Raw genomic sequence first — 57,671 nt, 5'->3', positions numbered from 1 at the left:
GGTGGCAATGGCACCGGCTGGGTTACCGCTGCTGACCTGCGCCTGGGCCTGGCGGCGCAGGGCGTCGCCCGGGACGCCGGCCACCACTCGCGGCTGCAGTTTTTGCTGCAGACTCTGCGGCAGCGTCTGCAGCATCGCCTGCGCCTCGGCGGATTTATTCTGCTCGCGCAGCACGTAGTAGAGGTTTTCCCGCGCCGCCGCATTCTGCGGATCGTCGTTTAACAGTGAGCGCAGCGTTTGCTCGGCCTGGGGTAAATCTTTGTTATGCCGCAGCACATCGGCGCGAAACAGCTTCGCCGAGGCGCCCCGCGCCCCGCTCTGCTGCGCCAGCGGCGCGGAGAGCGCCAGCGCCTGGCTGATATTGCCCTGCTTATAGGCCTGCTGGGCCTGCGCCAGCTGGCCGTAGAACAGGGCATCGGCCGCCTGCTGACGGCGGGTCGCCGAGGCGTCGCCGCCGAGATCCGCCGCCCGGCTCAGATATTGTGACGCGGCCTGGTAGTCGCCGCTGCGCTGGGCGATATAGCCCATGCCCGCCAGCGCATCGGCATCCTGCGGGTTGGTCTGCAATACCTCTTCAAACTGCTGTTTCGCGGCAGCGGTATTGCCGCTGTTGAGATTGGCGTAGCCCTGGCCGCGCGCCTGACCGCTGCGCCGTTCACGAAAGTAATTCTGAACTTCGCTATCCTGCGGATGCCGCTGCATCCAGGTATCGTAATACTGTTCATCCCCGGCCTGCGGGCCCAGCCAGAGCAAGGCCTGACGCAAGCCGCTGTCCGCCTCTTTATTGCCGCTGGCCATCGGTTCGAGCAGGGCGATCCCTTCCCGACGGGTCTCTTCCCGCCAGGTTAACGCTTTGCCCAGCGCCACCCGCGGGGCGTTCTCCTGCGGATGCTGCGCCACGTACTGCCGCAGTTCGCTGATGGCCTGCGGATAAAGCGATTTGTCGCTGGCCATGGTCAGGTAATATTCCGCCGCCAGCCCAGCAGGCGGCGTATTGCCATTGAACATGCTGCGCCAGGTCGCCAGCGCCCCGGGGATATTGCCGCCGCGCGCCTGCTGGCGGGCCAGGCTGAGCTGGCCCTGCGGCACCTGCGACATCTTTTTGGCGTTGTCCAGATCCTGCAGGCCCGGGCTATCCGGCGCCGCTTTCGCCAGCCGCGCGCGCCACTGCGCCGCCGCCTGCATATCGCCGCCCTGCTGCGACCAGAGCGCCATCAGATACAGCGCCTGGGTGTTGTTGGCATCCACCGAGAGCACCTTCTGCAGGGACTCCATCGCCAGCTCGTCATGGGATTTCTCATGCCAATAGTTGGCCTGGGCGAACAGCGCCTGCAGCGCCGCGTCGTTACCCGCCGCCAGCGCGCCGCCAGAGGCGCCGAGAGCCAGGGCGCCGGTGAGGCAGAATGTGGTGAGCCGCCGGGAGCTTTTCATCGTTATCGTTATCTTTCTTTTCATTGGTTATCCCCCGAACCCAGACGCTTACGGGCGTGACGTTTAAACATCGCGGTCAGCGCCAGTCCCATTATCGAGGTGGCAATCAGCCCCAGCAGGGCGAGGAAACCGGAGTGCTGGCTGGCATACCAGACCGCCATCATGTACCACGGCATCTGACCGCTGGGGAACGGCGTACTCACCTGGAAACTGCGCACCCCGTTATCGCTGGTGATCACCGCGGTATCGCCACGGATCCCGGCGTTGATGCGCGGCGAGTCCAGATCGTTTTTCAGTCGCGCCAGCTGGTCATCATTGCTGGCCATCGCCACCACCACCAGGCGGGCGGGGTTCCACGGCGAACGATAGCTGATAAACCCGCGCCAGGCGCTGCTGGACGAGAAGTAGCGATCGGCGTCGAGGCTGGCGGAGGTCCAGTCGCCGGTGAGCCGGCGCTGCGCTTTTTGCCACAGATCGGGCTCGCGGACGCTCAGCACATTATCCACCGGGCGGTAGGGTGAATCGGCCAGCAGGCTCTGGTTGAAGGCCTGCTGATCGAGAGCGGTGACCGCCAGCACGTCACGTTCGCGCAGCGACTGCAAATCCCCGCCGCCGGTGGGCATCCCGAGAACGACGCGGTTATTCGCCAGCGCGGTGCCGGTCGCGTTCCCGGAGCGCGCGGCCAGATTCAGCAGGGTCGCCACCTGGGTCTCAGACGGTTCCGCCGGCAGCAGGAGCGTCGTTTGCGAATAGTCAGCCAGCCGCGAGAAGGGGAACGAGGCGCCGACGAAATAGGAGAGGTTTGGCAGCAGCGAGAAGTGTCGCGTCTTGCTCAAATCAATCCAGGAGTCGTCAGTGATGCGGCTCTTGATATTGTTATTCAGCAGCACCTGGCACGGAACATCGTCCTTCGGCACCACATTGAAGTACATCGACAGCTGGTTATCGCCGTAGATCAGATAGGGGGCCAGCGGGATGGTAAAGCGCTCCTGGCGCGCATCGCCGCCGAGGTGGCGCCAGACTTTCTCCAGCGGCCCCTGCTTGTTCATCGGCAGGTTGTTGAGGAAGGTGCCATTGAGCGTGACGCTCAGCAGGGACTTATCCTCATTGATCCAGTTTTCCGACGGGAAGCGGTAGCCAACCTGCAGCGGGATCGTCTCGCCATCCCACAGATAGAGGTCCGGGGCGGCGCGGAAGGCGATACGTAAAGGTTCATGCCAGACGCCGCTGACGGTCGGGCTTTGATCCTTACGCAGCAGTTCGCTGAGCCTGACCGGACGATCGGTGGGGATCCAGCGCGGGGCATCATACGCTTTGCCAACCGGGATGGTCTGCGGCTCGACATCCAGCGTCGCGGTTTGCGGCGCAAAGTTACCGCGGGTTAACCGCCAGGCAGCCATGCGCAGCGCGGTATCGTTTTTGCCGACGATCAACAGCAGCTTATAGGCCGGATTGGCGGGATTGGCGATGATGCGCAGCAGCGGCTTATCGGTTTCCGGCAGCATCATACCGCCCACCTGCTCGCCCGGATGGCCAATCACGATGCCGTGGCGTTCCGGCAGGCGGTCGCGCAGCGCGCTGAAGGCGATGCCGCGATAGTCCGCCTGGATACCCAGCCAGGAGGAGACCAGCGCCGCGGCGCTGAAGACGTCGGCCGACGGCTTCGCTCCATAGGAAACGGCGATGTCCGCCGGCGTCATCTGCATGCTGTCGAAGAAGGGACGCGGGAAGTGGCTCAGATCGTCGCTGATGTTCAATTGCTGGCTTTCCCAGCTGAAATGCGACGTGGGCAGCACCGTGACCCGCGACGAATCATGAATGTCACGCTGGCACTGCAGGGTATCGCCATCGTTGATCTTCACGCTCAGGTTATTGCTGGAGACCATCAGCGCGGGCGGGATATCCAGCTGATAATGGGAGACATCCTCGCCATCGGCGCCCAGCGGCAGGGTGCCGAGCGGTTGACCGTTGAGCATCAGCTGTAGGGTGGCGTTGCGGCTCGCCATTTCCGGCGATACGCGAACGGCAAGGCTGAGCTGCGAATGGATCACCACCTGATCGGAAGGCAGGGTAAAGCTGACGCCCCCCTGCCGCTGACCGCCGCTGAGGATAATGCCGTCCGGCATCCCCATCTGCGCCAGATTCAGGTCGCCTTCCCAGACCGGGGCGACAGGAATGACCTCCGGCGCGGCCGTAGCGCTCACCGGCGGGGGTAAGTCCGGCATCTCCGGCGCAGGGGCCGTCGCCGCAGCATCGCCGGCGGTGGCGGGGGCTGCCGGAGAGGCGCCCTCCTCCGGCGAGGCAGCCGGGGGTTCGTCGCCTGGCTCGCTGTCCGCCGCGCCGTTGAGCTGCGGGAAGCTCAGCGGGGCGGCGGCGCCCGGTTCTTCACTGTGCAGCGCAGGCGCAGAGAGCATCCCTGCCAGCAGCGCCAGCGTCGTTAATCGCTTCATAACGTGCCATCCTCCTGCGCCGTTTTCGCCACTGTTGCCCGATTGCGCTGGCTGCGACGGGTTTTCCACGTCAGCCAGAACAGTTCGAACACGCAGCGTAAAATGGTGAAGAAGGAGCGGAACGGGTTATCCTGCGGGCGCGGCGGATTAATCCAGGCATCCGCGCGGGCCAGCACAACGCGCACCAGTTCACGGCGGCGCGAAAGCGGAATATCTTCATCAAACTTGAGGCGCAGGAAGCGCTCGTCAGAGGTGACCAGCTGCGCCGGGATCGAAATAGCCCCGGACTGCAGGATCAGCTCAATCTCTTCGATATCATCCTCCAGATGGCGCGTATCCGGCGCCACCACGCGGCAGCCGCCCATCGACAGATCCTCGGTATGGCTGCGGGAAACGATGCCGCTGGCGTAATGGATCACCACCGGAATATCGACATCGATACGAATGGTTTTGCGCACCTGCCGCGTTTCGCGCGCTACGGCAATCGCCGCCAGCAGGAAGATCAGACTGTAGATCCCCCATCCGACGTTGAGGGCGATAACGTTGGGGTCCGAGCCAAAGTAGTCATGGCCAATCGCCCGGACGATGCCGACGATCACCCCCAGCGCCAGCAGGCAGGCCACCACCAGATGCGGGCGCACTACGGTGAAATCGAAGTAGCCGACGTCCAGCAGGCCGCCCTTATCGGTGACGTTGAATTTGCCGCGCTTGGGGAAAATCATCGTCACCAGGGTCGGCAGCACCAGGTGGAAAGCCAGCACAATGTCGTAGATTTCCCCCCAGAAGCTGTAGCGATAGCGGCCGTTCATTCGCGAACCGACGTAGATGGCGAGAAACAGGTGCGGCAGCGCATAAGAGACGATCAGGCTCGCTGATGAGTAAATAATATTGAGGTTAAACAGCAGGTAAGCCAGCGGGGCGGTGACAAACACCACCCTCGGTAGCGCGAACTGGTAGTAGAGCATGGCGCTGAGATAGCACAAGCGCTGCTGGAAGGTCAGCCCACGGCCAAACAGCGGGTTATCAACGCGAAAAATCTGCGTCATTCCGCGCGCCCAGCGGGTACGCTGGATAACGTGCACCACCAGGCGCTCGGTGGCGAGGCCAGCCGCCAGCGGAATATCGAGAAAGGCCGATTTCCACCCAAGGCGCTGGAACTTGAGCGCCGTATGGGCGTCCTCGGTGACCGTTTCGACGGCGAAACCGCCGATCTGCGCCAGCGCCTCGCGGCGGATCACCGCGCAGGAGCCGCAGAAAAAGGTGGCGTTCCAGTTATCATTGCCCTGCTGAATCGGGCCATAGAACAGCATCCCTTCGTTCGGAATATTGCGCCCGACGGAGAGGTTGCGCTCGAACGGATCCGGGGAATAGAAGTAGTGCGGCGTCTGCACCAGCGCCAGCATCGGATCTTTCAGAAAGCCGCCGACGGTGGCCTGCAGAAACACGCGCGTGGCGACGTGGTCGCAGTCGAAGACGCAGATAAGCTCTCCCTGGGTCAGGGTCAGCGCGTGGTTGAGGTTCCCCGCTTTGGCGTGCTTGTTGTCGTTGCGGGTAATATAGCCCACCCCGACGTCGGCGGCGAACACGGCAAACTCGCTGCGCTTACCGTCATCCAGAAGATAGATTTTCATTTTATCTTTTGGATAATCAATGCATTGTGCCGCGAGGACGGTGTCACGCACCACCTCCAGCGGTTCGTTATAGCTCGGAATATAGATATCGACCGTCGGCCACTTGCTCATATCATCCGGCAGCGGAACAATGCCGCGCTTCAGCGGCCAGACCGTCTGCAGATAGTTAAGCAGCAGCATCACCCAGATATAGACTTCCGCCAGAAAGAGCCCCATGCCGAGAATGGTTTCAATGGCTGAGTTGAAGTGCAGGGTCTGCGTGAGGCGAAAATACATGTAACGGGTGGACATCAGCAGCGAAGTGACGACCATAATCACCGAGATGCTGCGCCGTTTGCTGAAACCCATCAGAAACAGAATACCAATGCTCAGCAGACCAAAGATGTACTGCTTCTGGCTGTCCATCGGCGTGATCACTACCAGCACGGCGACCGGAGAGAGCACCAGCGCCAGCAACCAAAAAAGAGATTTTTTCATTCAGCAGCCCTGCAATAAGTTAAAGCCCTGACATGCGTGGCTGGCTGTGCACCGTGCCATCGCCAATATGGATACCCAACAGCGAAGATATTTTTTTAGCAATAATTTCAATATCGAAGGCCGCTGCCGAGGAGGCGTTAAAGTCCAGAATCGACTTCTGCGACGCATTGGCCTCCACCACGCTTTCATCACGATGGACAATGCCAAGCAGTCGTTCGCCCAGTTTTTCTTCCATCAGGCTGGTGACGTCCCGGCTGACCTGGCGACGGCTATCGCTTTGGTTAATGACGAAATAGTGCCCATGCTTGTCATTCAGCGCCGCGCCGGTCAGGCGCTGTTTTTCCACGTGCGCCAGGGTCGACATCGAGGCGGTATCCGCCAGCAGCGGGATCAGATGCAGGTCCGCCAGACCCGTCAGCGCCTTTAGCGCCGGCGAAGGCCCTGGCGGCATATCGGCGATGGTGATCAGCCCGGGATAATTCAGCAGCGCGGAGAGACCGCGCTGGAGAAAATGGTCGTTGTGAGTCAGTTGCTCATCAAACGCCTGACGCTGCGCTTCGCTCACTTCGCCATACGGCAGGACGAAAATATTGCTGCCGGCGCTCAGCACGCACTGGCTCCAGTCGTGCATTTCCAGCGCCTTCGCCACGTAGCCGCGCTCATCGTTCAGCGGCACGCCAAAATGCAAACGCAGGGCGTTCTGGACGTCAAAATCCAGCGCCAGAACTTTGCTGCCGGTCCGCGCCAGCGCATAGGCTAAATTGGCCGCCAGGGTCGTTTTCCCTACGCCACCTTTCGGTGAACAGACGCAAATCAACGGCATGTTGCGATCCTTTCCAGAAGTGATTTCAAAGGCTGGTCTTTATTTTTCGTCACCGGCTCTGCGCTTTTCGCCGCGAACAGGTGGGCATAGTTCTCGGCGGCGGGCGCGGGTCGGGGGGCTATTCTCGGCGGCGGAGCCATTGCCGGTTCAGGCGCCGGGATGGGAGGCGCAGGGGCCACCGCAGGCTCCTGCCTGACCGGCTCCGGCGCGGCTGCGGCGCTCTCCACGACCGGCTGCGGGGCCGCTGGCGCGGCCGGCGCGGCAGACGCTACAGGATCAGAGGCTGGCGCCGCTGCTACGGCCGCCTCTACCTGGCGGAACAGATCCGCAGGCACCGACTGCGGCAACGGCGCGGAGACCGAGCCTCCCAGCGCCAGGGAAGAGGGTTTCTCTGCGCCGGGATTCAGCTGATTGAGGATCGCCCAGTCTCCATGCTCCCGCGTGGCGGCTTGCGATGAAAGATCCTGAAATTTGAGGTTTTGCGTCCGCGTTTTTTCCTGAAAGCGCTGCAGATCATCATAATGGTTCATTGATAACCTCATGATTTTAAAAATTTCATATTAAGTTTGTTGTTATTTTCTGGGTATATTTAAAATATCGTGACGTCTCTGGTATGGCAGAAAAAGCACCGGTGGAGACGTACCAATACACACGATTGACAGGGTTATAATAGTTTAGATTTTGATTTTCGGTGTGATTCCACGGCAGAAGTATCGCTACACTAACATTTCCCTTTGAGAAGAATAGCCCCATTTTTTAGGTATGCGTACATCCTCAAGCCCCGCAACCACCGCGCTTCCCATTCGTTTTTATATAAAGGTATTTCGCGATGATAGAATCATAGCGTCAGATAAGCGAAAGAATAAACCTGAACCATTTTAATTTCTCTTTAATTCTATAAAAATGGACTGAAAGTCTTATTTTTTCGGATAATCGACGAAGAATGCTCCGAGAGCGTGGCATTCACTGCGATAAAAGGCGATATCGTCGGATTTCATCTCCGGCGGGAGAGAAGCTCCCGGTCATCGGACCGGGAGCGTGCCATCAGGCGTGGGGCTTTTGCGGATTCTCATCCTGGTCGACGGCAAAGCAGGCCACCAGCTGGCCGCCGTAATCCTTCAGCTGCGGCTGAAGCTGGGTGCAAGGGCCGAAGCGCCGGCGGCAGCGCGCGTTAAAGGCGCAGCCCGGCGGCGGATTCAGCGGGCTCGGCAGCTCGCCGGTCAGCTTAATCCGCTCGCGACGGTCGTCCGGGTTCAGACGCGGCGTCGCCGACAACAGCGCCTGGGTGTATGGATGACGCGGATTGTTAAAGATCTGCTCCTTGGTGCCCTTCTCCACGCAGCGGCCGAGATACATCACCATCACTTCATCAGCGATATGCTCGACGACCGACAGGTCGTGGGAGATAAACACGTAGGACAGTCCTAAATCCTGCTGCAGATCCATCATCAGGTTCAGCACCTGAGCGCGTACCGAAACGTCCAGCGCGGAGACCGGCTCATCGGCAATCACCACGTCCGGATCGAGCATCAGCCCGCGGGCAATGGCGATACGCTGGCGCTGACCGCCGGAGAACATATGCGGATAGCGATCGTAATGCTCTGTTTTCAGGCCCACTTTCGCCATCATCGCCAGCGCTTTTTCGCGGCGCTGCTCTTTGCTCAGGCTGCTGTTAATCAGCAGCGGCTCTTCCAGAATCTGCCCCACTTTTTTACGCGGGTTCAGAGAACCGTAGGGGTTCTGGAACACAATCTGGATTTTTTGCCGCCGCAGCTTCTGCGCCTGCGGGTCGTGCTTAAGCAGATCCTGCCCCTGATAATAGAGCTCGCCGCCGGTGGGAATTTCAATCATCGTCAGCAGACGACCGAGGGTCGATTTACCGCAGCCCGACTCCCCCACCACCGCCAGCGTTTTACCGCGCTCAAGGGTAAAGGAGACGCCGTCCAGCGCCTTCACCAGCCGTTCCGGGGCGAATAACCCCTTCTTCACCGGGTAGTGTTTTTTCAGATCAATGGCCTGCAACAGCGGTTGTGGCGTGGCGGCCTTTTGCGTACTCATAATCCAGGCCTCCCGGCATCATCGAGTGGGTAGTGACATTTAGACTGGCGGCCGCCAGTGAGATCCGCGAGCGCCGGCTCTTCACTACGACATTTATCCGTAGCATAGGGGCAGCGCGGGTTCAGCAGGCAGCCGTTGGGACGGTCATATTTCCCCGGCACCACGCCCGGCAGCGACGCCAGACGCGCTTTATCCTGGGCGAACTCCGGCAGCGCGCGCAGCAGCGCCTGGGTGTATGGATGGCGCGGCGCGCGGAAAATATCCTTCGCATCGCCAGTCTCCACCACCTGACCGGCATACATAACGATAATTTTATGCGCGGCCTCGGCCACCAGCGCCAGGTCGTGGGTGATCAGCACCAGCGCCATATTCTCCTGCTGCTGCAGATCCAGCAGCAGCTCGATGATCTGCGCCTGAATGGTCACGTCCAGCGCGGTGGTCGGTTCATCGGCAATCAGCAGTTTTGGCCGACAGGCGATGGCCATCGCGATCATCACGCGCTGGCTCATCCCGCCGGAAAGCTGATGCGGATAGACGTCCAGCCGCGACGCCGGATCGGGAATGCCCACCAGGTTCAGCAGGTCGATGGCCCGCTGGCGGCGGGTTTGCTTATTGCCGCCCTGATGGACTTTAATCGCTTCCATAATCTGGTAGCCGACGGTATAGCACGGATTGAGGCTGGTCATCGGATCCTGGAAGATCATCGCCACCTCCGCCCCCACCAGCTGGCGCCGCTCTTTTTCAGAGATGCGCTGCAGATCGCGGCCGTTAAACTCCAGTTTGTCCGCCATCACCCGGCCGGGGTAATCAATCAGGCCCATAATCGCCAGCGAGCTGACGGATTTACCGGATCCAGACTCCCCGACGATGCCGACCACTTCGCCCTGTTTCACGCTATAGCTGATGCGGTCCACGGCGCGGAACGGCGCGTTTTCATCGCCGAAATGCACCGATAATTTATCTACATTCAATAACGCCATCTCGAACCTCTTACTGCTTCAGTTTGGGATCGAGCGCGTCACGCAGACCGTCACCCATCAGGTTAAATGCCAGCACCGTCAGCAGGATCGCCACGCCCGGGAAGGTCACCACCCACCAGGCGCTCTGTGCGAACTGCAATACGTCGGAGAGCATGGTGCCCCACTCCGGCGTCGGCGGCTGCGCGCCCATGCCGAGGAACCCCAGCGCGGCCATGTCGAGAATGGCGTTAGAGAAGCCCAGCGACGCCTGAACGATCAGCGGCGCGAGACAGTTAGGCAGAATATTGACGAACATCTGGCGCATCGCCCCGGCGCCCGCCACGCGGGAGGCGGTCACGTAGTCGCGGTTGACCTCCACCAGCACCGCCGCGCGCGTCAGACGCACATAGTGCGGGAGCGCCACGAAGGTGAGCGCCAGCGAGGCGTTGACGATGGAGGGCCCGAAGATAGCCACCAGCACCAGCGCCAGCAGCAGACTCGGCAGCGCCAGCATAATATCGACGACGCGCATGATGATCGAGTCCACCACCCCGCCGAAATAGCCCGCCACCAGGCCGAGCACCACGCCGAGGATCAGCGACAGGACCACCACCAGGCAGCCCACCAGCAGCGACAGGCGCGCGCCATACATCAGGCGAGACAGGATATCGCGGCCCACGTCGTCAGTGCCGAGCAGATGCGCCAGGCTGCCGCCCTCCTGCCAGAACGGGGGCGCCAGCAGCGAATCACGGAACTGATCCGCCGGGTTATACGGGGCGAGGAAGTTGGCGAACACGGCGATAATGATCATCACCGCCACGTACACCAGACCGACCACCGCCCCTTTATTGCGCTTGAAATAGTGCCAGAACTCCTGCAGCGGGGTCATGGGCACCGGCGCAGCGATAACTTTATTTTCAGTAACTTGTGACATGATGGCCCCTTACTTCTTATGCCGGATACGCGGGTTCACCACGCCGTACAGCAGGTCGACCAGCAGGTTGACGAGGATAATCATCGTCGCCACCAGCAGCACCCCGCCCTGCACCACCGGATAATCGCGACGCTGCAGCGCGTCGATCAGCCAGCGGCCTAAACCAGGCCATGAGAAAATGGTTTCCGTCAGGATGGCGCCCGCCAGCAGCGTGCCCACCTGCAGGCCAATCACCGTGACCACCGGCAGCATCGCGTTACGCAGCGCGTGGATCACAATCACCCGCATCCGGGTCAGGCCTTTGGCGCGCGCGGTACGGATGTAGTCTTCGCCGAGCACTTCCAGCATCGACGACCGGGTCATACGCACGATCACCGCCAGCGGAATGGTGCCCAGCACGATGGCGGGCAGGATCATATGCATTAAGGCGTCAATAAAGTCGCCCTGCTCGCCCCAGATGGCGGTGTCGATCAGCATAAAGCCGGTCAGCGGCAGGGTATCGTCAAGGAACACCGTATCGCTGATGCGCCCGGAGACCGGCGTCAGGTTCAGCTGTACCGAAACCAGCATAATCAACATCATGCCCCACCAGAAAATAGGCATCGAGTAGCCGGTCAGCGCCAGGCCCACCGCGGTGTGGTCAAAGATGGAGCCGCGTTTTACCGCAGCCAGCACGCCCACCGGAATGCCGACGGCGACGGCGAAGATCATCGCGCAGACGCCCAGCTCAAGGGTGGCTTTAAAGCGTGGGACAAACTCCTGCCACACGGGAATGCGGCTTTTCAGCGAGATGCCTAAATCACCGTGCAGCACGCCCCAGATATAGTGGGCATATTGCTGCCACAGCGGCTTATCAAGGCCCATTTCGGCCAGCAGCTGCGCGTGACGTTCGGGGGAAATACCACGTTCGCCCGCCATAATCATCACCGGATCGCCGGGGATCATATGGACGAAGGCAAAGGTGAGAAGGGTGATACCGATAAATGTCGGGATGACAAGTCCCAGACGTCGGAGAATAAACTGCAACATAACCCGGATTCTCTCTAGTGACGCCCCGCCTGGCGACAGGGCGTCTGTATTGCTCACAAAAGCATTCCCCGGAATAGCGGGAATACGCCCCCCACCTCTCCCACGCGGGGAGAGGGGGTCAGGCATCGTGCTTATTATTCGACAGAGACGTTATCGAAGTGGTGTTTACCCAGCGGATCCACCACATAGCCTTTGACTTCTTTACGCACTGGCTCGTAAACGGTGGAGTGAGCGATGATCAGCGCCGGAGCCTGGTCATGCATCACTACCTGAGCCTGTTTGTACAGTTCAATACGCTTGTTGTGGTCGTCGGTGGCGCGGGCCGGCTGAATCAGATCTTCAAACGGCTTATAGCACCAGCGCGAGTAGTTGGAGCCGTCTTTCGCCGCGGCGCAGCTGAACAGGGTCGCGAAGAAGTTATCCGGATCCCCGTTGTCGCCGGTCCAGCCCATCATGACGGTCTGGTGCTCGCCCGCTTTCGCGCGTTTCAGATACTCGCCCCACTCGTAGGTGACGATCTTGGCCTGGACGCCAATCTTGGCCCAGTCGGCCTGGATCATCTCCGCCATACGGCGGGCGTTCGGGTTATACGGACGCTGTACCGGCATCGCCCACAGGTCGATAGTGAAGCCTTTTTCCAGGCCCGCTTCTTTCAGCAGCTGCTTCGCCTTCTCCGGATCGTAGGTGTAGTCTTTGACGTCGTCGTTATAGCCCCACATGGTCGGCGGGATCAGGTTCTTCGCCGCCTGGCCTGCGCCCTGGTAAACCGCTTTGATGATCGCTTCTTTGTTAACCGCGTAGGTCAGCGCCTGACGAACTTTCACATCGTCCAGCGGTTTCTTCTCGGTGTTGAAGGAGAGATAACCGACGTTCAGACCCGGCTGTTCCAGCAGGGTAATGTTTTTATCTTCCTTCATGCGCGCGATGTCCGCCGGGTTAGGATACGGCATCACCTGGCACTCATTTTTCTGCAGCTTGGCGTAGCGCACGGAGGCATCCGGGGTGATGGAGAAGACCAGACGATCGATCTTCGGCTTGGTGCCCCAGTAGCCCGGGAAGGCTTTATACAGAATGCGGGAATCTTTCTGGTACTGCAGCAGCTGGAATGGACCGGTACCGATAGGATTGAGGTCTACTTTTTCCGGCGTGCCGGCTTTCAGCATGTTGTCGGCATACTCTTTAGAAAGAATGGAAGCGAAGTCCATGGCCAGGTCAGCGAGGAACGGCGCTTCCGGGCGGGTCAGGACGAACTGGACGGTTTTATCGTCCACTTTCTTCACTTCGCTAATCAGGTCTGGTAACCCCATCCCTTCAAAGTATTCATAGCTGCCGCCAGAAACTTTATGGTACGGGTTATTGGTATTCTTCTGTCGATCGAAGGAGAACACCACGTCATCGGCGTTCAGGTCACGGGTTGGTTTAAAGTCTTTATTATCCTGCCACTTCACGCCCTGACGCAGGTGGAAAGTATAGGTTTTTCCGTCCGCACTAACTTCCCATTTCTCAGCCAGTCCCGGAATAACTTCCGTTGTACCGGTTTTGAATTCGACCAGGCGGTTGTAGATGGGTACGGAACTGGCGTCATAGGTGGTGCCAGAGGTGAAGAGCTGTGGGTTAAAGCCTTCCGGCGAGCCTTCTGAACAATAAACCAGGGTTTTCGCTTGCACGCTGGCGGCGACGGTCATGGCGACCAGGCTCAGACCAAGCTTCAGCATCCCTGATTTCTTCAAGGAAATACTCATTATTCTGCTCCAAAACTGTGATGTTGTTTGCATATATCCGCCAGACCTTTATTTATTTTTATTCGTCATATTTCGAACCACGGATGCGTTGGCTGCGCTCGATTATCCCAGTCACATCGTTATCTATGTTCCTGGGGATTCGCAAACTTGCCGCCTTCCCGCAGCGCGAACTATTTAGAATATACCCGGTCCGGTCGGTGGTGCCCGAAGGCGTAGAGAGAGATGGGGATTCCTTTCGCAAAAACGACTGAGTTGCAGTACGGATTCTCCATGAAATGCCCCTCATGCCCTACAATCTGTCAACAGAATGGGGAAACGTCAATACAGCCAGCCGGGTTTTACATCCAGCGTGAGAAACGGCAGGCAAAGATTAAAAAAACTTCAAGACGCTATTTTCAGCAGAGAAATTTATGCTACAGGCGAATATGCAGAATAAAGACCTTATTAAGGTGCGACACCCAGTGGGAAACAATGCCAGCAAATGAGAAAAATTTCTTACTATGTGACCAATATGTGAGCGATTAATAGCGTGAACGTTAAAACGCACAGCGGAAAATGCTGCATTTAGCCATAAGCTTCGCGAAAAAAGATCTGTTCATCGATAAAAAAATGCAATGGAAGATGTCACAAAATAGCGAACAGCTGGCTGGAAATGGGGATAAAGACGTTTTTTGTGATTTTGATGGGGTTTTGGCCAGTAGCCACTGATGATGTGCCCGGCGGCGCTGCGCTTGCGCGGGCCTACGGAACACAAGTCGAACCTCCTCCCCCCGGAGGTTCTCATCCTCACTGGCCGCAGATGCAAAAAAGCCTGCTCATTGAGCAGGCTTTTTGAATTTGGTCGGTGATAGAGGATGACTCGCCACTTTAGTGGCTCGCCCTGCGGGCCGTTGCTGACGCAACGTTCTCTCGCTCCGCTCGAGTCGAACCTCCTGCCCCCGGAGGTTCTCATCCTCACAGGCTACAGATGCAAAAAAGCCTGCTCGTTGAGCAGGCTTTTTGAATTTGGTCGGTGATAGAGGATGACTCGCCACTACGTGGCTCGCCCTGCGGGCCGTTGCTGACGCAACGTTCTCTCGCTCCGCTCGAGTCGAACCTCCTGCCCCCGGAGGTTCTCATCCTCACTGGCTACAGATGCAAAAAAGCCTGCTCGTTGAGCAGGCTTTTTGAATTTGGTCGGTGATAGAGGATGACTCGCCACTACGTGGCTCGCCCTGCGGGCCGTTGCTGACGCAACGTTCTCTCGCTCCGCTCGAGTCGAACCTCCTGCCCCCGGAGGTTCTCATCCTCACTGGCTACAGATGCAAAAAAGCCTGCTCGTTGAGCAGGCTTTTTGAATTTGGTCGGTGATAGAGGATGACTCGCCACTACGTGGCTCGCCCTGCGGGCCGTTGCTGACGCAACGTTCTCTCGCTGCGCTCGAGTCGAACCTCCTGCCCCCGGAGGTTCTCATCCTCACAGGCTATAGATGCAAAAAAGCCTGCTCGTTGAGCAGGCTTTTTGAATTTGGTCGGTGATAGAGGATTCGAACCTCCGACCCCTTCGTCCCGAACGAAGTGCGCTACCAGGCTGCGCCAATCACCGAATGCGGGGCGCATCTTACTGCTGGGATGCACCCCCGTCAATGCCTTATTAGCAAAAAATCAATCAAGCGGCGAGAATCTCGCCACTATTGCTATTCCTTCGCCGCTTTCTTCGAAGCCGGCACGCGACACCAGTTGTTGTTCTCGTTGATCCCGCCATCCGGCGAGGTATAGCCGAGGCAGCCCATAATGGTGTCGTACAGCTCGACGTGGCGTCGCGGCACCTTCATCGCGGCCTGCTGCTGCAGATGGGCGAACGCGGCGGCATGATCGGGATTCTCCAGATATTTATCCGACATCCAGACCATCATCGGCACACGGAACTGTTCCGGCGGCGCCATCTTGCGCGGCGTACCGTGCAGATGTTCGCGCTCGTTAATCGACTCGCCATGGTCGGCGGCATAGAAGACAATCGCTTTCTTATCCCGCAGCTGGTCGAGGACGCTGACGATAAAGTGATCGACATAGGTCACGCTGTTGTCGTAGGAGTTAATCAGCTCCGCTTTAGAACATTTGTTGTCGACGCCGACACACTCCGGCTTCCACTGGGCGAAGCTGCGCGGATAGCGTTGGGTATAGTTAAAGTGCGAGCCTTTAGTATGGAGGATGATCAGGTGCTTACCGGAGGCGTTGCCCTGCGCCATACCGCGCTTCATCTCATCCACCAGCAGCATATCGTCAACGCTCTTGCCGCGGTTACGCGGTTCGGCGCCAATCTGCTCGCGATAGGCGATATTGTTGGCCATCGTGTTGCTGTAGAACCACATCTCACTCTGCATGGCGTACAGATTGCCGCTGAAGCCCAGTTGATGCAGCACCGCAAAGACGTTCTGCTCTTTGAGGGTCCGCTGCGGATTATCCTCTGCCCCGCCCTGACGCACAAACATGCAGCGTAACGACAGCTTGGTGGCGGTATCGCACGAGTAGCCGCGGAAGGCGACCAGATTCTTCTCTTTCGCCAGCTCTGGCGTAGTGTTGCGGCTATAGCCGAGGATGCCCATATGATCCCAGCGGGTGGTTTCGCCAATGATAAACACCACGTAGGTGTCATCGAGCCCTTCCGGGGCGACGTAGGTAAATTTCTTCGCCGGGTTAATCAGCGATTTGTTGTCTGAGGATTCATCCACCTGCGCCCAGGCGTACAGCCCCAGCGCCGACAGCCAGTTCGATGGCAGGTAGGAGTTGGCGATCACCCCGCCGTAGCTCGGCATATCCACTTCAGAATGGCGCTCTACATCGTGTTGGCGCAGCTCAAGCAGGCGGATGGGGCCCCAGACGATGAGGCCGGCCAGCACCACGATCAGCACGTTTTTAACCCGCTGGCCCGGGGTACGCAGTTGGCGCAGCAGCGTATGACGGCAACGGTTGCTCCAGATAAACAGCAGCGGCGGGGCGCTCACCGCCGCCAGCCAGAGGATCAGATGCCAGCCGATGACCTCTTTCGAAAGGTCGATATCGGTGGTCATCACCGAGGCGATAATCCCGTAGCCAATCACCACGTTGAGGAACGTCATGTAATAACTGGCGGCGGCGGAAAACAGAACAATCAGCGTCGCCAGAATGCGCCAGATACGGCGGCCGAACAGCGACAGAAGACGTAACAGGAAGAAGGTGACAAAGACCGTGGCCACCAGTTCAACGACACCGGAAAGCCCTTTCCAGAAAGTGAACTCTTGAGCATAACCATCGAAACGCCGAAAAAAAACGGCGACGTTCATAAACCAGCCGATGTACAGCGCCAGCCAAAAACTAAGCTTCTGCTGCGTCATCGTTCTAATATATTTCATGCAAGCAAACCTGGAAAAAGAAGAATAAAACACCGCCTGACGCTGTGGCATGAGTCAGTAGGCTAATAGGGTGCGTTAGGGTTGGTTATCAGAAACCTCTACAAAGCGCGATAAGTAGACCACAGGGAACGGGAAAAGTATCAGGAGGGAATGTGATCCAGCCAAACATTTACAAAACATTTGGCTGGATTGGCACTATTTGCTTAGGGTATTAATCAGGGGCACGTTTCACGCTGCAGGTTTCAGGCGTGCGCCTCGCTATAGACACTGCCTTTCGGCTGACGAATGGTGGTGGAAAGCGCCAGCGAAATAATCAGCAGAGCGAAGATCACGCAGAAGGTGACGTAGAAGCCCCCGAACAGCGAAGCGATGAGGGAACCGCAGATGCTGCCGATACCAAAGCCCAGATAAATGACGCCATAGTTTTTCGCCAGGTTGTTCAGACCGAAGAATTCACTGACCAGCGACGGGAAGACAGTGATGGTTCCGCCGAAGTTAAAGGCGACGCAGGCAATCGCGGCGAAAAAGGTCATGGCATTCAGCGGAGCGAACAGCAGCGCGGCCATCCCCACCAGCGACACCACCTGACCGAGGGTGATCACGCGAATGCGGGAGATTTTATCGGACAGGATACCTAACACCAGGCGACCGCTAAGGTTAGCGATTGAGATAACCGTTACCGCATTAGCCGCCGTGGCGACATCCAGATGGACCATCCCCTGCGCGATATCTTTCGCCACGCCAATCACATACAGACCGCTCATGCAGGCCGTCAGGAACATCACCGCCAGCATCCAGTACTGCGGTTTACGCATCGATTCGGCGAGAGTAAAGTCATTTTCCACGACGCCGTTGGCCGCGGTGGTCGCCGTATGATTTGGCGCATCTTTCATCAGGGTCGCGCCAAAGACGATCATCACCAGCACGATAGCGCCCCAGATGACGAAGGTTTTTTCCAGACCGACGGTGGCCAGCAGATGAGTATCAATGAATTTGAACCCCAGGCTGCCGAGACCATAGGAACCGATGGAGAAGGCGGAAATCAGCCCTTTGCGTTCCGGGAACCACTTCACGCAGTTCGACAGGGTCAGCAGATAACCGGCGCCGTCCGCCAGCCCCACCAGCACGCCCGCGCTCAGCCACAGCATCATCAGGCTGTTGGAGTGCGCGGTCAGGAAGAAGCCCAGTCCGAGCAGGATCCCGGAGGCCATGGTGACGCGCTTCACGCCGAAACGCTCCTGCAGCTTGCCGGCGACCGACGAGGAGAGCGCCAGCCCGAGGCTCAGCAGGCCAAAGGAGAAGGCGACCTGGCTGACCGGTTCGCCCAGTTTGTCAGACAGTGAACTGTTAAACAGGCTCCAGGTATAAACCGAACCGAGAGCGAATTGGGTGATGATGGTGCCGATAAGCGTAAGCCAGCGGGTCGATTGACGGTTTGCAGCGTTCATAGCAGTTGTCCTGATAAATTAACTGCCGCCACAATAGCGAAGGCCCCTCATCCAGTGGGGGAAAAAGGCATGAACTGCCATCAGCAGGGAATGAAATGCATTAATGGCGGAATGAATGGCATTGCATGACATTCATTCCGCGAATATCAGCAAAAAAGTTAGTGTGCGCTATCTCACAGAAATGCGCCATTACTGAGATTTAACAATAACCGCATCGTTTCAAACGCGTAACAATCCCCGCTCAAAAGTTGGCGCTGACCCCCATCAGATAGAGCGTATTTTCCCCCGACGGGACATTATCCGCCTGCGACAGGGTGGCCCATGCCGCCACATGCGATCCCAGCGGCATATCGGCGCCCAGGGTGACATCACTCCAGCCGCCCTCTCTGGCGCGAGTGGTCGGCGACCAGGCATCGCTGGCGAGCGACTGGTTATAGCTCACCTGAGCCCAGGGGTGCACGCCCCACAGCGACTGATAATCCATACGCCAGCCGAGCGTGTTGACATATCCCGTCTCGCCAACGCTTTTCGTCGCCGGCGCGCTGTAGTCGCTGCGCAGGCTGGCCACCGGCCCGGAGGTCATGCCGTTTGCCAGCAGATAATTCCAGCCGACGCTCATCCCACGGCTGCTGTCCGGCGGCGCCAGCCCCTGGTTTAACGCCAGTCCGCCCGGCGTTTCAGACGACTTCATCCGCTCGGCGAGGATATCTTCATAGCGTGGTTGGTGATCGCTATCCCATGTATAACGTTCCGACGTATTACTTTTTGTATCGATAGCGATATATTCCTGTTGCCAGGCATTCGCTCCAGAGACACACGATACCCAGACGGATACGCACACCGGGAACAAGAACCCCCGGAGGCCATTGCATTTCTTTATTATCATTAATGCGACTCCAGAAAAGAGCCGAATCGGCATTATTGCTGTGTTTTTTTGGGGATACGATTTCCCTGTATTAACTATTATCTTTATCTTTCAGTCGTCAAGCCGGGGCGTCCACTTTTTTAGCGCAGAGGGAGAAATAGCTATGCAGCGTTGCGGATGGGTGAGTCAGGATCCGTTATATATCGAGTATCACGATACCGAATGGGGTGTCGCGCAAAAAGCGTCCCAGCGGCTGTTTGAAATGATCTGCCTTGAAGGCCAGCAGGCCGGGTTGTCGTGGATCACGGTGTTAAAAAAACGGCAGAACTATCGCCAGGCTTTTCACCAGTTCGATCCGGTGCGCGTGGCAGCGATGGGGGACGATGATGTCGAGCGGCTGCTACAGGATACCGGGATTATCCGCCATCGGGGAAAAATCCAGGCCATTATCGGCAACGCCCGGGCGTATCTGGCGATGGAGGAAAATGGCGAGTCGTTCACTGATTTTGTCTGGTCTTTCGTCGACAATGCGCCGCAGGTCACCCGCGCGGCGACGCTGGCGGAGATCCCGACCACGACGCCGGCCTCTGATGCGCTTTCTAAAGCGTTGAAAAAACGCGGCTTTAAGTTTGTCGGTTCGACAATCTGTTACTCTTTTATGCAGGCCTGCGGGCTGGTCAACGACCATGTCACCGGCTGCTTCTGTCACCCGGGAGGTCAGGATGATCCGCAAGTGGGTCGCTAAAGATAATACACCGCTGCTGGCCCTGTGGCTGGATAGTACGATCCATGCCCATCCCTTTATCAGCGAAAGCTACTGGCGCGACAGCGTCGCGGTGGTACGGGACGTCTATCTTCCCGCCGCCAGCACCTGGGTCTGGGAGCGCGACGGAGAGCTAAAAGGCTTTGTCAGCGTGCTGGAGTCCCGCTTCGTCGGCGCGCTGTTCGTCGCGCCGGACGCCATCCGCCAGGGCATTGGCCGGGCGCTGCTGGATGAAGTCAAGCAGCACTACGCCTGGCTTAGCCTTGAGGTTTATCAGAAAAACGAATCAGCGGTCAGTTTCTACCATGCGCAAGGCTTCCGCATTGAAGATTGCGCATGGCAGGACGATACTCAGCACCCCACCTGGATTATGCGCTGGCCGGCGGATCAAATGCTGTAAGCGGCAGCGCCGGGCCGGTATATTTCTCCAGCCACGCCAGGGCGGTGTTCCCGGCACAGCCGTTGCCCAGCCGGGATGTCGGGATATCTTTGGTTAAGACGTTCACCGCCCCGTTTTTGCAGATGCCCGCCACCGGATCCAGGTCGGGCCACGCCCCTTCATGCAGGCATATCACCCCCGGGCGGATCCCCTCCGTCACCACCGCGCCGGCCAGCACCTGACCGCGGGCGTTCCACACACGCACCAGATCGCCATCGGCAATCCCCCGCGCCCGGGCATCCTGCGGATGAATAGTCAACGGTTCGCGTCCGGCGACGGCATAGCGTTCGCGCAGCGCGGAGTAGTTCAGTTGACTGTGCAGACGGTGTGCCGGATGGGCCGACAGCAGCTGCAGCTGCCCCGCCTCGGCGTTGCCATGCCACTCGTCGGGCTCCAGCCACATCGGGTGCGGCGGGCAGTCGGCGTAGCCAAAGGCGGCGATGGTCGGCGAGTGGATCTCAATTTTACCGCTCGCCGTTTTCAGCGGGTTGGCCAGGGGATCGTCGCGGAAGGCGGCGAAGCGGATGAAACGGGCATTCTCCGGCGCCTCCGGCATCTCAATCAGCTGGTTAGCCTGCCAGAATTCGGCAAACGGCGGCAGCGTCACCTGCTGCTGGGCGCCGCGCCGGGCGGCCATCTGATAAAAGGTTTCCAGCCACTGCAGATCGCTCTTCCCTTCGGTAAAGCGCTCGCGGCCGCCCGCCTCCCAACGTTCGCTGAGGTCGGCAAAGACCGCGAAATCATCGCGCGCTTCACCCCGCGGGGCGACCACCTGTTTCATCGGCACCAGATGCTGATTGCTGTAGTCCCCGGTCATCGTCAGATCGTTGCGCTCAAACGAGGTGGTCGCCGGCAGAACGATATCGGCATGACGCGCGGCGGCGGTCCAGAAGCATTCGGAGATGACGATAAGCTCTGGTTTCTGCCAGGCCTGAATCAGGCGATTGGTATCCTGGTGATGGGTAAAGTTGGCGCCGCCGGCCCACCAGATAAAGCGAATATCGGGGAAGCGCCGCGCCATGCCGTTGTGCTGATACTCCGCACCCGGATGCTCCAGCGCCTCGACAATCCGCGCGACCGGGATCTTCTCCACGGCGTCCACGCCTCCGGCCACGCTCCCCTGCATCGAGCCCAGCACCGCCGCGCGACGGGTCGGGTTGCCGCCGTTGGCGAAATGGTAGGAAAGTCCAAACCCGCCCCCCGGGGTGCCAATCTGCCCCAGCATCGCGGCCAGGGTGACCAACATCCAGTGTTTCTGCTCGCCATACTGCTGGCGCTGCATGCCCCAGCCAGACATCAGCATGGTGGTGTTTTCGTGGAAAAGTTTCGCCAGTTCGCGGATCTTATCAGCTGAGACGCCGCAAATAGCCGCCGCCCAGTCGGCGGTTTTCGCCACGCCGTCGCTTTCACCGGTCAGATAGCGGGCAAAAATCTCGTAGCCGCTGGCGCAGCGGGCAAGAAACTCGTCGTCCTGCCAGCCATTCTCCACCAGCGTATGGGCGATACCCAGCATCAACGCGACGTCGGTGCCCATATGCGGCGCGATCCACTCCATCGAATCGCCAAAGAAATCGACCGTTTCCGATCGCATCGGATCGATGCAGATCAAGCGCTTGCCGCTCTGGCGCAGCCGGTCGAACCACGGGATACCCTGCTCGTCGGAGGCGTTCCAGGCAATTTTCAGCGTGTTCAGCGGATTGGCGCTCCACAGCACCACTACCTCGCTGTGCTCCAGCACCAGCGGCCAGCTGGTCTGCTGCTGATACACCTCATTGCCCCCCACGACGTAAGGCATGATCGCCTGCGCCGCGCCGGTGGAGTAATCCCCGAGATGGCCGGTGTAGCCGCCCGCCAGGCTCATATAGCGCTGCAGCAGGGTGGCCGCCTTATGCAGGACGCCGTTAGAACGCCAGCCATAGGAGCCGGCAAAAATGGAGGCCGGTCCGTAGCTTTCGCGGATCCGACGATGCTGGGCATCGATCAGATCCAGCGCCTGCTCCCAGCTCACCCGCACAAATTCATCGTGACCGCGGACCCCCAGGGGCTTGTCCGGAGAGGCGAGAAAGCCTTTGCGCACCATCGGGTAGCGCACGCGGGTTTTGCTGTGCACCTGGTCGCGCGCCGCCGTTTGCAGCGAATTGGCAAACGGCGTCGCCAGCGCGCCGCGGGAGGAGAGGACGTTTTCCCCGTCCGTTTCCACCAGCATCGGTCCCCAGTGGGCGGCGGTTAAAATGGTTTTGGTTGCAGATGAGGTTGGCAAAGGCGGCTCCTGGTCAGCGAAGGCAGGTGTGGTGACGGCGCGAATCGGCACCGTTCAATGTTATTTACAAAATGAGATGGTATGCGGGGAATTTTCTACGTATTCGCGCGTCATAATCAACCGTCACGTTCGCTGTGGCAAAGAATAAAAAGGATTAAGGACATTAAATGAAAAAACGCGTACTTATGATTGCGGCTCTGGTCAGCGGCACCCTGGCCGTTTCCGGCTGCACCACCAACCCCTATACCGGTGAGCGTGAAGCTGGCAAATCCGGTATTGGCGCAGGTATTGGCTCCTTAGTGGGCGCTGGCGTCGGCGCGCTTTCCTCCTCCAAACACGACCGCGGCAAAGGCGCGCTGATTGGCGCAGCGGCAGGCGCGGCGCTGGGCGGCGGCATTGGCTACTACATGGACGTGCAGGAAGCGAAGCTGCGCGACAAAATGCAGGGAACCGGGGTCAGCGTGACGCGAAATGGTGACAACATCGTGCTGAACATGCCGAATAACGTCACTTTCGACAGCAACAGCGCCAACCTGAAACCGGCCGGCGCCAACACCCTGACCGGCGTGGCCATGGTGCTGAAAGAGTATGAGAAAACCGCCGTTAACGTCGTCGGCTACACCGACAGCACCGGCAGTAAGGACCTGAATATGCGTCTGTCGCAGCAGCGTGCTGACAGCGTCGCCAGCGCGCTAATCACCCAGGGCGTGGCGGCCAACCGCATTCGCACCACCGGCATGGGCCCGGCGAACCCCATCGCCAGCAACAGCACGGCGGAAGGCAAGGCGCAGAACCGTCGCGTGGAAATCACTCTCAGCCCGCTGCAATAAGCGCATCCTCATGTTGCCCGGCCGCGCCTCTGCCGGGCAAAATGCTTGATATCGCTATTTTTCGCGCTAAGGTGTTGGCAGATTTTCAGCAAAGGAAGCCACCATGGCGAAAGCGGCGCGTGCAACCATTAGCGATGTGGCGAAAGCCGCAAAGACCGGCAAAACCAGCATTTCACGGTATCTTAACGGCGAGAAGCATCTGCTTTCCGACGATCTGTTATCACGTATTGAACAAGCCATTGCCGAACTCGACTACCGCCCCAGCCTGATGGCCCGCGGCCTCAAGCACGGCCGAACCCGCCTCATCGGCCTGATCATCGCCGATATCACCAACCCCTATTCGGTCAATGTCATGAGCGGCATTGAAGCAGCCTGCCGGGAAAAGGGCTTCACTCTGCTGGTGTGTAACACCAATAACGAGCTGGATCAGGAGCTGCACTACCTCGACCTGCTGCGCAGCTACCAGGTGGAAGGCATCGTCGTCAACGCGGTCGGCATGCGGGAGGATGGCCTGAACCGGCTGCAGCAGTCGGCCCTGCCGATGGTGCTGATTGACCGTAAAATCCCCGATTTCGCCTGCGATGTGGTCGGGCTTGATAACGCCCAGGCCGCCACCACCGCCACCGAACACCTGGTGGAGAAAGGCTTTGAGGCCATCCTGTTTCTTAGCGAACCGCTGGGGTCGGTCAATACCCGCCGCGAGCGCCTGAGCGCCTTCCGCGCCACGCTCACACGCCACCACGGCGTGGTGGCCGAAAACGCCGAAGTGCAGCTCAACGACGGCGCGATGATGGACAACGTCCTGCGCCAGTTCCACGCCCGCCACCGCGGGATGCGCAAAGCGGTGATCTCCGCCAACGGCGCACTGACGCTGCAGGTGGCCCGCGCCCTGAAGCGCGTCGGCCTGATCTGGGGCAGCGATATCGGCCTGCTGGGCTTCGACGAACTGGAGTGGGCGGAGCTGGCTGGCGTCGGCATCACCACCCTCAAACAGCCGACGTGGCAGATCGGCTACGCGGCGGTGGAACAGGTGATTCGGCGCATTGCTGGCAGTAACGACCCCATCTGCGAGCGGGTCTTCTCCGGCGAGCTTATCGTCCGCGGATCAACTTCCCGTTAACGATCCTTCGTGATGCCGATCATAAATTAAACATCTCGCCCTTTCTTATGGAACCGATACCATCTAGCGTAATAAGGAGATTAAGCAACAAACGCCGGGAGTAAGAGCGCGATGGCCAGAAAAATTATTGTCGTTACCGCTGCGTATGGTAATGACCATGTTAAATCCTTAGGCGGCCAGGCCGCCGTCCTGCCGTTTATCGCCGACGCCGGCGCGGACGGCGTCGAAATCCGCCGCGAGCTGTTCAGCGCCGAAGAGCTCAACGCCCTGCCGACGCTGGCGGCCACCATTGAGCGCCACGGCCTGCTGGCCTGCTACTCCGCGCCCCAGGCGCTGTTCGCCGACAACGGCGAGCTTAACCCGCATCTCCCGACGCTGCTCGCGGAAGCGCAGACTCTTAACGCCCTGTGGCTGAAGCTCTCCCTTGGCCATTTCCGCCACAACCAGCAGCTCGACGAACTGCGCCATATCCTCAGCGACAGCGGCATGGCGCTGGTGGTGGAGAATGACCAGACCGACTGCGGCCAGCTGGCGCCGATGCAGCGCTTCAAAGCCGCCTGTCGGGTCCATCAGCTGCCGATCACCTTAACGTTTGATATGGGCAACTGGCTGTGGGTCGGCGATTCGCCGGAAGAGGCCGCCCGCCATCTTGCGCCGGCGGTCAGCTATATTCATGTAAAAGCGGCGGAGCCTCATCAGGAGAAGTTCCGCGCTGTGCCGCCGGATCAGGCCGCCGACCGCTGGCTGGCCCTGCTCGATAATCTTCCCGCCGACGCGCCGCGTGGAATCGAGTTTCCGCTGACTGGCCATGACCTGACGGCCGTGACCCGCCGCTACGTCAACCTGTTACGCGAGGAATAAGCCGTGGAAAATTTAGATGTCATCACCATCGGCGAAGCTATGGCCATGTTTGTCGCCACCGAAACCGGCGATCTGGCCGAGGTGGAGCATTTTATGAAACGTGTCGCCGGCGCTGAGCTGAACGTCGCCACCGGCCTGGCGCGCCTGGGTCTGAAGGTCGGCTGGGTCAGCCGCGTCGGCAACGACAGCTTTGGCCGCTTCGTACTGCAATCGCTGGCGAAAGAGGGGATCGATAGCCACGCTGTCGCCATCGACAACCGCTTCGCTACCGGTTTCCAGATGAAATCGAAAGTCGAAAATGGAACCGATCCCATTGTGGAATATTTCCGTAAAGGTTCTGCCGCCAGCCATCTGTCGCCGGACGATTTTCGCGCCGACTACTTCACCAGCGCCCGTCATCTGCACCTGAGCGGTGTGGCCGCCGCGCTCTCTGAAAGCTCATATGCGCTGCTGGAGCATGCGGCGAAGGTCATGAAAGCCGAGGGCAAAACCCTCTCTTTCGACCCCAATCTGCGGCCGGTGCTGTGGAAAAGCGAAGCCGAGATGGTGGAGAAACTCAACCGTCTCGCCTTCCAGGCTGACTGGGTTTTGCCAGGCTTAAAAGAGGGCGTCATCCTCACCGGCCAGCAGACCCCGGAGGGGATCGCCGATTTCTATCTCTCGCGCGGCGTCAAGGCGGTGGTCATTAAAACCGGCTGCGACGGCGCCTGGTTCAAGAGCGCCAGCGGCGAACAGGGAACGGTTGATGCCATTAAAGTCGAAAACGTCGTCGATACCGTCGGCGCCGGCGACGGCTTTGCCGTCGGGGTGATTAGCGCCCTGCTGGAAGGCAAAACCCTGCTTCAGGCGGTGAACCGCGGCAATAAAATCGGTTCGCTGGCCATTCAGGTCCAGGGCGACAGCGAGGGGCTGCCCACCCGCGACGCGCTGGGCGAATAACATTTATACGCAACCATAACAGCCGTCCTGTACCCTACCTGCAGCGCGGCACAGCAGCGTCCGTTTCGACGGACGTATGTCACCTCATTGACAGAGGCAAGCCTATGAATAGCTCAACAAATGCAACGAAACGCTGGTGGTACATCATGCCTATCGTGTTTATCACGTATAGCCTGGCGTACCTCGACCGCGCCAACTTCAGCTTCGCCTCCGCGGCAGGCATTACCGAAGACCTGGGCATCACCAAGGGGATCTCCTCCCTGCTGGGGGCCCTGTTCTTCCTCGGCTACTTCTTCTTCCAGATCCCCGGCGCTATCTATGCGGAGCGCCGCAGCGTTCGCAAACTGATCTTTATCTGCCTGATCCTGTGGGGCGGCTGCGCCTCCCTGACCGGGATTGTGCATAATATCCCGGCGCTGGCGGCCATTCGCTTTATCCTCGGCGTCGTCGAGGCGGCGGTGATGCCGGCGATGCTGATCTATATCAGCAACTGGTTCACCAAATCCGAGCGCTCGCGGGCCAACACCTTCCTGATCCTCGGCAACCCGGTGACGGTCCTGTGGATGTCGGTGGTCTCCGGCTACCTGATTCAGGCCTTCGGCTGGCGGGAAATGTTCATCATCGAAGGGGTGCCGGCGGTGATCTGGGCCTTCTGCTGGTGGGTGCTGGTGAAAGATAAACCGTCGCAGGTATCCTGGCTGGCGGAGAGTGAAAAAGCCGCGCTGCAGGAACAACTGGATCGTGAACAGCAGGGCATCAAAGCGGTGCGTAACTATGGCGAGGCCTTCCGCTCCCGCAACGTGATCCTGCTCTGCGCTCAGTACTTTGCCTGGAGCATCGGCGTGTACGGCTTTGTACTGTGGCTGCCGTCGATTATCCGCAGCGGCGGCGAAAATATGGGGATGGTGGAAGTGGGCTGGCTCTCTTCGGTTCCGTACCTGGCGGCGACTATCGCCATGATCGTGGTCTCCTGGGCCTCCGATAAAATGCAGAACCGTAAGCTGTTCGTCTGGCCGCTGCTGCTGATTGGCGGACTGGCCTTCATCGGCTCCTGGGCGGTCGGCGCCAACCACTTCTGGGTCTCTTACACCCTGCTGGTGGTGGCTGGTGCGGCAATGTATGCGCCTTACGGCCCCTTCTTCGCCATTATTCCGGAAATGCTGCCACGCAACGTCGCCGGTGGCGCGATGGCGCTGATCAACAGCATGGGCGCCCTGGGCTCCTTCTGCGGCTCGTGGTTTGTCGGCTACCTGAACGGCGCCACCGGCAGCCCCGCAGCTTCCTATATTTTTATGGGGGTGGCGCTTTTCGCCTCAGTATGGCTGACTTTGATTGTTAAGCCTGCTAATAATCAAAACCTTCCACTTGGCGCTCATCACGCCTGAACGACTCACACTACGGAGATTCGCATGAAGCCGTCTGTCATTCTCTATAAAACGCTTCCCGACGACCTGCTACAGCGTCTGGAGGAGCACTTTTCCGTCACTCAGGTGAAAAACCTGCGGCCGGAGACCGTTTCGCAGCACGCTGAGGCCTTCGCCCAGGCTGAGGGCCTGCTGGGCTCCAGCGAAAAGGTTGACGCCGCGCTGCTGGAGAAGATGCCGAAGCTGCGTGCGACCTCCACCGTGTCCGTTGGCTATGACAACTTCGACGTCGAGGCGCTGAACGCCCGCCGGGTGCTGCTGATGCATACCCCGACCGTGCTGACCGAGACCGTCGCCGATACGATCATGGCGCTGGTGCTGAGCACCGCCCGCCGGGTGGTGGAAGTGGCGGAGCGCGTCAAAGCGGGCGAGTGGACGAAGAGCATTGGGCCAGACTGGTTCGGCACCGACGTACACCATAAAACCTTAGGTATCGTCGGCATGGGCCGCATCGGCATGGCGCTGGCGCAGCGCGCCCACTTCGGGTTCGGCATGCCGATCCTGTACAACGCGCGCCGCCAGCATCCGCAGGCAGAAGAGCGCTTCAACGCCCGCTATTGCGATCTCGATACCCTGCTGCAGGAAGCCGATTTTGTCTGCCTGATCCTGCCCCTGAGCGAAGAGACCCACCATCTGTTCGGTCAGGCGCAGTTCGCCAAAATGAAATCTTCCGCCATCTTTATTAACGCCGGGCGCGGCCCGGTGGTCGATGAGCAGGCGCTGATCGCCGCCCTGCAGGCGGGGGAGATACACGCTGCCGGCCTTGATGTCTTCGAGCACGAGCCGCTGGCTAAAGATTCGCCGCTGCTGAGCCTGCCGAACGTCGTCGCGCTGCCGCATATCGGCTCCGCCACCCATGAGACGCGCTACAACATGGCGGCCTGCGCGGTGGATAACCTGATCGATGCCCTGAACGGCAAGGTCGAGAAAAACTGCGTCAATCCGCAGGTAAAATAAGCCATAAAAAAACCCGGGTAGCGGCGGCCATCGCCCTCCCCGGGTTCTTTTTGCATTCTGTCCGTCATCCAGCCCGTTCGCCGCAGCTCACGTCAGCCAGACGGGGCATTAGCGGGTGGCGTTCACCGCCGCCGTCCATGCCTGATTAAACGCCTGATGCTGCGCCGCCAGCGGCCCAATCAGCGCATTATACTGGCTGGCCTGCTGCGAGGTCGGGAACTGAATGCCGTTGGCCACAAAGCTCACCTGGGTCCCCTGCTGAGCGACAAAATCCCCCACCTGAACCAGCTGCTGGGTAAAGATCTGCGCGGCCGGGATCAGCGGCTGCAGCGCGTCGGCTGGCGCGGTGACGACCTTGGCGTATACCTGATCGAAGACCGGCTTGAGATCGTCAGCCTGCTTCAGAGCGCCATGCGCGGCATCAGCCTGCATTTTGGCATTCTGCAGCTGCTGGCTGAGCACGCCCAGCGCGCCGTTCGCCTGACGCAGCGGCTCGCGCTGGGTCATATAGTCCTGCGGAACGCGGATCGCATTGACGCTATCCACCACCGGGCGCAGACCAGCGTCCATCGCCTGGCTCACCTGCTGCGAGTAGCCGTAGATCACCGCATAGTCAGAGACAAACGGCCCAAACTGTTTTTTCTGATCGGCGGTCAGCGTCGGCAGTCGTTCACCGCTACGCATCGCCGTATTCTGCAGGAAGTCGATAAACGCTTTGCGCTGATCGCCCTCTTTATCAAAACACCCACTCAGGCTAACCACCATTAATAAGGCCGCCATAGCCGCAAACCAGCGAGAGCAGGACTTTCCTGTCGCCATTTTTTTACTCCTTTCAGCCAAAAAAAGCGCACAAAGACACACACGTGCCAGACGCTGACAAGGATAGTCCAGCTCGGCCTCGCAGGATACCCTTTACTGCTAATCTTACGCAGGAAAAACGCCATTCCATACGCCGCTATCGCCGCCTGGCGCGTCTGTTATGCGCATCACAAATATGCGCTTTAAATCAGGCCGACGCATATCACGTAACTTATTGATATTCTTTAAACAAAAAATCCATCAACCGGCGCCTCGCCCGGAAGCGGACGATAATCGCACGCTTTGGCGCGCGCCCGGATTGCCTGGTCAGCGCTTCAATGATTTGATGAATGAGCGATTAACGGCGATACGTTCGATTATCGCACAAATCAAACTCAATGACGCGAAGGCGACGATAATAACAAACCTCTGTCCCTCGCTCAGTCTGCCAGGAAAGCCGTATGACTAAGACAACCATCGACATTCAGGCCTTTATCAACGAGCACCCCTTCACCCGCTACCAGTGGATGATCCTCGCGCTCTGCTTCATCACCGTCGCGATGGACGGGTTCGACACCGCGATCATCGGATTCATCGCCTCCGACCTGGTCCAGGAGTGGGGCGTGGAAAAATCCGCCCTCGGCCCGGTGATGAGCGCCGCGCTGGTGGGCCTGGCCGTCGGCGCGTTAACCGCGGGACCGCTGGCTGATCGTATCGGCCGCAAGAAAGTGCTGATTATGTCGATCGTGGTGTTCGGCGGATTCAGCCTGCTCACCGCCTTTGCCACCAGCCTTAACCAGCTGACGCTGCTGCGCTTTCTGACCGGCCTGGGCCTTGGCGCAGCGATGCCCAATGCCGCGACGTTAATGAGCGAATATGCGCCGGAGCGCCGTCGGGCGCTGCTGGTGAACCTGATGTTCGTCGGCTTTCCGATGGGATCGTCGCTGGGCGGCTTTTTATCCGCCTGGATGATCCCGCACTATGGCTGGCAGAGCGTGCTGGTGCTGGGCGGCGTGATGCCTCTCCTGCTGGCGGTGGCTTTAATTTTCCTGCTGCCGGAGTCCGCCCGCTATCTGGTGGTGAAGCGTCAGCCGGCGCAGCGCATTGCCGCCATCCTGCGGCGTATCGCGCCGCTGCCGGAGGCGGTGGAATTTGAGCTGCGCGAAGCAGGCCAGGTGAAAGAGAAGTCGGCTATCGGCGTCATTTTCTCCCCGCGCTACGCAGTGGGTACCGTGATGCTGTGCCTGACCTACTTCATGGGTCTGCTGATCTTCTATCTCCTGACCAGCTGGCTGCCGCTGCTGATCCGTGAAACCGGCGCATCGATGAGTCAGGCCTCAATTATCACCGCTCTGTTCCCGCTCGGCGGCGGAATTGGCGTGCTGATCCTCGGCGCCCTGATGGACAAGATCAACCCCAATAAGGTAGTGGCCGTCGGCTGGCTGCTGACCGGCGTTTTCGTCTGTCTGGTCGGCTTCTCCACCAGCAGCCTGGCGCTGATGGGAGTGATGGTGTTTATCGCCGGCAGTATTATGAACGGCGCGCAGTCGTCGATGCCGGCGCTGGCGGCAGGCTTCTACCCGACGCAAGGGCGCGCCACCGGCGTCGCCTGGATGCTGGGTATCGGCCGCTTCGGCGGGATCCTCGGTGCGTTCAGCGGCGCCTTCCTGATGCAGGCCCAGCTCTCTTTTGAGACCATTTTCACTCTGCTGGCCATCCCGGCGTTCCTGTCAGCCATCGCGCTGCTGATTAAATACCGGGTCAGTAAATCAGCGCCCGTGGCGACAGAGGACGCGAGAGGTCTGCAGAAAGCCTGATCGATAAGCCGGCGGCCCGCGCCGGCTTTGCCGCTTTTTTCTTATCCGTTTACAAAAATTTTCGAAGCCACGCCATCGCGTTAGTAATCATTCTCTTAGGCCCCGTTGCCGTTTGGCTGACGGGGCCGATTCGATAACCTGCTGGCAAATAATCACGGACGTTACCATCCTTTACGCCTTTTTCTGACTATTCTTAAAGAGCTTTAGAAAAATCTCTTCCGCTGTGTGATAAAAGGAGTTCTCAATGGAATATAAAGATCCCGTGTTTGAACTGCTGAGCAGCCTGGAACACATCGTTTTTAAGTACGATAATCAGACACTTACCTCAAACCGTAAGTCCACTGTGTTTAGTGAATTTGAACAGCTGCGTAAAGGCACTGGACTTAAGATTGACGACTTCGCCAACGCCATGGGCGTGAGCGTCGCCATGGTAAGAGAGTGGGAGTCGAGACGGGTAAGACCGTCCCCCACAGAGCTGAAATTAATGCGCCTGATTCAGGCCAATCCGCAGCTTTCAAGACAGTTACTCGATTAATCCAGCGCGCAGCGGCAAGGGCCAGTAAGGGAGCTTTTGCCGCTGCGCCGTAAAAAAAAAGTTTGCTATCAGGTGCTGAACGTGCGTTAATGCTCGCAGGTTTGATGTACAGACCACAGAGCAGTCGAATAGAGCAGTCCTTCTAAGGTTATCCAAAGATACCCCCGTAGTGAACTTTCCCTTTATCGCTTTAAATCTGTAGTCCAGACCGCTACGCCGCAAGGCTCACTTATTTTTTTAAAGGTAATTCACTATGTCCGGTAAAATGACTGGTATCGTAAAATGGTTCAACGCTGACAAAGGCTTCGGCTTCATCACTCCTGACGATGGCTCTAAAGACGTGTTCGTACACTTCTCTGCTATCCAGAACGATGGCTACAAATCCCTGGACGAAGGTCAGAAAGTCTCCTTCACCATCGAAAGCGGCGCTAAAGGCCCGGCAGCTGGCAACGTAACTTCTCTGTAAGTTCAAGCCGCTAAGAATCGAGAATCCCTGCCTGATGGCGGGGATTTTTTTTATCTGTCGCCAGCATACGATGGCGGCTGCCGGGCATTCAGAGTCGGGTATCGTGCCAGCCCGTTTCCCCCCACGTCAGGCTGTGGGTGAGTTTCAACCCCTGCAGAAACGCCTCGTCATGCGACACCACCACCAACGCGCCGGGAAACGTCGCCAGCGCACACTCAATGGCCTGTGTCGACGCTAAATCGAGATGGTTGGTCGGCTCATCGAGCAACAGCAGCTGGGCCGGATCGCGTCGCCAGAGCACGCAGGCCAGAGCCGCTTTCAGGCGTTCGCCGCCGCTGAGCGCCGCCAGCGGCAGGTTGACCTTATCGGCGCCCAGCTGCAGCTGCGCCAGACGGGTCCGCAGCAGCCCCTCATCCAGCGGAGTATCGTCCAGGCTCAGATGCGTTATCACCGATAACGACAGATCCAGCTGCGTCAGATGTTGATCCAGATAAGCGGCGCTCACCGACAGCCGGACATCGCCTGAGGCGGCCTGCTCCAGCCCCAGCAGCGTTTTCAGCAAGGTAGTTTTGCCACAGCCATTCGGCCCTCGCAGCGCGACGCGCATCGGACCATCCATGCGCCAGTCCAGCGGCGCAGCGGGGGAATGGGCGAGCTGCAATGCTTCCACGACCAGCACCTGCTTGCCCGCCGCCACTTCGCTGCCTGGCAGGGTGAACATCACCGGCGTATCCTCTTCCACCCGCTCTCGCGCCTGCTGCACAGCGCCATTCAGACTGCTGTTCTGTTCACGATGCTGACGGCGCAGCGTTCCCGGACGCTCTTTTGCCGCGCCTTTGTACTTCACGCGTTCGAAAGAGGCGATATTCAGGGTATCAACGGTACGCAGTGTCTGCGCCGAGCGCCGCTGGGCAGCATCATGCTCTTTTTGCATTCGCGCGCGGGTGCGTCGCCGCTCGGTCGTCGCATGGTCCAGCGCCGCGCGCGCCGCCTGCTGCTCCGCCTCGCGCTGCCGCTGATATTCGTCATAGTTGCCGCCGTAGCTGCGCAGCGCCGTCGGCGTCAGCTCGATGATCCTCGGCATCCGCGCCAGCAGTTGACGATCGTGGCTGGCGATCAAAGCTCCGCCGTGCCAGTTTTCCAGTTGCTGATAGAGCCACTCTCGCCCCTCACTGTCCAGATGGTTGGTGGGCTCATCCAGCAGCAGATAATCGGCGCCCGAGACGAAGGCGCCGCACAGCAGGGCCTTCATCCGCTCGCCGCCGCTGAGTGAAAAAGCGGGACGATCGGCAGAGAACGGCGGGAGAGCGGCTTCACGGAAAGCTAAACTCAGCCGATCGGGGAGATCCCAGTGGCCATCCAATAGCTCGAAATCGTCGGCCAGTCCATGACCCTGTTCAAGGCGGTACAAGGCGTCAAAGACCGGCGCATAGCCCAGCAGCGTAGCGAGGGTGGTCTCCGGCGTAAGCGTCGGCTGCTGCGCCACCCAGGCAATGGAAGCCGCGCGCTCGATATGGCCACCGGCAGGAGAATCAAGGCCCGCCAGCAGGCGCAACAGACGCGACTTACCGACGCCGTTCCGGCCGACCAGACCGCAAAGGGACGGTTCCAGCGAGACGTTGAGAGGACCAAACAGGGTCTGCCCCGTCGCAAACTGACAGGTGACCTGATGTAAAACAAAAGCGGGGATGTGGGCGCAATGAGCCATAAGCACTCCTGAATGAAATCAATACTCCCCTACCCGCAACGTCTGCGAGGTAAGGCGTGAAGTTCATCAGTCGTGTTTGTTCATTTGTAGGGCGCGCTCCAGTGAGACGAGGGATTCGTCGGGGCATAGGATAGCCACACTCCGCTATGAATTTCAAGCCCGTTTAATTCAACAATCGTTTAAAAATAAAAAGGCCTCCTGATATCAGGAGGCAAATGATTTATTTGGTGAACAATGAAAGGGTGCATTGAGAATGCCTGACACTGCAAGCATAGTGGGGATAGATCCCCACCAGATGCTCTTACTGTTTACTATCACAGGCTAAGAATGCCACCAGCTCACTATTTCCCTGCCTGAGCTGTAATTCACATAGCGAATCACGAACCATCCAGGTCAATAATAAAACAGTGAAGCAAATCACTATTAAGCCAAACAACAGATACTTTCGCGACACTCCTCGCCTCCCGTGTTGATTTTCAACAAGTAAGAGGCTACGCTTATGGTGTTCATGCATTAGGGGAGCCTCACTTTGATGACTATCAGGTGGGGCTTTTCTCTGTCTGTCTCCCGCTGAATACCTGAGACACACAGTCTCAAGCACCCGCCGCCATTCTAGCGTAAATAACTTGAGGAATTATGTTTATATATTCTTAAAATATTTTTTATTGATCAATGAAAATAATGAAAATATCAACGCCTGAATTATTAGCGGTTCGACTACTTATATTTCAGGTATAAAAAAACCTGCCCTGAGGCAGGTTTTTTTATTACCGATACGCTTACTGCAGCAGAGAAATATCCGCCACCTGCAGGAACAGTTCACGCAGTTTGGACAGCAGCGTCAGACGGTTGATGCGGACATCTTTGTCTTCGGCGTTGACCATCACGTTTTCGAAGAACTCATCCACCGGCTCGCGCAGGGCGGCCAGCTCAATCAGCGCATCCTGATAGCGGCCTGCGGCGAAGTACGGCTGCAGCTTGTCGCGCAGCACCACCAGATTGCCCGCCAGCTTAATTTCCGCCGCTTCTTTCAGCACGGAAGCGTGAACGATGTCGTTCAGCGTCTCGTCGGATTTCGCGAGGATGTTGGAGACACGTTTGTTCGCCGCCGCCAGCGCGGAGGACTCTTCCAGGGTACGGAAGTGCGATACGGCTTTCATGCGCGCATCGAAATCCGCCGGGCGGGTTGGACGACGCGCCAGTACCGCCTGGATAGTGTCGACGCCGTAGCCTTCGTCCTGATACCAGGCGCGGAAGCGGCCCAGCATAAAGTCGATCACGTCATCAACCACGTTGGCGTTGGTCAGCTTCTCACCGTACAGACGCACCGCTTCTTCGGTCAGCGTTTGCAGATCGAGGTTCAGGTTCTTCTCGACGATGATACGCAGGACGCCCAGCGCGGCGCGGCGCAGCGCAAACGGGTCTTTATCGCCTTTCGGGTGCTGGCCGATACCGAAGATACCCGCCAGGGTGTCCATCTTATCGGCAATCGCCACCGCGCAGGCCACCGGGTTAGACGGCAGCGCGTCGCCGGCAAAGCGCGGCTGATACTGTTCGTTCAGCGCCACGGCCACATCTTCCGCTTCGCCATCGTGGCGCGCGTAGTGCATCCCCATCACGCCCTGGGTGTCGGTGAACTCGAAGACCATGTTGGTCATCAGGTCGCACTTGGACAGCAGGCCCGCGCGGGTCGCGTGGTTCACGTCAGCGCCAATCTGCTCGGCAATCCAGCCCGCCAGCGCCTGAATGCGATCGGTCTTGTCGCGCAGCGTACCCAGCTGCTGCTGGAACAGCACGGTTTCCAGACGCGGCAGGTTGTCTTCCAGACGTTTTTTACGGTCGGTGTTGAAGAAGAACTCGGCGTCGGCCAGACGCGGACGGACCACCTTCTCGTTACCGGAGATGATCTGCTGCGGATCTTTCGACTCGATGTTGGCGACGAAGATAAAGTTCGGCAGCAGCTTACCGGCGTTGTCGTAAACCGGGAAGTACTTCTGGTCGCCCTTCATGGTGTAAACCAGCGCTTCAGACGGCACCGCGAGGAATTTTTCTTCGAACTTCGCCGTCAGCACCACCGGCCATTCCACCAGCGAGGTGACTTCTTCCAGCAGGCTTTCGCTCAGATCGGCTTGACCGCCAATCTTACGCGCCGCCTCTTCCGCATCGGCTTTGATTTTGGCTTTACGCTGTTCGTAATCGGCGATGACTTTACCGCGCTCCAGCAGGATCTGCGGGTACTGGTCGGCATGGTCGATGGTGAATTCCGGCTCGCCCATAAAGCGATGGCCGCGGATCACGCGATCGGACGGGATACCGAGGATAGTAGCCGGGATCACCTTGTCGCCCAGCAGCAGCGTGACGGTGTGAACCGGGCGCACGAAGTGGACGTCAGACGCGCCCCAGCGCATCAGTTTCGGGATCGGCAGCTTCGCCAGCGAGCTGGCAATCATGTTCGGCAGCAGCGCTTCGGTGCTTTCGCCCTTCACATGGGCGCGATACAGCAGCCACTCGCCTTTGTCCGTAGTCAGACGTTCGGCCTGATCGACGGTAATACCGCAGCCGCGCGCCCAGCCTTCGGCCGCTTTGCTTGGCTTGCCTTCGGCATCGAACGCCTGGGCAACGGCCGGGCCGCGTTTTTCCACTTCGCGATCGGCTTGCGCCGCCGCCAGGTTGGCCACCTTCAGCGCCAGACGACGCGGGGCGGCAAACCATTCCACTTTACCGTGCGCGAGGCCGGCGTTATCCAGCTCCGCGGTCACGTTCGCAGCAAAAGATTCCGCCAGGCTGCGCAGCGCTTTTGGTGGCAGCTCTTCAGTGCCGATTTCCACCAGAAAAGTATTCTCAGACATGGCCGCCTCTTATTTATTCTTGTTGCACATCGGGAAGCCGAGCGCTTCACGGGAAGCGTAGTACGCTTCCGCCACTGCTTTCGTCAGGGTGCGAATGCGCAGGATATAGCGCTGACGCTCGGTGACGGAGATGGCTTTACGCGCATCCAGCAGGTTGAAGCTGTGAGCCGCTTTCAGAATACGCTCGTAGGCCGGCAGCGGCAGCGGGGTCTCCAGCGCCAGCAGATGCTGGGCCTCTTTCTCATACTGCTCGAAGCAGGAGAAGAGGAAATCGACGTCGGCGTATTCGAAGTTATAGGTGGACTGCTCCACTTCGTTCTGGTGGAACACGTCGCCGTAAGTGGTTTTACCCAGCGGGCCATCGCTCCAGACCAGGTCGTAGACGCTGTCGACGCCCTGGATGTACATCGCCAGACGCTCCAGGCCGTAGGTGATCTCGCCGGTCACCGGCTTACACTCCAGGCCGCCCACCTGCTGGAAGTAGGTGAACTGCGTCACTTCCATGCCGTTGAGCCACACTTCCCAACCCAGACCCCAGGCCCCCAGCGTCGGATTTTCCCAGTTGTCTTCGACGAAGCGAATGTCGTGAATGGTCGGGTCCATACCCAGCTCTTTCAGCGACCCGAGGTACAGCTCCTGGATGTTGTCCGGAGAAGGCTTAATCACCACCTGGAACTGATAGTAATGCTGTAAACGGTTCGGGTTTTCGCCATAGCGGCCATCGGTTGGACGACGGGAAGGCTGTACGTAGGCGGTCGCCATCGGCTCCGGCCCTAACGCGCGCAGGCAGGTCATCGGGTGAGAGGTGCCGGCGCCGACTTCCATGTCCAGTGGTTGAACAATGGTGCAGCCCTGACGAGCCCAGTAATCCTGTAAGGTCAGGATCAGGCCCTGGAAGGTCCTGGTATCAAACTTTTGCATATGATTTCGTGCTGGATACGTGTGGATTTAAAGGAAGGAGTCAGTATACCCGCTGGCTGCGAGATATACAGTACGAAACGGCGTAGTTTCAGGAAAACGGACGAAATTTACGCCAGGCGGGGTCGATTCAGCGCATCGAAAGATGCATAAACTGGCCGTCGGGGTCAAAGGAACAGATGAAACGTTCATTCTTGCCGGTACGACCCGACAGCTCATAGCTCGCCTGGAATTGTTCAAGATGGTTCACGTCAACTAACTGCGTTTGCGTGTTATAGCGGATAGCGGCCTGATCCTTGCAAAGCTGCGCCATATTGAGCGTAGTTTGCGGTGTAATATGCGCGCGCTGCGCCTTTTGCGCCGGGGGGGAAACGGACTCGCTGCAGCCCGCAAGGAGCAGCGCCAGCATTATGGAAACGACACCTTTCACTACGTTCTCCTCCACCGCCTTGTCAGCAAGTTGTTATCGCAAAGATCCAGTATTACAGGTATTTTGCGAATATCATGAAACAGCGACAAGTCTGTGATCAAAAACTCAGACTAATCTCGTGCGACACCGGGGCATAAGGCGGGTCAGACCTTATATCGCCAGTAGACTTTGAGGGACTGATGCAAGAAAAGATACACTGGATCACCAACCTGCGCGGCATTGCCTGCATGATGGTGGTGATGATCCACAGTACCAGCTGGTATATCACTCATCCGCATACGATTACCCTGCTGCAATGGGATATCGCCAATCTGCTCAATTCCGCCTCCCGCGTCAGCGTGCCGCTGTTTTTTATGATCTCGGGGTATCTGTTTTTTGGGGAACGCAGCGCTCAGCCGCGCCATTTCTGGCGGATTGGCCTGTGCATTGCGTTCTATAGCGCGCTGTCTCTGCTGTATATCGCGCTGTTTACCCATATCAACGTCGGGCTGTCGTTAAAGAATTTGCTGCAGAAGCCCGTCTTCTACCACCTGTGGTTTTTCTTTGCTATCGCCGTTATCTATCTGCTCTCGCCGCTTATTCAGGTTAAATCCGTCAACGGCAAAATGCTGCTGGCGCTGATGGCGATCCTCGGCATTCTGGCCAACCCCAACATGGTTGGCGTCAAAGCCGCCGGGATTGAGTGGCTGCCGGTCAACCTCTATATCAATGGCGACACCTTTTATTACGTGCTCTACGGTGTGCTGGGCAGGGCTATTGGCACCCTGGATACCGATAAAAAATGGCTGACCCCGCTCTGCGCCGCGCTGTTCCTCGCCGCCGTGTGGGTCATCTCCCGCGGCACGCTGCATGAGCTGCGCTGGCGCGGGGACTTCGGCGACACCTGGTATCTCTACTGCGGGCCGGCGGTGTTCGTTTGCGCGGTCGCCCTGCTGACGCTCGCCAAAAACTGGCTGAACGCGCGTCCCCTGCCCGGTATCGAATGTATTGCACGTCATTCTCTGGGAATTTACGGCTTCCATGCCCTGATTGTGCATGCGCTGCGCGCCAGCCATCTGGAACTGAGCCGCTGGCCGCTGCTGGATATTGTGTGGATTTTCAGCGCCGCCCTGCTCGGCAGCCTGCTGCTGTCCGGCCTGGTGCAGCGGGTTGATAGCCGGCGGCTGGTCAGTTAACGACCTGCCGCCGAGAGCGGGCCCGACTCACAGTTCAGGCCCCTCTTCCTGCACGCTGAGAGGCTCTCTTACACGGGTCGGGTCCCAGGCATCACGCACGTTTTTCTGCACCGCAACGGCGCCAAACAGGCTCAAAAAGTACGCCAGTCCATAGAACCCTTTCTCGCTGAGCAGCAGACTGGCGTTCCACAACCCGATAACCAGCAGGCCAACGGCGATGACGAAGGCCACCAGACAGGTGGTGTAGTACAGCGCGGTGGTCGGAATGGCTTCATATTTATCGCGCACCGTCTTCTGATAAGACGCTGCGGCAAACAACCCCAGCACCAGGACAGCAAAATAATAGCCTTTTTCATTCAACTGCATATCCGCATTCCACAGGCCGACCAGATAGGTGGCGATGCCGCCGATCAGGGCAATCCAGGAGATTAAATGAAAGGCCGGAGAATACGTCGCGTGCTTGTTTTCCATTACTTTTACCTCTTACGCGCCCACGGATGGCGCTTATTCCGTTTTTTGCATCGCGCAGGCGACGCGGATCCGTTCGGGGGTTGCCGATGCGCCATATAAGCAGACAAACCATGCCGCGATATAGACGGCTTTTTCATGCCAGCCTGCCGGCACATACCAGGCGCCCACCAGCAGCAGGCCGACCGATAGCAGCAGCACCAACCGGCATAAGGCAATAAAACCGTCGTCCTGTTCCTGCCACCGTCTGGCGCGCTGATGGGCGAGGACGGCAAACATCCCCATCACCAGTACGCCGAGAAAATAACCTTTACCGCTAAACAACGGGCAGGTTCGCCAGATACCGAGCAGATAAACCAGCGATCCTGCTGCCATCATCACCCTGGCAATATTGCGTTTTGTGTTCATCTCACCTCCCTGGTCGACAGGGGCTGATTATGACCGACTCCCCCGGCGATGCCTCAGGTTACGCACGGCCAAACGGAGATTTCGGAATAAACAAATACGCTTTTTTGGATGGATGTAGCCGGGACATTCAGGGAAGTAATCCGCCCGGCGTTGCCGGACGGACTGAGGCTATGACATCAGCGGTTTCAGCTGCTGATAAATCTGGCGGAAGGTTTCCCGCTGTGGCGCATAGTGGGCCACTCGGCGATCGTCCGGGCGATGCGCTTGCTCAAGCGGCAGCGGCGTCAACAGCCCGGCGCGGTCGGCTTCGCCGTGCACCGCCAGCTGCGCCAGCCTGGCCGCCCCCAGCGCCGGGCCGACGTCGCCCCCGGTACGGTAATCGAGCTGCTGGCCGCTGATATCCGCCAGCATTTGTCGCCAGTAAGCGCTACGCGCCCCGCCGCCGATAAGGGTGATGCTCTGCGGCTTGATGCCGCAGGCGTGAACCACGTCCATGCCGTCCGCCAGCGCATAGCCCACCCCCTCCAGCACCGCCCGCGCCAGCTCTGCCGGCCCATGCTGATGCGTCAGGCCGAAGAAGACGCCCTTGGCCTGCGGGTTGTTGTGCGGCGTGCGTTCGCCCGACAGATAGGGCAGGAACCACACCGGACCAGCGCTCTCGTCGGCTGACTGCGCCGCCGCAATCAGCGCCGGCACGCTGGCGAGACCGGTTAATTTCGCCGCCCAGTCCAGACAGGAGGCCGCGCTGAGCATCACCGACATCAGATGCCAGCGGCCCGGCAGCGCATGGCAAAAGCTATGCACTGCGCTTTCAGGCTTGCTGAGGAACCCTTCGCTGACCGCGAAATACACACCTGAAGTGCCCAGCGACAGCATCGCCTGACCGGCATCGGCCATGCCGACCCCGACCGCGCCGGCGGCGTTGTCGCCGCCGCCCCCCACCACCAGCGCCTGTGGCATATTCCACGCCTGCGCCACCTCCGGACGCAGCTGCCCGGTGACGTCGCTGCCTTCAAACAGCGCCGGCATCGCGTCCCGGCTGAGATCGCAGGCGGCGAGCATCTCATCGCTCCAGTCGCGTCGGGCGACATCCATCCACAGGGTACCGGCGGCGTCAGACATATCGCTGGCAAGCTCGCCGGTCATCCGCAGACGCAGATAATCCTTCGGCAACAGCACTTTATCGACCTGGCTGAACACCGCCGCCTCGTGGCGCTGCACCCACAAGAGCTTCGGCGCCGTAAAGCCCGGCATCATCAGGTTGCCGGTGATCTGCCGGGAAGCGCTGACTTTTTCCTCCAGCAGCTGGCACTCTTCGCCGCAGCGGCCGTCATTCCATAAAATGGCAGGACGCAGCACCTGTAGCGATTTATCCAGCAGGGTGGCGCCGTGCATCTGCCCGGCGATCCCCAGCGCCTTCACGTCGCGCAGACTATGCTGCGCGCCCAGGGCTTTCATCGCCGTGTCCGTAGCCTGCCACCACTGCTCGGGATCTTGTTCCGACCACAGCGGATGCGGACGCGAGACGGTGAGTTTTTCGGTATGCGATGCCACCACATCACCCTGCTCATTGAGCAGAATGGCTTTGACGCCCGATGTCCCCAGATCGATGCCGATATACATACTACCTCTCCTTAAACGCGCGCCACGGCTGAGCGTGGCGCGAACAGAGCATCCTGGTGGCGGTCCCGGTCACGCCGGGCGCCGCCGCATGATTACTTGTCAAACAGATAATGGTTGACCAGGTTTTCCAGTTGTTCCTGCTGGCCGCTGCGATGCTGCGGCGCCAGCTGATGCTGAGCGGCGTACTGGGCAATGTCGCTGAGGGTCATCTGCCCGTTAAGGATCTGCTGCCCCAGCTCGCCGTTCCAGCCGGCGTAGCGTTTGGCCACGCGTTTATCCAGCTCACCGTCTTCGATCATCCGCGCCGCGACCTTCAGCGACAGCGCCATGGTATCCATCGCGCCGATATGGCCGTAGAACAGATCGTATTTGTCGGTGCTCTGACGGCGCACTTTCGCATCAAAATTGAGGCCGCCGGTGGTGAAGCCGCCGGCTTTGAGAATTTCATACATCACCAGCGCGTTCTCTTCGACGCTGTTCGGGAACTGGTCGGTATCCCAGCCCAGCTGCGGATCGCCGCGGTTGGCGTCGACGGAACCGAACAGCCCCAGCGCGATGGCCGTCGCGATCTCATGATGGAACGAGTGGCCGGCAAGGGTCGCATGGTTGGCTTCAATGTTCAGTTTAATCTCTTTTTCCAGACCAAACTGCTTGAGGAAGCCGTAAACGGTAGAGGCATCATAATCATACTGATGCTTGGTAGGCTCCTGCGGTTTGGGCTCAATCAGCAGCGTGCCTTTAAAGCCGATTTTATGCTTATGTTCCACCACCAGCTGCATAAAGCGGCCTATCTGTTCACGCTCCTGGCGCAGGTCGGTATTCAGCAGGGTTTCATAGCCCTCGCGACCGCCCCACAGGACATAGTTTTCGCCGCCCAGCTGATGGGTGGCATTCATGGCGGTAACCACCTGGGTGGCCGCCCAGCTAAACACTTCCGGGTCCGGGTTGGTGGCCGCGCCGGCGCCGTAGCGCGGGTTGGTGAAGCAGTTTGCGGTCCCCCACAGGAGCTTGACGCCGCTCTGCTGCTGCTTCTCCGCCAGCACCTCGACCATCCGGGCGAAGTTATTGCTGTACTCCTTGAGCGAACTCCCTTCCGGCGAGACGTCAACGTCGTGGAAGCAGTAGTAAGGCACGTTGAGTTTATGGAAAAATTCGAACGCCACATCGGCTTTGCGTTTGGCCATCTCCAGGGCGTCGCCAGGCTGCTGCCATGGGCGGTCGAAGGAGCCCACGCCAAACATATCGGCGCCATTCCAGCAGAAGGTGTGCCAGTAACAGGCCGCAAAACGCAGATGATCTTCCATCCGTTTGCCCAGCACCAGTTCATCCGGGTTGTAATGACGGAAAGCCAGCGGGTTAGCGGATTTCGGGCCTTCGTAACGAACGCGATCGAGTTGATCGAAATAGGTCTGCATAGAGAACTCCATATTCAGAGATGCGGCGAATAACCAAACAGGTACCCTAAATAATTCGAGTTGCAGGAAGGCGGCAGGAGCGCGAGTCCCCGATAACCAGGGGGCGAAGCAACGAATGTCACCAACACACCTACAACTTGAAGTATGACGGGTTTAAGCCAATATAGAATTTCGCTTTCATTTTCCTCAATTACGTTATTTCACACCGCCATTGAGAGAATCCACAAACGTGCGCCAGCTCGCAAAAAATAATATCGGCGCGTTCTTCTGCCGTCCTGTCAGAGAGGTCCAGTGCAATAATAAGAGTGTGCATGAATAAAATACGATCGCCGTCATAATTTGCGCATTAAACGAAATTTCATAACTGCAAAATAAGAACCGGTAATTGCCAGCCCTGCTTTCCGCGTTAAGAATCTGTAACGTATCCGCAACCTCATGTATCAAACATTATTTTTCCGTTCGTCTTACCTACCCTTACAAAAAAGGTATCGTTATTATGAAGATAAAGAACCTTTGCCTTACGCTTTGCGCCAGCTCCCTCCTGCTCGCCAGCATGGCGGGGATGGCGAAAGAAGTGAAGATTGGCATGGCCATCGACGATCTGCGTCTGGAACGCTGGCAGAAAGACCGCGATATTTTCGTCAATAAAGCGGAATCCTTAGGCGCCAAAGTTTTTGTCCAGTCCGCCAATGGCAATGAAGAAACGCAGATGTCGCAAATTGAAAACATGATCAACCGCGGCGTCGATGTCTTAGTCATTATTCCTTATAACGGTCAGGTGCTCAGTAACGTTATTAAAGAGGCCAAGCAGGAAGGTATTAAAGTGCTGGCCTATGATCGCATGATTAATAATGCCGATATTGATTTCTATATTTCTTTCGACAATGAAAAAGTCGGCGAAATGCAGGCGCAAAGCCTGGTCGACAAAGTGCCGCAGGGTAATTATTTTCTGATGGGCGGCTCGCCGGTGGATAATAACGCCAAGCTGTTCCGCGCCGGCCAGATGAAGATCCTCAAGCCGTATGTCGATGAGGGCAAAATTAAGATTGTCGGCGATCAGTGGGTTGACGGCTGGCTGCCGGAAAACGCGCTGAAAATAATGGAAAACGCGCTGACGGCGAATAATAACAAAATCGATGCCGTGGTGGCCTCCAATGACGCAACCGCCGGCGGCGCCATCCAGGCCTTAACCGCCCAGGGGCTGGCAGGCAAAGTGGCGATCTCCGGTCAGGATGCTGACCTGGCGGGCGTGAAGCGCATTATTTCCGGTACCCAGACGATGACCGTCTATAAACCGATTACCACCCTGGCCACCAACGCCGCCGAAATCGCCGTTGAGCTGGGCAACGATAAGCAGCCGAAGTCTGACACCACGCTGAATAACGGCTTAAAAGATGTCCCTTCGCGCCTGTTAACGCCAATTGAAGTGAATAAAGAGAATATCGACGCCACGGTGATTAAAGACGGTTTCCATAAAAAGAGTGAACTGTAATGGCTGACGCCCCGCTACGGGGCGTCATTTTCATCCCGCCGGATATCACTTTTGCGGAGTCTTTATGGCCTGGCTACTCGAAATGAAGAACATCACCAAAACCTTCGGCGCCGTTAAGGCCGTGGATAATGTCAGCCTGCGCCTGAACGCTGGCGAGGTGGTGTCGTTATGCGGTGAAAATGGTTCGGGAAAATCGACGCTGATGAAGGTGCTGTGCGGTATCTATCCGCACGGAAGCTATGAGGGCGAGATTATTTTTGCCGGCGAAACGCTGCAGGCAAACCATATTCGCGATACCGAACGCAAAGGCATCGCCATTATTCATCAGGAGCTGGCGCTGGTGAAACATCTCACCGTGCTGGAGAACATTTTCCTCGGCGCCGAAATATCCCGCCACGGCCTGCTGGATTATGAAACCATGACGCTGCGCTGCCAGAAGCTGCTGGCGCAGGTCAATCTGCCCATTTCGCCCGACACCCGCGTCGGCGACCTCGGCCTCGGTCAGCAGCAGCTGGTGGAGATCGCCAAGGCGCTGAATAAACAGGTGCGCCTGCTGATCCTCGACGAACCAACCGCCTCCTTAACCGAACAAGAGACCGCGACGCTGCTGGCGATCGTTCGCGATCTGCAAAACCACGATATCGCCTGCATCTATATTTCGCACAAGCTCAATGAGGTCAAAGCGATCTCCGATACGATCTGCGTGATCCGCGATGGCCAGCATATCGGCACCCGCGACGCCAGCGGCATGAGCGAAGACGACATCATCACCATGATGGTTGGCCGGGAGCTCACCGCGCTCTATCCCAGCGAACCGCACGCCCACGGCGAGGAGATCCTGCGGGTCGAACATTTAACCGCCTGGCACCCGGTAAACCGTCATATTAAACGGGTCAACGACGTCTCGTTTTCCCTGCATCGCGGGGAGATCCTCGGCATCGCCGGGCTGGTCGGCGCCGGACGGACCGAGGCGGTGCAGTGCCTGTTCGGTGTCTGGCCGGGGCGCTGGCAGGGGGAGATCTTCATTGATGGCCAGCCGGTCAGCATCACTAACTGTCAGCAGGCCATTGGCCACGGTATCGCCATGGTGCCGGAAGACCGCAAAAAAGACGGCATCGTGCCGGTGATGGCGGTGGGTAAGAACATTACCCTGGCGGCGCTCAGCCAGTTCACCGGCGCGATGAGCAGCCTTGACGACGCCGCCGAGCAGCACTGTATTGAGCAGTCCATTCAGCGATTGAAAATTAAAACCTCCTCGCCGGAGCTGGCGATTGGCCGCCTGAGCGGCGGCAACCAGCAAAAGGCGATTCTGGCCCGCTGCCTGCTGCTGAATCCACGCATTCTGATCCTCGACGAACCCACCCGCGGCATCGATATCGGGGCGAAGTATGAAATTTATAAACTAATTAACCAGCTGGTGCAGCAGGGCATCGCGGTCATTGTCATTTCATCCGAACTGCCCGAGGTGCTTGGTCTTAGCGATCGGGTGCTGGTCATGCACGAAGGCAGGCTAAAAGCCAATTTGGTTAATCAACATCTGACCCAGGAACAGGTGATGGAAGCCGCGCTGAGGAGCGAACGCCATGTCGAAGAACACGTCGTCTGAAATCAAACTTACCCCAACCGCCCCCACCGCCCTGCCGGCGCTGAAGGGGCTGAACCTCCAGGTCTTCGTGATGATCGCCGCGATCGTCGTCATTATGCTGTTTTTCACCTGGGTTACCGATGGCGCCTACCTGAGCGCGCGCAATATCTCCAACCTGCTGCGCCAGACGGCCATCACCGGCATCCTCGCCGTCGGCATGGTGTTTGTGATTATTTCGGCAGAAATCGACCTCTCCGTCGGCTCGATGATGGGGCTGTTGGGCGGCGCCGCGGCGATCTTTGACGTCTGGCTCGGCTGGCCGCTGCCGCTCACCATTCTGGTGACGCTGGTGATGGGGCTGCTGCTCGGCGCGTGGAACGGATGGTGGGTGGCCTATCGCAAGGTCCCCTCGTTTATCGTCACCCTCGCCGGGATGCTGGCGTTTCGCGGCATTCTGATCGGCATCACCAACGGGACCACCGTCTCGCCCACCAGCCCGGCGATGGCGCAGATCGGCCAAAGCTACCTGCCAGATGGCATTGGCTTTGGCATCGGCGTTGTCGGCATGGCGGCGTTCATTATCTGGCAGTGGCGCGGACGAATGCGCCGTCAGGCGTTAGGTCTGGCGACCGCGTCCTCCACCGCGGCCGTTGGCCGCCAGGCCATTACCGCGGTGATTGTGCTGGGCGCAATCTGGCTGCTCAATGACTATCGCGGCGTGCCGACGCCGGTACTGATCCTCGCCGCCCTGCTGCTGGCAGGCCTGTTCATGGCCACTCGCACCGCCTTTGGCCGCCGCATCTACGCCATCGGCGGCAACCTGGAGGCGGCACGCCTGTCCGGGATTAACGTCGAGCGTACCAAGCTGGCGGTGTTTGCCATTAACGGCCTGATGGTCGCCATTGCCGGACTGATCCTCAGCTCGCGCCTTGGCGCGGGCTCCCCCTCGGCGGGCAACATCGCCGAACTGGACGCCATCGCCGCCTGCGTCATCGGCGGTACCAGCCTGGCGGGCGGTATCGGCAGTGTCGCCGGGGCGGTAATGGGGGCGTTTATTATGTCGGCCCTGGATAACGGCATGAGCATGATGGACGTTGCCACCTTCTGGCAATATATCGTCAAAGGCGCCATTTTGCTGCTGGCGGTGTGGATGGACTCCGCCACCAAGCGGCGCGCGTAAGGAAGCGCTCTCTGAAGAATGTCTGAATTCTTTGCGCTACCACCAAACTTCGCCATAAGGCGCTTGAAATATCTCGGGCATTAGCCGGTAGTGTATACCCAACAGCATTCGGGTTGCAGACGGCGCATCCCAGCCGCGTATCGCGTACGTGGCTGGGGTGAATGAGAAAGCCAGGCCATCGGCAACATCATGAATGAAGGGGTATGACCGGGGTTAGAGCAGGAACATCATCTATGTTTGAAAAGCGTCACCGTATTACGCTGTTATTTAACGCCAACAAAGCTTATGACCGCCAGGTGGTTGAGGGTGTCGGCGAGTATCTGCAGGCCTCTCAGCTGGAGTGGGATATCTTTATTGAAGAGGATTTTCGGGCACGAATCGAAAACATCAAAGAGTGGTTAGGCGATGGCGTTATCGCCGACTATGACGATCCCGAAATCGAAAAGCTACTGGCCGATGTCAACGTCCCCATCGTCGGCGTCGGCGGCTCTTATCATCAGCCAGAGCAGTACCCGCCGGTCCACTATATCGCCACGGACAACACCGCGCTGGTGGAAAGCGCCTTTCTTCATCTGAAGGAAAAAGGGGTACACCGCTTCGCGTTTTACGGACTGCCCACCTCCAGCGGTAAACGCTGGGCGGTAGAGCGCGAGTATGCCTTCTGCCAGCTGGTGGCGAAGGAGAAGTACCGCGGCGTGGTCTACCAGGGGCTGGAGACGGCGCCGGAAAACTGGCAGCACGCGCAAAACCGGCTCGCCGACTGGCTGCAAACGCTGCCGCCGCAAACCGGCATTATCGCCGTCACTGACGCGCGCGCCCGCCACGTCCTGCAGGCCTGCGAGCTGCTGCATATCCCGGTGCCCGAGAAACTGTGCGTTATTGGCATCGATAATGAGGAGCTGACCCGCTACCTCTCGCGCGTCGCCCTCTCCTCCGTCGCCCAGGGCACCCGCCAGATGGGTTATCAGGCGGCAAAATTGCTCCACCGGCTGCTGAATAACGAGGCGCTCCCGCTGCAGCGCCAGCTGATCCCGCCGATGCGCGTCGTTGAACGACGTTCCACCGACTACCGGTCGTTAAACGATCCGTCCGTGATTCAGGCGATGCATTACATTCGCAACAACGCCTGTAAAGGCATCAAGGTGGAGCAGGTGCTCGACGCCGTCGGCATTTCACGTTCCAACCTGGAGAAACGCTTTAAAGAGGAGGTCGGGGAGACCATCCACACGGTGATCCACAGCGAGAAACTGGAAAAGGCGCGCAGCCTGCTGGTGTCCACCAGCCTGTCGATCAATGAAATTTCACAGATGTGCGGCTACCCGTCGCTGCAATATTTCTATTCGGTGTTTAAGAAAGAGTACGACGTGACGCCGAAGGAGTACCGTGACCGGCACAGCGAAGTCATGATGTAGAGAGCAAAGAAAAATGCCCGGGCTTGCGCGCCGGGCATGAATAATCACGTAGATAAGCACATTACATGTGCGCGGCAATTAACCGCTGGTTATCCTGATACATCGCGAAGAGATAGTTGTTGTAGCTCGACCCTCTGGTCGAATAGCCCTTCAGCTTATGAATCATGGTACTGGCCGTTACTTCCTGATCCGCCTTGCGCAGCTGCAGGCGCGATTTGCGGAAAGAGGAATAGGCCGGGTGAGTGTTCAGGTTTGTGACGTAAGCCTGCACCGACTGCTCCACCGACTCAAACTGCGAGTAGCCTTTCATCGCGCCGCGGCAGCGACCAGCGCCGCACTTCATGCCGAACAGATTGTTGTTCTCACGCGCCAGCTTGGAAGTACCCCAGCCACTTTCCGCCGCCGCCATGGTCGCGACCATGCTGTTCGGAATAATGTCGACACGCTCAAGTAGCGTGTTCCAGGGCACATGACGCGTATTGCCTGACCACTTCACCTTATAACGTGTCGCGATGTCTTTCAGGCGCGCCTTTTCGCTCGGCGACCAGCGAGCATCGTACTGCTTGGATACAAGCCAGTTACGATCCGCAGTAATCGCCTGATTCTGCTTGGTAATATAAGGCATGACCGTCCGGAGAAACGCTTTTTTCCTTGGTGTTCCGGAAGGGTATTTTCGCAAGTCAGGAAGTGAACTGCTCTTTACACTATTGCGAGAATACTCTTGTTTACTGCTTACCTTAGTACTACTTATCTTCTTAACCGTTGGGGCTTTATGACTCTTTGTTGCTGTGTGCGTTGTTGCCAACACACTACCTGAAAAGACGCAGGTTAGTAACATAAGTATGGCGGCCCCATATCGTCGTATGGGATTCGATATCATCAGGTCTCCTGGTCGGATATATGCATTCCAACACCTTGTTTTTCACAAAAAAACGATAGCTGAATCGCTAATAGTATCAAAAATACGCACTGAGAGCATCAACAGAAATAGTCCAATTCCGAATTGCTGTCATCTGAAATCGGTTTCTGCGCCGCATCGCTAGCGCGAAAATGCTAGCTTCGTCTCATTTTTAGCCTATTTTTTGAGCGGTGTCACTCACCCCTTTTCATCCTCCTGGTAAAACGTCCGCCGGGAGGAGTTCACTCGCGCGGCAACAAGGCACACTAGCTAAAAACCGCTCAAGGATCCCGCAATGAAACTCGCTGCGCTTGCCACGTTATTCGTGCCTGGGATGGCCTTTGCCGCCTGGACTACCGCCGACTTCCCTGCTTTTACCGAAGAAGGGACGGGTCGCTTCATCAGCCAGAAAGTGGTTGAGAAGGGTACACGTCCCCTGCAGCTAAATTTTGACCAACAGTGCTGGCAGCCTTCCGGCGGCATTAAGCTCAACCAGATGCTCTCCATGGAACCCTGTCGCGGCACGCCGCCGCAATGGCGCGTCTTCCGCCAGGGTCTGTATACCCTGGAAGTGGATACCCGCTCCGGCACGCCGACGATGATGATTTCGCTGGAAGAAAAAGAGGCCAGCGCCGCGACGCCGCAGATCCGCCAGTGTCCGAAGTGGGATGGAAAACCTCTCACCCTCGACGTTAGTAAAACCTTCCCGGAGGGCAGCAAAGTTCGCGATTTCTACAGCGGCAATGTCGCGACCGTCAGCGGCGGCAAAATCACGCTGCAGCCCGCCTTCGGCAGCAATGGTCTGCTGCTGCTCGAGCGCGCCGAGACGGCCGCGCCGGCGCCGTTCGACTGGCACAACGCCACCGTCTACTTCGTCCTGACCGACCGCTTCGTGAACGGTAATCCGGCCAACGACAATAGCTATGGCCGACACAAAGACGGCATGCAGGAGATCGGCACCTTCCACGGCGGCGACCTGCAGGGATTAACCAGCAAGCTGGATTATCTGCAGCAGATGGGGGTCAATGCCCTGTGGATCAGCTCCCCGCTCGAGCAGATCCACGGCTGGGTCGGCGGCGGGACGAAAGGCGATTTCCCACACTACGCCTACCACGGCTATTACACCCAGGATTGGTCGAAACTGGACGCCAATATGGGGACCGAAGCCGATCTCCGTCGGCTGGTGGATGAAGCGCATAAGCGCGGAATACGTATTCTGTTCGACGTGGTGATGAACCATACCGGTTACGCCACCCTGGCCGACATGCAGGAGTTCCAGTTCGGCTCTCTGTATCTGCAAGGGGATGAGCTGAAAAAAACCCTCGGCGAGCGCTGGACGGACTGGAAGCCTGGCGCGGGCCAGACCTGGCACAGCTTTAACGACTATATCAACTTCAGCGATAAAGCCGGGTGGGAGAAATGGTGGGGCAAGAAGTGGATCCGCACCGATATCGGCGATTACGACAACCCGGGCTATGACGATCTCACCATGTCGCTGGCCTTCCTGCCGGATCTGAAAACCGAATCGAAGGAGGCGTCGGGCCTGCCGAACTTCTACAGCCATAAACCGGACACTGCGGCGAAAGCGATCCCGGGCTATACGCCGCGCGACTACCTGACGCACTGGCTGAGCCAGTGGGTGCGTGACTACGGCATCGACGGCTTCCGCGTCGATACCGCTAAACATGTGGAGATGGACGCCTGGCAGCAGTTAAAAACCCAGGCCACCGCCGCGCTGGCGGAGTGGAAGAAAGCCAATCCGGATAAAGCGCTGGATGCGGCGCCGTTCTGGATGACCGGCGAAGCCTGGGGACACGGGGTGATGGAGAGCGATTACTATCGCCACGGTTTTGATGCGATGATCAATTTCGATTACCAGGACCAGGCGGCGAAAGCGGCTAACTGCATGGCCAACATTGACCTCACCTGGCAGCAAATGGCGGACAAGCTGCAGAGCTTTAACGTCCTGAGCTACCTCTCCTCGCACGATACGCGCCTGTTCCGCGAAGGCGGCACCACGGCGGCAGAGCTGTTGCTGCTGGCCCCTGGCGCCGTGCAGATCTTCTATGGTGACGAGTCGTCGCGCCCGTTCGGCCCCACCGGCTCGGACCCGCTGCAGGGCACCCGTTCAGAGATGAACTGGCAGGATGTCAACGGTAAAGCGGCCCGCAGCGTTACCCACTGGCAGAAGATCGGCCAGTTCCGCGCGCGCCATCCGGCGATCGGTATGGGCAAACAGACAACGCTGTCAATGCCGCGGGGTTACGGATTCGTGCGCGAGAGCGGTGAAGACAAAGTGATGGTCATCTGGGCCGGACAACAGCAGTAAAGCAGGAGTGGCTCCCTGCCCGGCGGGGAGCCAGTCAGCACAATACGCTGATAAAAGATCGATTCACAGGATAAAAACAAAAACATCCCCCTTCCCTTCGATTTGCACCACGCTGGCGCTGGCGTTATGGTTAGCCACTTTCCAGAACCACCGACAGACGATTCGCGATGACATTTTCCCTTTTCGGCGACAAATTCACCCGTCATTCAGGCATTACCCGCCTGATGGAAGACCTTAATGACGGTCTGCGCACGCCGGGCGCTATTATGCTGGGCGGCGGCAACCCCGCTCAGATCCCGGAGATGAATGACTACTTCCAGCAGCTGCTCTCCGACATGCTGGATAATGGCAAAGCCCTTGATGCGCTTTGTAATTATGATGGTCCGCAGGGCAAAAGCGAGCTGCTGAGCCTGCTGGCGAAGATGCTGCGCGACGAGCTGGGCTGGGAGATCGAACCACAGAATATTGCGCTAACAAACGGCAGTCAGAGCGCATTTTTCTACTTGTTTAATCTGTTCGCAGGCCGTCGGGCAGATGGCACCACCCGTAAGGTGCTGTTCCCGCTGACGCCGGAATATATCGGCTATGCCGATGCCGGCCTGGAAGAGGATCTGTTCGTTGCCACCCGGCCGAATATCGAACTGCTGCCGGAAGGCCAGTTCAAGTACCACGTTGATTTTGAGCATCTGCAGGTGACGGAAGAGACCGGGATGATCTGCGTCTCGCGTCCCACCAACCCGACCGGCAACGTCATCACTGATGAAGAGCTGATCAAACTGGATGCGCTGGCGAATCAGCATGGGGTCCCGCTGGTGATTGATAACGCCTACGGCGTGCCGTTCCCGGGCATTATTTTCAGCGACGCCCGACCGCTGTGGAATCCGAACATCGTGCTGTGTATGAGCCTGTCCAAGCTGGGCCTGCCGGGCAGCCGCTGCGGGATTATCATCGCCAACGAGAAAATCATCACCGCCATCAGCAACATGAACGGCATTATCAGCCTCGCGCCCGGCGGTATCGGGCCGGCAATGATGTGTGAAATGATTAAACGTCAGGATCTGCTGCGCCTGTCAGAGACAGTGATCAAACCCTTCTATTACCAGCGGGTGCAGGAGACCATCGCCATTATTCGCCGCTATCTGCCGGAGGAGCGCTGCCTTATTCACAAACCGGAGGGGGCGATCTTCCTCTGGCTGTGGTTTAAGGATCTGCCGATCTCCACCGAGCTGCTGTATCAGCGGCTGAAAAAGCGCGGCGTGCTGATGGTGCCGGGGGATTTCTTCTTCCCGGGACTCGATAAACCGTGGCCGCATACTCACCAGTGCATGCGCATGAACTATGTGCCGGACCCGCAAAAAATCGAGGCCGGGGTGAAAATTCTCGCCGAAGAGGTTGAATTCGCCTGGCGCGAACAGGAAGCCTAATCCCTGACGCCGCTGACGGCTAACGCCCGTTAGCGGACCCGCTCACGCCAGCGCCAGCCGCTGGCGTTTTTGCGCGCATAGCGCCTCCAGCTCCGCGGGAGCCATCACCCGCAGCGCCTGCGTCGGGCAGGCGGCTACGCAGGCCGGCCCCTCGGCGCGGTGGTGGCATAAATCGCATTTCAGCGCCTGCGCCTGCTGGTTCACCACCGTGACGGTCATTGCGCCGTACGGGCAGGCCACCATGCAGCTTTTACAGCCGATGCAGCGGCGCTGATCGACCCACCAAACGTCCTCCTCCCGACGAATCGCCCCCTGCGGGCAGACGCTGGCGCAAGGCGCATCCTCGCACTGCCGACAGGCCGTCGCCGTTGATATCTCGCCGCTTTTCACCACCCGGATACGCGGTGTGAAATGGCCTGTCGACAGCATGGAGACGTCCTGCGCCTGCTGGTGCGCCACCGCGCAGGCCACTTCACAGGTACGACAGCCAATACACTGCTGGGCATTGGCAATAAGAAACCGGTTCATCCTCTGCTCCCTGGGGATAAAACCGCAGGGTGCCAGAATAATCCCTGCCCGCGCTTTGATCCTGAATGGAATCAGCGCTGTTTTTAGTCACTAGCACAAGTGATTTTTCATTACGCTGAATTAATGTGCTCCTTACAGTAGCGGCGCTTCCAGGCTGCAGGCGTGAGGCTGGTGTGCTTGCGAAAGATCTTGCGAAAATAACCGACGTCATTAAAGCCGCACTGGCTCGCGACTTCGGTCAACGACAGTGAATCACTGATCAATAGCTTTTCCGCCGCTCTGACCCGCTGACGATGCAGCGCTTCGGTCAACGTCACGCGAAAAACGTGACGATAGACGCGTCCTAAATAGTCCGCATTACAGTGCAGCTCTTTCGCCAGTGTCGATGCTGAAACAGGCAAGTGGTAACGGGTATGGATGATCTGCTGCGCTTTCCAGGCCAGCGCAGCGCCGGGACTGTCGTCCGGTTTTTCGCTTGCCGCCGCGGCAATCTGCTGCAGTATCAGCAATAACAGGAGCTCCAGCGCCAGGCTGCGGTGAATATTCTCCTGTTCACGAAGAAACTGGCGAAACAGCGAAATAATGTATTGTGGATCGCTGACGCGGGTATGTTGCGGAACGTTAAGCAGCGCAGGCGGCAGAGACCGGACACTCTCCGTCAGTACTTCAAAATGCAGCCAATAAAATTTCAGGTCGGCGGGAAATTCCCCCACCCCAACATGAGAACGTTCTGGCCACAGCAGTAAACTCTCCCCTGCATTAACGTTAAATATTTCACCCTCCTCGCAAATCGTTAACGTCCCCTTTTCGACAAAAATAATTTCCCAGGACTGCAGTTTACGCGCCGGATGACTGCCGACGCCACGGGAAATAAATAAGCCGCCATTTTGTACGCGAATCGGGAGAGGCATGGATAATTCAAGCATATATATTTAATTTTCCGCTAACGAAACGATAAAAAATCTCTTTCCAACTGATTATTAATCATAAATTAACGCCTTTCCGGATCGGAATCACACTTTTATGACGAAGTCGGAATCGTCCTCTTTTTATACTTTTCCCTTCCCTTGTTGCCTCGTTTATTCGGTGCAAAATAATTAATGTATTTGCAAAAGACAAAAAATGTCCGCCGGTCAGACAGCGGAATAATTCTGAACATCATCTTCGGGAGTTATTTATGACTACGGCTCCGATTACGACAAGCGACCTCACGAAGCACGTGCAGGACGCCAAATTATCTCTCCGTGAAAAAATAGGCTATGGTCTGGGCGACGCCGGTGGAACGGTCATCACCTGCCTGATCATGAACTTTCTCACTTTTTTCTATACTGACGTCTTTGGGCTCACCCCGGCGCTGGTCGGTACTCTGTTCCTTGCGCTGCGCGTGTTTGATGCTATTTCCGATCCGATCATGGGCGTCCTCGCCGATCGGACCCAAAGCCGATGGGGACGTTTTCGCCCCTGGCAGCTATGGATTGCGGTTCCTATTGCAGCGATCGGGGTGCTGACCTTTACCGTGCCGGATGCCGGCATGGGGGTAAAAATCGCCTGGGCCTTCGGCACTTACCTGCTGCTTTCAGTCAGCTATACCGCGATTAACGTCCCCTACTGCGCGCTCATTAATACGATGACCACTCGCCATAGCGAGGTGATATCCTGCCAGGCATGGCGCTTTGTACTGTGCGGCGTGGCAGGATTCCTGGTCTCCGTGGGCCTGCCGTGGTTGGTTAAAGCGCTCGGTCAGGGGAATACCGCCCAGGGTTATCAGTATGGTGTCGGCGTACTCTGCGCCATCGCGGCGGTGATGTTTTTGTGCTGCTTTTTCTGGGTACGTGAGCGTGTTTCCCTGGAGATGCTCGGCAAATTCACCCTGCGCGAACATATCGCCGGTCTGCGTAAAAACGATCAGTTGTTACTCATGCTGGCGATGTCATTCCTGTTGATCAACGTGTTTAACATTCGCGGTGGCGGCTACATGTACTTTATTACCTATGTACTGGGCGGCTCTACTGGCTATACATCGCTGTTTTTCACCATGGTCACCTTTTCCTCGATTCTGGGCGCCGCGATCGTCAATTGGCTGTCGCGCCACGTTGATACCGTCAAGCTCTATTACTACACCAATCTGGTATTGGCCTTACTGGCGGTGGGGATGTGGTTCCTGCCAACCGGTCCGTCCTGGCAAACGCTATGGCTGGCGGTCATTCTCGGCAATGGCATCATCCTGGGCTTTACCCTACCGCTGCATTTTTCGTTGATGGCCTTCTCTGATGATTATGGTGAATGGAAGACGGGTGTCCGTTCGTCAGGGATGAACTTTGCTTTCAACCTGTTCTTTATCAAGCTGGCATGGGCCTCCAGTGCGGGCATTATCAGCCTGGTATTTATCTACGTTGCTTATCAACCCGGCGCCAGCAACCAGACTCCATCCTCACTATCGGGGATCACGGCGATGGAAACCCTGCTGCCCGCGCTGTTCCATCTGTTGCTGGCCTTCGCTATCCGCGCCTGTAAGCTCAACAATCCCATGATGTCGCGCATTGCAACCGATCTGCGCGCACGTCACATTCAGTCTTAAGGAGAAATCATGGAAGTCGATCTGCACAAACTGAAAGTTAACGATCCGTTTCTGGGTCAGTATCAGCAACTGGTGCGTGATGTCGTCATTCCCTATCAGTGGGATGCCCTCAATGACCGGATCGCCGAGGCTGAACCCAGCCATGCGATAGAAAACTTCCGTATCGCCGCAGGTCAGCAGGCAGGGGAATTCTACGGAATGGTGTTCCAGGACAGCGATGTGGCGAAATGGCTGGAGGCAGTCGCCTGGTCATTGTGTCAGAAGCCAGATGCGGAACTGGAAAAAACCGCCGACGAGGTGATTGAGCTGATTGCCGCCGCGCAATGTGAAGATGGTTATCTGAACACCTATTTTACGGTGAAAGCGCCCGGGGAACGCTGGACTAATCTCGCCGAATGCCACGAATTGTACTGTGCCGGTCACTTGATTGAGGCTGGGGTGGCATTCTTCCAGGCAACCAGTAAACGCCGCCTGCTGGAGGTGGTATGTCGCCTCGCCGATCATATCGACAGCGTCTTTGGTCCGGACGGCAATCAGCTGCACGGCTACCCGGGACACCCTGAAATAGAGCTGGCGTTAATGCGTTTGTACGATGTGACTCAGGAACCACGCTATATGGCGCTGGCTAATTACTTCGTTGAACAGCGTGGGACACAGCCGCATTTCTATGACATCGAATATGAAAAACGCGGCAAAACCTCCTTCTGGAATACCTATGGGCCGGCGTGGATGGTGATGGATAAACCCTACAGCCAGGCGCATTTGCCGCTTGCCGAACAGACCACCGCTGTGGGTCACGCGGTTCGCTTTGTTTATTTAATGGCC

At 58.2% G+C, this 57,671-nt stretch carries 47 protein-coding genes, 1 tRNA gene, 4 other RNA genes and 2 pseudogenes (2 of these 54 running past the window's edge); 21 read left to right on the top strand and 33 right to left on the bottom strand.

The annotated features are described in order from the left end of the window. From MKR05_RS12910 to MKR05_RS12820, 19 genes and pseudogenes are all read right to left on the bottom strand, one after another. Positions 1 to 1,455, bottom strand: the beginning of a protein-coding gene (locus MKR05_RS12910) for a cellulose biosynthesis protein BcsC (RefSeq protein WP_101995562.1). It extends 2,598 nt beyond the left edge of the window; 1,455 of the gene's 4,053 nt are visible here — the first part of the coding sequence; it begins with the start codon at positions 1,453 to 1,455; its stop codon lies off the left edge, out of view. After that, positions 1,452 to 3,881 carry a cellulose biosynthesis cyclic di-GMP-binding regulatory protein BcsB gene (gene bcsB, locus MKR05_RS12905; protein ID WP_238875237.1) on the bottom strand — a complete coding sequence of 810 codons (2,430 nt, stop codon included), beginning with the start codon at positions 3,879 to 3,881 and terminating at the stop codon, positions 1,452 to 1,454. The genes MKR05_RS12910 and bcsB overlap by 4 nt, the downstream gene beginning before the upstream one ends. Beyond that, a complete protein-coding gene (bcsA, locus tag MKR05_RS12900) occupies positions 3,878 to 5,989 on the bottom strand; it encodes a UDP-forming cellulose synthase catalytic subunit (RefSeq protein ID WP_023291304.1) in 2,112 nt (703 codons plus the stop codon). Before bcsA ends, bcsB begins: the two co-directional genes overlap by 4 nt. A gap of 19 nt (positions 5,990 to 6,008) precedes the next feature. Further along, positions 6,009 to 6,801 (bottom strand): annotated as a pseudogene (locus MKR05_RS12895) (cellulose synthase operon protein YhjQ/BcsQ). 1 nt (position 6,802) lies between these two features. Next, the gene (locus tag MKR05_RS12890) at positions 6,803 to 7,342 is read right to left on the bottom strand and encodes a cellulose biosynthesis protein BcsO (RefSeq protein ID WP_217332671.1); all 540 of its coding nucleotides are present in this window, start codon (positions 7,340 to 7,342) and stop codon (positions 6,803 to 6,805) included. Positions 7,343 to 7,658: 316 nt separating this feature from the next. Further along, a pseudogene (locus MKR05_RS12885) lies at positions 7,659 to 7,838 on the bottom strand (hypothetical protein). Positions 7,839 to 7,856: 18 nt separating this feature from the next. Further along, positions 7,857 to 8,870, bottom strand: coding sequence for a dipeptide ABC transporter ATP-binding subunit DppF (gene dppF, locus MKR05_RS12880; RefSeq protein ID WP_023291307.1), 1,014 nt, complete (start codon positions 8,868 to 8,870; stop codon positions 7,857 to 7,859). Continuing rightward, on the bottom strand, positions 8,867 to 9,850 hold the full coding sequence (gene dppD / locus MKR05_RS12875; RefSeq protein ID WP_023291308.1) for a dipeptide ABC transporter ATP-binding protein: 984 nt from the start codon (positions 9,848 to 9,850) through the stop codon (positions 8,867 to 8,869). The genes dppF and dppD overlap by 4 nt, the downstream gene beginning before the upstream one ends. Positions 9,851 to 9,860: 10 nt before the next feature. Next, positions 9,861 to 10,763, bottom strand: coding sequence for a dipeptide ABC transporter permease DppC (gene dppC / locus MKR05_RS12870; RefSeq protein WP_032454328.1), 903 nt, complete (start codon positions 10,761 to 10,763; stop codon positions 9,861 to 9,863). Between the two features lie 9 nt (positions 10,764 to 10,772). Further along, positions 10,773 to 11,792 carry a dipeptide ABC transporter permease DppB gene (dppB, locus tag MKR05_RS12865; protein WP_002921786.1) on the bottom strand — a complete coding sequence of 340 codons (1,020 nt, stop codon included), beginning with the start codon at positions 11,790 to 11,792 and terminating at the stop codon, positions 10,773 to 10,775. Positions 11,793 to 11,926: 134 nt separating this feature from the next. Beyond that, positions 11,927 to 13,534: a dipeptide ABC transporter periplasmic-binding protein DppA gene (gene dppA, locus MKR05_RS12860; protein WP_032454329.1), complete on the bottom strand. Its 1,608-nt coding sequence runs from the start codon at positions 13,532 to 13,534 to the stop codon at positions 11,927 to 11,929. A gap of 838 nt (positions 13,535 to 14,372) precedes the next feature. Continuing rightward, a non-coding RNA gene (locus MKR05_RS12855) (RtT sRNA) lies at positions 14,373 to 14,506 on the bottom strand. 34 nt (positions 14,507 to 14,540) lie between these two features. Beyond that, positions 14,541 to 14,673: non-coding RNA, RtT sRNA (locus MKR05_RS12850), on the bottom strand. A gap of 34 nt (positions 14,674 to 14,707) precedes the next feature. Next, a non-coding RNA gene (locus tag MKR05_RS12845) (RtT sRNA) lies at positions 14,708 to 14,840 on the bottom strand. Positions 14,841 to 14,874: 34 nt separating this feature from the next. Further along, positions 14,875 to 15,007: non-coding RNA, RtT sRNA (locus tag MKR05_RS12840), on the bottom strand. A gap of 34 nt (positions 15,008 to 15,041) precedes the next feature. Continuing rightward, positions 15,042 to 15,118: transfer RNA gene (locus MKR05_RS12835), tRNA-Pro, on the bottom strand. A 91-nt stretch (positions 15,119 to 15,209) separates the two neighbouring features. Next, positions 15,210 to 16,904, bottom strand: a complete 1,695-nt coding sequence (gene eptB, locus MKR05_RS12830) for a kdo(2)-lipid A phosphoethanolamine 7''-transferase (protein WP_023291311.1) — start codon at positions 16,902 to 16,904, stop codon at positions 15,210 to 15,212. 242 nt (positions 16,905 to 17,146) lie between these two features. Then, a complete protein-coding gene (locus MKR05_RS12825) occupies positions 17,147 to 18,352 on the bottom strand; it encodes an MFS transporter (protein WP_023291312.1) in 1,206 nt (401 codons plus the stop codon). A 241-nt stretch (positions 18,353 to 18,593) separates the two neighbouring features. Further along, positions 18,594 to 19,238 carry a lipase gene (locus MKR05_RS12820; protein WP_023291313.1) on the bottom strand — a complete coding sequence of 215 codons (645 nt, stop codon included), beginning with the start codon at positions 19,236 to 19,238 and terminating at the stop codon, positions 18,594 to 18,596. Positions 19,239 to 19,380: 142 nt separating this feature from the next. Between MKR05_RS12820 and tag the strand changes: the two genes are divergently transcribed. Together tag and MKR05_RS12810 are read left to right on the top strand one after the other, a co-directional pair. Next, a complete protein-coding gene (tag, locus tag MKR05_RS12815) occupies positions 19,381 to 19,962 on the top strand; it encodes a DNA-3-methyladenine glycosylase I (RefSeq protein ID WP_064158048.1) in 582 nt (193 codons plus the stop codon). Next, positions 19,940 to 20,380 (top strand): N-acetyltransferase, encoded by a 441-nt coding sequence (locus MKR05_RS12810; RefSeq protein WP_032454332.1) that lies wholly within the window; start codon positions 19,940 to 19,942, stop codon positions 20,378 to 20,380. The genes tag and MKR05_RS12810 overlap by 23 nt, the downstream gene beginning before the upstream one ends. Here the strand turns inward: MKR05_RS12810 and MKR05_RS12805 are convergent. Next, positions 20,349 to 22,679: a molybdopterin guanine dinucleotide-containing S/N-oxide reductase gene (locus MKR05_RS12805; protein WP_248569190.1), complete on the bottom strand. Its 2,331-nt coding sequence runs from the start codon at positions 22,677 to 22,679 to the stop codon at positions 20,349 to 20,351. The two genes, MKR05_RS12810 and MKR05_RS12805, sit on opposite strands and share 32 nt — an antisense overlap. Before the next feature lie 167 nt (positions 22,680 to 22,846). On the opposite strand from MKR05_RS12805, the gene MKR05_RS12800 reads away from it, so the two are divergent. From MKR05_RS12800 to ghrB, 6 genes are all read left to right on the top strand, one after another. After that, positions 22,847 to 23,509, top strand: coding sequence for an OmpA family lipoprotein (locus MKR05_RS12800; protein WP_023291317.1), 663 nt, complete (start codon positions 22,847 to 22,849; stop codon positions 23,507 to 23,509). 103 nt (positions 23,510 to 23,612) lie between these two features. Continuing rightward, positions 23,613 to 24,629, top strand: a complete 1,017-nt coding sequence (locus tag MKR05_RS12795; protein WP_023291318.1) for a LacI family DNA-binding transcriptional regulator — start codon at positions 23,613 to 23,615, stop codon at positions 24,627 to 24,629. Between the two features lie 111 nt (positions 24,630 to 24,740). Then, positions 24,741 to 25,490 (top strand): sugar phosphate isomerase/epimerase, encoded by a 750-nt coding sequence (locus MKR05_RS12790; RefSeq protein ID WP_044525022.1) that lies wholly within the window; start codon positions 24,741 to 24,743, stop codon positions 25,488 to 25,490. 3 nt (positions 25,491 to 25,493) lie between these two features. Next, a complete protein-coding gene (locus MKR05_RS12785; RefSeq protein WP_008806889.1) occupies positions 25,494 to 26,429 on the top strand; it encodes a sugar kinase in 936 nt (311 codons plus the stop codon). Between the two features lie 104 nt (positions 26,430 to 26,533). Then, positions 26,534 to 27,814, top strand: a complete 1,281-nt coding sequence (locus MKR05_RS12780) for an MFS transporter (protein ID WP_004205006.1) — start codon at positions 26,534 to 26,536, stop codon at positions 27,812 to 27,814. 24 nt (positions 27,815 to 27,838) lie between these two features. Continuing rightward, on the top strand, positions 27,839 to 28,810 hold the full coding sequence (gene ghrB / locus MKR05_RS12775) for a glyoxylate/hydroxypyruvate reductase GhrB (RefSeq protein ID WP_023291320.1): 972 nt from the start codon (positions 27,839 to 27,841) through the stop codon (positions 28,808 to 28,810). Between the two features lie 108 nt (positions 28,811 to 28,918). Here the strand turns inward: ghrB and MKR05_RS12770 are convergent, their stop codons facing one another. Continuing rightward, positions 28,919 to 29,629 carry a DUF3053 domain-containing protein gene (locus MKR05_RS12770; RefSeq protein ID WP_002921929.1) on the bottom strand — a complete coding sequence of 237 codons (711 nt, stop codon included), beginning with the start codon at positions 29,627 to 29,629 and terminating at the stop codon, positions 28,919 to 28,921. A gap of 160 nt (positions 29,630 to 29,789) precedes the next feature. Between MKR05_RS12770 and MKR05_RS12765 the strand changes: the two genes are divergently transcribed. From MKR05_RS12765 to cspA, 4 genes are all read left to right on the top strand, one after another. Beyond that, complete coding sequence (locus MKR05_RS12765; RefSeq protein ID WP_085551480.1) at positions 29,790 to 30,077, top strand: hypothetical protein; 288 nt, start codon at positions 29,790 to 29,792, stop codon at positions 30,075 to 30,077. Further along, on the top strand, positions 30,070 to 31,425 hold the full coding sequence (locus tag MKR05_RS12760; RefSeq protein ID WP_023291321.1) for an MFS transporter: 1,356 nt from the start codon (positions 30,070 to 30,072) through the stop codon (positions 31,423 to 31,425). Before MKR05_RS12765 ends, MKR05_RS12760 begins: the two co-directional genes overlap by 8 nt. 244 nt (positions 31,426 to 31,669) lie before the next feature. Further along, positions 31,670 to 31,960: an HTH-type transcriptional regulator gene (locus MKR05_RS12755; RefSeq protein WP_284118611.1), complete on the top strand. Its 291-nt coding sequence runs from the start codon at positions 31,670 to 31,672 to the stop codon at positions 31,958 to 31,960. A gap of 253 nt (positions 31,961 to 32,213) precedes the next feature. Then, entirely contained in the window at positions 32,214 to 32,426 is a 213-nt protein-coding gene (gene cspA / locus MKR05_RS12750; protein ID WP_000014594.1) for an RNA chaperone/antiterminator CspA, read from the top strand. Between the two features lie 88 nt (positions 32,427 to 32,514). Here the strand turns inward: cspA and MKR05_RS12745 are convergent, their stop codons facing one another. The 5 genes from MKR05_RS12745 to MKR05_RS12725 all read right to left on the bottom strand — a co-directional run bounded on the left by MKR05_RS12745 (position 32,515) and on the right by MKR05_RS12725 (position 38,331). Beyond that, the gene (locus MKR05_RS12745) at positions 32,515 to 34,134 is read right to left on the bottom strand and encodes an ATP-binding cassette domain-containing protein (protein ID WP_248569191.1); all 1,620 of its coding nucleotides are present in this window, start codon (positions 34,132 to 34,134) and stop codon (positions 32,515 to 32,517) included. Between the two features lie 301 nt (positions 34,135 to 34,435). Beyond that, entirely contained in the window at positions 34,436 to 34,588 is a 153-nt protein-coding gene (hokA, locus tag MKR05_RS12740; RefSeq protein ID WP_032454338.1) for a type I toxin-antitoxin system toxin HokA, read from the bottom strand. Positions 34,589 to 34,913: 325 nt separating this feature from the next. Beyond that, on the bottom strand, positions 34,914 to 36,983 hold the full coding sequence (gene glyS / locus MKR05_RS12735; RefSeq protein WP_023291325.1) for a glycine--tRNA ligase subunit beta: 2,070 nt from the start codon (positions 36,981 to 36,983) through the stop codon (positions 34,914 to 34,916). Positions 36,984 to 36,992: 9 nt separating this feature from the next. Next, positions 36,993 to 37,904: a glycine--tRNA ligase subunit alpha gene (gene glyQ / locus MKR05_RS12730; RefSeq protein WP_023291326.1), complete on the bottom strand. Its 912-nt coding sequence runs from the start codon at positions 37,902 to 37,904 to the stop codon at positions 36,993 to 36,995. 127 nt (positions 37,905 to 38,031) lie between these two features. Next, a complete protein-coding gene (locus MKR05_RS12725) occupies positions 38,032 to 38,331 on the bottom strand; it encodes a YsaB family lipoprotein (RefSeq protein WP_074186682.1) in 300 nt (99 codons plus the stop codon). Between the two features lie 179 nt (positions 38,332 to 38,510). Here MKR05_RS12725 and MKR05_RS12720 point away from each other — a divergent pair, with 179 nt between their 5' ends. Beyond that, positions 38,511 to 39,506, top strand: coding sequence for an acyltransferase (locus MKR05_RS12720; protein ID WP_032454339.1), 996 nt, complete (start codon positions 38,511 to 38,513; stop codon positions 39,504 to 39,506). Between the two features lie 27 nt (positions 39,507 to 39,533). On the opposite strand, the gene yiaA is transcribed toward MKR05_RS12720, so the two are convergent. The 4 genes from yiaA to xylA all read right to left on the bottom strand — a co-directional run bounded on the left by yiaA (position 39,534) and on the right by xylA (position 43,420). Further along, positions 39,534 to 39,977 carry an inner membrane protein YiaA gene (yiaA, locus tag MKR05_RS12715; RefSeq protein ID WP_044525027.1) on the bottom strand — a complete coding sequence of 148 codons (444 nt, stop codon included), beginning with the start codon at positions 39,975 to 39,977 and terminating at the stop codon, positions 39,534 to 39,536. A gap of 33 nt (positions 39,978 to 40,010) precedes the next feature. Next, positions 40,011 to 40,382 carry an inner membrane protein YiaB gene (gene yiaB / locus MKR05_RS12710; RefSeq protein WP_032454341.1) on the bottom strand — a complete coding sequence of 124 codons (372 nt, stop codon included), beginning with the start codon at positions 40,380 to 40,382 and terminating at the stop codon, positions 40,011 to 40,013. A 168-nt stretch (positions 40,383 to 40,550) separates the two neighbouring features. Further along, a complete protein-coding gene (gene xylB, locus MKR05_RS12705; RefSeq protein WP_004205018.1) occupies positions 40,551 to 42,005 on the bottom strand; it encodes a xylulokinase in 1,455 nt (484 codons plus the stop codon). A 92-nt stretch (positions 42,006 to 42,097) separates the two neighbouring features. Next, a complete protein-coding gene (xylA, locus tag MKR05_RS12700) occupies positions 42,098 to 43,420 on the bottom strand; it encodes a xylose isomerase (protein WP_023291332.1) in 1,323 nt (440 codons plus the stop codon). A 496-nt stretch (positions 43,421 to 43,916) separates the two neighbouring features. On the opposite strand from xylA, the gene xylF reads away from it, so the two are divergent. The 4 genes from xylF to xylR all read left to right on the top strand — a co-directional run bounded on the left by xylF (position 43,917) and on the right by xylR (position 49,089). Continuing rightward, entirely contained in the window at positions 43,917 to 44,912 is a 996-nt protein-coding gene (gene xylF, locus MKR05_RS12695) for a D-xylose ABC transporter substrate-binding protein (protein WP_023291333.1), read from the top strand. Positions 44,913 to 44,976: 64 nt separating this feature from the next. Continuing rightward, positions 44,977 to 46,518 carry a xylose ABC transporter ATP-binding protein gene (locus MKR05_RS12690; protein ID WP_044525029.1) on the top strand — a complete coding sequence of 514 codons (1,542 nt, stop codon included), beginning with the start codon at positions 44,977 to 44,979 and terminating at the stop codon, positions 46,516 to 46,518. Then, entirely contained in the window at positions 46,496 to 47,677 is a 1,182-nt protein-coding gene (gene xylH / locus MKR05_RS12685) for a xylose ABC transporter permease XylH (RefSeq protein ID WP_017900029.1), read from the top strand. Before MKR05_RS12690 ends, xylH begins: the two co-directional genes overlap by 23 nt. 233 nt (positions 47,678 to 47,910) lie before the next feature. After that, a complete protein-coding gene (xylR, locus tag MKR05_RS12680) occupies positions 47,911 to 49,089 on the top strand; it encodes a D-xylose utilization transcriptional activator XylR (RefSeq protein WP_023291336.1) in 1,179 nt (392 codons plus the stop codon). Positions 49,090 to 49,150: 61 nt separating this feature from the next. Here the strand turns inward: xylR and MKR05_RS12675 are convergent, their stop codons facing one another. After that, positions 49,151 to 49,969, bottom strand: a complete 819-nt coding sequence (locus MKR05_RS12675) for a protein bax (protein ID WP_060589859.1) — start codon at positions 49,967 to 49,969, stop codon at positions 49,151 to 49,153. A 313-nt stretch (positions 49,970 to 50,282) separates the two neighbouring features. Here MKR05_RS12675 and MKR05_RS12670 point away from each other — a divergent pair, with 313 nt between their 5' ends. Both MKR05_RS12670 and avtA read left to right on the top strand, forming a co-directional pair. Beyond that, positions 50,283 to 52,316, top strand: a complete 2,034-nt coding sequence (locus tag MKR05_RS12670; protein ID WP_101995452.1) for an alpha-amylase — start codon at positions 50,283 to 50,285, stop codon at positions 52,314 to 52,316. A gap of 167 nt (positions 52,317 to 52,483) precedes the next feature. After that, positions 52,484 to 53,740, top strand: a complete 1,257-nt coding sequence (gene avtA / locus MKR05_RS12665) for a valine--pyruvate transaminase (RefSeq protein WP_023291339.1) — start codon at positions 52,484 to 52,486, stop codon at positions 53,738 to 53,740. Positions 53,741 to 53,782: 42 nt separating this feature from the next. Here avtA and MKR05_RS12660 read toward each other — a convergent pair whose 3' ends face one another. Then, positions 53,783 to 54,268, bottom strand: a complete 486-nt coding sequence (locus tag MKR05_RS12660; RefSeq protein ID WP_032454347.1) for a 4Fe-4S dicluster domain-containing protein — start codon at positions 54,266 to 54,268, stop codon at positions 53,783 to 53,785. 110 nt (positions 54,269 to 54,378) lie between these two features. Continuing rightward, positions 54,379 to 55,194, bottom strand: a complete 816-nt coding sequence (locus tag MKR05_RS12655; RefSeq protein WP_044525031.1) for a helix-turn-helix domain-containing protein — start codon at positions 55,192 to 55,194, stop codon at positions 54,379 to 54,381. Between the two features lie 251 nt (positions 55,195 to 55,445). Between MKR05_RS12655 and MKR05_RS12650 the strand changes: the two genes are divergently transcribed. Both MKR05_RS12650 and MKR05_RS12645 read left to right on the top strand, forming a co-directional pair. After that, positions 55,446 to 56,846 carry an MFS transporter gene (locus tag MKR05_RS12650; RefSeq protein WP_032454349.1) on the top strand — a complete coding sequence of 467 codons (1,401 nt, stop codon included), beginning with the start codon at positions 55,446 to 55,448 and terminating at the stop codon, positions 56,844 to 56,846. Between the two features lie 9 nt (positions 56,847 to 56,855). After that, positions 56,856 to 57,671, top strand: the 5' end (the start) of a protein-coding gene (locus tag MKR05_RS12645) for a glycoside hydrolase family 127 protein (protein ID WP_072422186.1). Its footprint extends 1,134 nt past the window's final position; only the first 816 of its 1,950 coding nucleotides appear in the window; it begins with the start codon at positions 56,856 to 56,858; its stop codon lies beyond the right edge, outside the window.

Origin of the sequence: Klebsiella sp. K5-204 (genome assembly GCF_030128585.1) — a bacterium.
GTDB classification, from domain to species: Bacteria; Pseudomonadota; Gammaproteobacteria; order Enterobacterales; family Enterobacteriaceae; genus Klebsiella; species Klebsiella quasipneumoniae.
The sequence above is the reverse complement of the archived record's forward strand: the minus strand, read 5'-3'. Positions and strand labels throughout refer to the sequence as shown.

What these genes read in the sequence shown, in the direction of transcription:
- bcsB (WP_238875237.1), bottom strand. Translation starts at nt 3,881, where the DNA reads ATGAAGCGATTAACGACGCTGGCGCTGCTGGCAGGGATGCTCTCTGCG.
- bcsA (WP_023291304.1), bottom strand. Translation starts at nt 5,989, where the DNA reads ATGAAAAAATCTCTTTTTTGGTTGCTGGCGCTGGTGCTCTCTCCGGTC.
- MKR05_RS12890 (WP_217332671.1), bottom strand. Translation starts at nt 7,342, where the DNA reads ATGAACCATTATGATGATCTGCAGCGCTTTCAGGAAAAAACGCGGACG.
- dppF (WP_023291307.1), bottom strand. Translation starts at nt 8,870, where the DNA reads ATGAGTACGCAAAAGGCCGCCACGCCACAACCGCTGTTGCAGGCCATT.
- dppD (WP_023291308.1), bottom strand. Translation starts at nt 9,850, where the DNA reads ATGGCGTTATTGAATGTAGATAAATTATCGGTGCATTTCGGCGATGAA.
- dppC (WP_032454328.1), bottom strand. Translation starts at nt 10,763, where the DNA reads ATGTCACAAGTTACTGAAAATAAAGTTATCGCTGCGCCGGTGCCCATG.
- dppB (WP_002921786.1), bottom strand. Translation starts at nt 11,792, where the DNA reads ATGTTGCAGTTTATTCTCCGACGTCTGGGACTTGTCATCCCGACATTT.
- dppA (WP_032454329.1), bottom strand. Translation starts at nt 13,534, where the DNA reads ATGAGTATTTCCTTGAAGAAATCAGGGATGCTGAAGCTTGGTCTGAGC.
- eptB (WP_023291311.1), bottom strand. Translation starts at nt 16,904, where the DNA reads ATGAAATATATTAGAACGATGACGCAGCAGAAGCTTAGTTTTTGGCTG.
- MKR05_RS12825 (WP_023291312.1), bottom strand. Translation starts at nt 18,352, where the DNA reads ATGAACGCTGCAAACCGTCAATCGACCCGCTGGCTTACGCTTATCGGC.
- MKR05_RS12820 (WP_023291313.1), bottom strand. Translation starts at nt 19,238, where the DNA reads ATGATAATAAAGAAATGCAATGGCCTCCGGGGGTTCTTGTTCCCGGTG.
- tag (WP_064158048.1), top strand. Translation starts at nt 19,381, where the DNA reads ATGCAGCGTTGCGGATGGGTGAGTCAGGATCCGTTATATATCGAGTAT.
- MKR05_RS12810 (WP_032454332.1), top strand. Translation starts at nt 19,940, where the DNA reads ATGATCCGCAAGTGGGTCGCTAAAGATAATACACCGCTGCTGGCCCTG.
- MKR05_RS12800 (WP_023291317.1), top strand. Translation starts at nt 22,847, where the DNA reads ATGAAAAAACGCGTACTTATGATTGCGGCTCTGGTCAGCGGCACCCTG.
- MKR05_RS12795 (WP_023291318.1), top strand. Translation starts at nt 23,613, where the DNA reads ATGGCGAAAGCGGCGCGTGCAACCATTAGCGATGTGGCGAAAGCCGCA.
- MKR05_RS12790 (WP_044525022.1), top strand. Translation starts at nt 24,741, where the DNA reads ATGGCCAGAAAAATTATTGTCGTTACCGCTGCGTATGGTAATGACCAT.
- MKR05_RS12780 (WP_004205006.1), top strand. Translation starts at nt 26,534, where the DNA reads ATGAATAGCTCAACAAATGCAACGAAACGCTGGTGGTACATCATGCCT.
- ghrB (WP_023291320.1), top strand. Translation starts at nt 27,839, where the DNA reads ATGAAGCCGTCTGTCATTCTCTATAAAACGCTTCCCGACGACCTGCTA.
- MKR05_RS12770 (WP_002921929.1), bottom strand. Translation starts at nt 29,629, where the DNA reads ATGGCGACAGGAAAGTCCTGCTCTCGCTGGTTTGCGGCTATGGCGGCC.
- MKR05_RS12765 (WP_085551480.1), top strand. Translation starts at nt 29,790, where the DNA reads ATGCGCATCACAAATATGCGCTTTAAATCAGGCCGACGCATATCACGT.
- MKR05_RS12760 (WP_023291321.1), top strand. Translation starts at nt 30,070, where the DNA reads ATGACTAAGACAACCATCGACATTCAGGCCTTTATCAACGAGCACCCC.
- MKR05_RS12755 (WP_284118611.1), top strand. Translation starts at nt 31,670, where the DNA reads ATGGAATATAAAGATCCCGTGTTTGAACTGCTGAGCAGCCTGGAACAC.
- cspA (WP_000014594.1), top strand. Translation starts at nt 32,214, where the DNA reads ATGTCCGGTAAAATGACTGGTATCGTAAAATGGTTCAACGCTGACAAA.
- MKR05_RS12745 (WP_248569191.1), bottom strand. Translation starts at nt 34,134, where the DNA reads ATGGCTCATTGCGCCCACATCCCCGCTTTTGTTTTACATCAGGTCACC.
- glyS (WP_023291325.1), bottom strand. Translation starts at nt 36,983, where the DNA reads ATGTCTGAGAATACTTTTCTGGTGGAAATCGGCACTGAAGAGCTGCCA.
- glyQ (WP_023291326.1), bottom strand. Translation starts at nt 37,904, where the DNA reads ATGCAAAAGTTTGATACCAGGACCTTCCAGGGCCTGATCCTGACCTTA.
- MKR05_RS12720 (WP_032454339.1), top strand. Translation starts at nt 38,511, where the DNA reads ATGCAAGAAAAGATACACTGGATCACCAACCTGCGCGGCATTGCCTGC.
- yiaA (WP_044525027.1), bottom strand. Translation starts at nt 39,977, where the DNA reads ATGGAAAACAAGCACGCGACGTATTCTCCGGCCTTTCATTTAATCTCC.
- yiaB (WP_032454341.1), bottom strand. Translation starts at nt 40,382, where the DNA reads ATGAACACAAAACGCAATATTGCCAGGGTGATGATGGCAGCAGGATCG.
- xylB (WP_004205018.1), bottom strand. Translation starts at nt 42,005, where the DNA reads ATGTATATCGGCATCGATCTGGGGACATCGGGCGTCAAAGCCATTCTG.
- xylA (WP_023291332.1), bottom strand. Translation starts at nt 43,420, where the DNA reads ATGCAGACCTATTTCGATCAACTCGATCGCGTTCGTTACGAAGGCCCG.
- xylF (WP_023291333.1), top strand. Translation starts at nt 43,917, where the DNA reads ATGAAGATAAAGAACCTTTGCCTTACGCTTTGCGCCAGCTCCCTCCTG.
- MKR05_RS12690 (WP_044525029.1), top strand. Translation starts at nt 44,977, where the DNA reads ATGGCCTGGCTACTCGAAATGAAGAACATCACCAAAACCTTCGGCGCC.
- xylH (WP_017900029.1), top strand. Translation starts at nt 46,496, where the DNA reads ATGTCGAAGAACACGTCGTCTGAAATCAAACTTACCCCAACCGCCCCC.
- xylR (WP_023291336.1), top strand. Translation starts at nt 47,911, where the DNA reads ATGTTTGAAAAGCGTCACCGTATTACGCTGTTATTTAACGCCAACAAA.
- MKR05_RS12675 (WP_060589859.1), bottom strand. Translation starts at nt 49,969, where the DNA reads ATGATATCGAATCCCATACGACGATATGGGGCCGCCATACTTATGTTA.
- MKR05_RS12670 (WP_101995452.1), top strand. Translation starts at nt 50,283, where the DNA reads ATGAAACTCGCTGCGCTTGCCACGTTATTCGTGCCTGGGATGGCCTTT.
- avtA (WP_023291339.1), top strand. Translation starts at nt 52,484, where the DNA reads ATGACATTTTCCCTTTTCGGCGACAAATTCACCCGTCATTCAGGCATT.
- MKR05_RS12660 (WP_032454347.1), bottom strand. Translation starts at nt 54,268, where the DNA reads ATGAACCGGTTTCTTATTGCCAATGCCCAGCAGTGTATTGGCTGTCGT.
- MKR05_RS12655 (WP_044525031.1), bottom strand. Translation starts at nt 55,194, where the DNA reads ATGCTTGAATTATCCATGCCTCTCCCGATTCGCGTACAAAATGGCGGC.
- MKR05_RS12650 (WP_032454349.1), top strand. Translation starts at nt 55,446, where the DNA reads ATGACTACGGCTCCGATTACGACAAGCGACCTCACGAAGCACGTGCAG.